The 56,441-nt window shown below is 61.2% G+C and carries 50 protein-coding genes and 1 pseudogene (1 of these 51 cut by a window edge); 23 read left to right on the forward strand and 28 right to left on the reverse strand.

Annotated elements, in window-relative coordinates:
• Positions 1–593 carry the 5' portion of a tRNA cyclic N6-threonylcarbamoyladenosine(37) synthase TcdA gene (gene tcdA, locus J5M72_RS19140; RefSeq protein WP_207866786.1) on the reverse strand. 226 nt of this gene lie to the left of the window's left edge, so 593 of the gene's 819 nt are visible here — the first part of the coding sequence; the start codon lies at positions 591–593; the stop codon falls past the left edge of the window.
• A 273-nt stretch (positions 594–866) separates the two neighbouring features.
• Between tcdA and J5M72_RS19145 the strand changes: the two genes are divergently transcribed.
• The 4 genes from J5M72_RS19145 (at position 867) to J5M72_RS19160 (ending at position 6,085) form a co-directional block, all read left to right on the forward strand.
• Positions 867–3,458 carry a glycosyltransferase gene (locus J5M72_RS19145; RefSeq protein ID WP_169429051.1) on the forward strand — a complete coding sequence of 864 codons (2,592 nt, stop codon included), beginning with the start codon at positions 867–869 and terminating at the stop codon, positions 3,456–3,458.
• A 212-nt stretch (positions 3,459–3,670) separates the two neighbouring features.
• Positions 3,671–4,822: a succinyl-diaminopimelate desuccinylase gene (gene dapE / locus J5M72_RS19150; protein ID WP_169429050.1), complete on the forward strand. Its 1,152-nt coding sequence runs from the start codon at positions 3,671–3,673 to the stop codon at positions 4,820–4,822.
• Complete coding sequence (locus J5M72_RS19155) at positions 4,822–5,631, forward strand: putative RNA methyltransferase (RefSeq protein ID WP_169429049.1); 810 nt, start codon at positions 4,822–4,824, stop codon at positions 5,629–5,631. Before dapE ends, J5M72_RS19155 begins: the two co-directional genes overlap by 1 nt.
• A 76-nt stretch (positions 5,632–5,707) precedes the next feature.
• Positions 5,708–6,085 carry a hypothetical protein gene (locus J5M72_RS19160; RefSeq protein WP_169429048.1) on the forward strand — a complete coding sequence of 126 codons (378 nt, stop codon included), beginning with the start codon at positions 5,708–5,710 and terminating at the stop codon, positions 6,083–6,085.
• A 153-nt stretch (positions 6,086–6,238) separates the two neighbouring features.
• Here J5M72_RS19160 and J5M72_RS19165 read toward each other — a convergent pair whose 3' ends face one another.
• Positions 6,239–6,448: a cold-shock protein gene (locus J5M72_RS19165; protein WP_007954750.1), complete on the reverse strand. Its 210-nt coding sequence runs from the start codon at positions 6,446–6,448 to the stop codon at positions 6,239–6,241.
• Between the two features lie 237 nt (positions 6,449–6,685).
• On the opposite strand from J5M72_RS19165, the gene plsB reads away from it, so the two are divergent.
• The 4 genes from plsB (at position 6,686) to J5M72_RS19185 (ending at position 11,119) form a co-directional block, all read left to right on the forward strand.
• The gene (plsB, locus tag J5M72_RS19170; protein WP_207866787.1) at positions 6,686–9,184 is read left to right on the forward strand and encodes a glycerol-3-phosphate 1-O-acyltransferase PlsB; all 2,499 of its coding nucleotides are present in this window, start codon (positions 6,686–6,688) and stop codon (positions 9,182–9,184) included.
• A 91-nt stretch (positions 9,185–9,275) separates the two neighbouring features.
• On the forward strand, positions 9,276–9,962 hold the full coding sequence (locus tag J5M72_RS19175; protein ID WP_207866788.1) for a hypothetical protein: 687 nt from the start codon (positions 9,276–9,278) through the stop codon (positions 9,960–9,962).
• Positions 9,963–10,007: 45 nt separating this feature from the next.
• On the forward strand, positions 10,008–10,406 hold the full coding sequence (locus tag J5M72_RS19180) for a YbaY family lipoprotein (RefSeq protein WP_207866789.1): 399 nt from the start codon (positions 10,008–10,010) through the stop codon (positions 10,404–10,406).
• A 23-nt stretch (positions 10,407–10,429) separates the two neighbouring features.
• Entirely contained in the window at positions 10,430–11,119 is a 690-nt protein-coding gene (locus tag J5M72_RS19185) for a DUF4197 domain-containing protein (RefSeq protein WP_207866790.1), read from the forward strand.
• Here the strand turns inward: J5M72_RS19185 and J5M72_RS19190 are convergent.
• The 3 genes from J5M72_RS19190 to J5M72_RS19200 all read right to left on the reverse strand — a co-directional run bounded on the left by J5M72_RS19190 (position 11,116) and on the right by J5M72_RS19200 (position 17,173).
• Positions 11,116–12,507: a Fic family protein gene (locus J5M72_RS19190; RefSeq protein ID WP_207866791.1), complete on the reverse strand. Its 1,392-nt coding sequence runs from the start codon at positions 12,505–12,507 to the stop codon at positions 11,116–11,118. The genes J5M72_RS19185 and J5M72_RS19190 overlap by 4 nt on opposite strands.
• Positions 12,508–12,997: 490 nt before the next feature.
• The gene (locus tag J5M72_RS19195; RefSeq protein ID WP_207866792.1) at positions 12,998–16,066 is read right to left on the reverse strand and encodes an efflux RND transporter permease subunit; all 3,069 of its coding nucleotides are present in this window, start codon (positions 16,064–16,066) and stop codon (positions 12,998–13,000) included.
• Between the two features lie 6 nt (positions 16,067–16,072).
• Positions 16,073–17,173, reverse strand: coding sequence for an efflux RND transporter periplasmic adaptor subunit (locus J5M72_RS19200; protein ID WP_169429041.1), 1,101 nt, complete (start codon positions 17,171–17,173; stop codon positions 16,073–16,075).
• Between the two features lie 94 nt (positions 17,174–17,267).
• On the opposite strand from J5M72_RS19200, the gene J5M72_RS19205 reads away from it, so the two are divergent.
• The gene (locus J5M72_RS19205; protein ID WP_169429040.1) at positions 17,268–17,903 is read left to right on the forward strand and encodes a TetR/AcrR family transcriptional regulator; all 636 of its coding nucleotides are present in this window, start codon (positions 17,268–17,270) and stop codon (positions 17,901–17,903) included.
• A gap of 105 nt (positions 17,904–18,008) precedes the next feature.
• On the opposite strand, the gene J5M72_RS19210 is transcribed toward J5M72_RS19205, so the two are convergent.
• Entirely contained in the window at positions 18,009–18,788 is a 780-nt protein-coding gene (locus tag J5M72_RS19210; RefSeq protein WP_169432600.1) for a class I SAM-dependent methyltransferase, read from the reverse strand.
• A 96-nt stretch (positions 18,789–18,884) separates the two neighbouring features.
• On the opposite strand from J5M72_RS19210, the gene J5M72_RS19215 reads away from it, so the two are divergent.
• Positions 18,885–19,499, forward strand: a complete 615-nt coding sequence (locus J5M72_RS19215; RefSeq protein ID WP_207866793.1) for an energy transducer TonB — start codon at positions 18,885–18,887, stop codon at positions 19,497–19,499.
• A 12-nt stretch (positions 19,500–19,511) separates the two neighbouring features.
• Here J5M72_RS19215 and J5M72_RS19220 read toward each other — a convergent pair whose 3' ends face one another.
• From J5M72_RS19220 to ppc, 6 genes are all read right to left on the reverse strand, one after another.
• A complete protein-coding gene (locus J5M72_RS19220; protein WP_207866794.1) occupies positions 19,512–20,348 on the reverse strand; it encodes an isocitrate lyase/phosphoenolpyruvate mutase family protein in 837 nt (278 codons plus the stop codon).
• Between the two features lie 30 nt (positions 20,349–20,378).
• Complete coding sequence (locus J5M72_RS19225) at positions 20,379–21,239, reverse strand: DUF72 domain-containing protein (protein WP_207866795.1); 861 nt, start codon at positions 21,237–21,239, stop codon at positions 20,379–20,381.
• Positions 21,239–21,547, reverse strand: coding sequence for a hypothetical protein (locus J5M72_RS19230; protein ID WP_169429036.1), 309 nt, complete (start codon positions 21,545–21,547; stop codon positions 21,239–21,241). The genes J5M72_RS19225 and J5M72_RS19230 overlap by 1 nt, the downstream gene beginning before the upstream one ends.
• 172 nt (positions 21,548–21,719) lie before the next feature.
• Positions 21,720–22,394 carry a tRNA (adenosine(37)-N6)-threonylcarbamoyltransferase complex dimerization subunit type 1 TsaB gene (gene tsaB, locus J5M72_RS19235; RefSeq protein ID WP_169429035.1) on the reverse strand — a complete coding sequence of 225 codons (675 nt, stop codon included), beginning with the start codon at positions 22,392–22,394 and terminating at the stop codon, positions 21,720–21,722.
• Positions 22,395–22,488: 94 nt separating this feature from the next.
• Positions 22,489–23,139, reverse strand: a complete 651-nt coding sequence (adk, locus tag J5M72_RS19240) for an adenylate kinase (protein WP_007954716.1) — start codon at positions 23,137–23,139, stop codon at positions 22,489–22,491.
• A 300-nt stretch (positions 23,140–23,439) separates the two neighbouring features.
• Complete coding sequence (gene ppc / locus J5M72_RS19245) at positions 23,440–26,070, reverse strand: phosphoenolpyruvate carboxylase (RefSeq protein WP_207866796.1); 2,631 nt, start codon at positions 26,068–26,070, stop codon at positions 23,440–23,442.
• A gap of 214 nt (positions 26,071–26,284) precedes the next feature.
• On the opposite strand from ppc, the gene J5M72_RS19250 reads away from it, so the two are divergent.
• The 3 genes from J5M72_RS19250 to J5M72_RS19260 all read left to right on the forward strand — a co-directional run bounded on the left by J5M72_RS19250 (position 26,285) and on the right by J5M72_RS19260 (position 28,244).
• The gene (locus tag J5M72_RS19250) at positions 26,285–26,629 is read left to right on the forward strand and encodes a pilin assembly protein (RefSeq protein ID WP_169429033.1); all 345 of its coding nucleotides are present in this window, start codon (positions 26,285–26,287) and stop codon (positions 26,627–26,629) included.
• A 366-nt stretch (positions 26,630–26,995) separates the two neighbouring features.
• A complete protein-coding gene (locus J5M72_RS19255) occupies positions 26,996–27,400 on the forward strand; it encodes a DUF4398 domain-containing protein (protein WP_085697302.1) in 405 nt (134 codons plus the stop codon).
• Positions 27,401–27,455: 55 nt separating this feature from the next.
• Positions 27,456–28,244 carry an OmpA family protein gene (locus J5M72_RS19260; protein WP_169429032.1) on the forward strand — a complete coding sequence of 263 codons (789 nt, stop codon included), beginning with the start codon at positions 27,456–27,458 and terminating at the stop codon, positions 28,242–28,244.
• 65 nt (positions 28,245–28,309) lie between these two features.
• On the opposite strand, the gene J5M72_RS19265 is transcribed toward J5M72_RS19260, so the two are convergent.
• The 7 genes from J5M72_RS19265 to prfB form a co-directional block, all read right to left on the reverse strand.
• A complete protein-coding gene (locus J5M72_RS19265; RefSeq protein WP_115076688.1) occupies positions 28,310–28,639 on the reverse strand; it encodes a hypothetical protein in 330 nt (109 codons plus the stop codon).
• Positions 28,636–29,541 carry an alpha/beta hydrolase gene (locus J5M72_RS19270; protein WP_207866797.1) on the reverse strand — a complete coding sequence of 302 codons (906 nt, stop codon included), beginning with the start codon at positions 29,539–29,541 and terminating at the stop codon, positions 28,636–28,638. Before J5M72_RS19270 ends, J5M72_RS19265 begins: the two co-directional genes overlap by 4 nt.
• A 58-nt stretch (positions 29,542–29,599) precedes the next feature.
• On the reverse strand, positions 29,600–30,877 hold the full coding sequence (locus J5M72_RS19275; RefSeq protein WP_169429030.1) for a flavohemoglobin expression-modulating QEGLA motif protein: 1,278 nt from the start codon (positions 30,875–30,877) through the stop codon (positions 29,600–29,602).
• Between the two features lie 33 nt (positions 30,878–30,910).
• On the reverse strand, positions 30,911–31,465 hold the full coding sequence (locus J5M72_RS19280; protein ID WP_207866798.1) for a hypothetical protein: 555 nt from the start codon (positions 31,463–31,465) through the stop codon (positions 30,911–30,913).
• 55 nt (positions 31,466–31,520) lie between these two features.
• Positions 31,521–32,225, reverse strand: coding sequence for a TetR family transcriptional regulator (locus J5M72_RS19285; protein ID WP_011332647.1), 705 nt, complete (start codon positions 32,223–32,225; stop codon positions 31,521–31,523).
• Positions 32,226–32,343: 118 nt separating this feature from the next.
• A complete protein-coding gene (gene lysS, locus J5M72_RS19290; RefSeq protein WP_169429028.1) occupies positions 32,344–33,846 on the reverse strand; it encodes a lysine--tRNA ligase in 1,503 nt (500 codons plus the stop codon).
• Between the two features lie 68 nt (positions 33,847–33,914).
• A protein-coding gene (gene prfB, locus J5M72_RS19295; RefSeq protein WP_102621447.1) for a peptide chain release factor 2 occupies positions 33,915–35,010 on the reverse strand; the annotation gives its coding sequence in 2 pieces (ribosomal slippage) (positions 33,915–34,937 and positions 34,939–35,010; 1,095 coding nt in all).
• A gap of 107 nt (positions 35,011–35,117) precedes the next feature.
• On the opposite strand from prfB, the pseudogene J5M72_RS28980 reads away from it, so the two are divergent.
• A pseudogene (locus J5M72_RS28980) lies at positions 35,118–35,222 on the forward strand (metal ABC transporter ATP-binding protein); the annotation flags it as partial.
• 13 nt (positions 35,223–35,235) lie between these two features.
• Here the strand turns inward: J5M72_RS28980 and J5M72_RS19300 are convergent.
• The 8 genes from J5M72_RS19300 to J5M72_RS19335 all read right to left on the reverse strand — a co-directional run bounded on the left by J5M72_RS19300 (position 35,236) and on the right by J5M72_RS19335 (position 44,723).
• Positions 35,236–36,237, reverse strand: a complete 1,002-nt coding sequence (locus J5M72_RS19300) for a PleD family two-component system response regulator (RefSeq protein ID WP_207866799.1) — start codon at positions 36,235–36,237, stop codon at positions 35,236–35,238.
• A gap of 48 nt (positions 36,238–36,285) precedes the next feature.
• A complete protein-coding gene (locus J5M72_RS19305) occupies positions 36,286–37,296 on the reverse strand; it encodes a chemotaxis response regulator protein-glutamate methylesterase (RefSeq protein ID WP_169429026.1) in 1,011 nt (336 codons plus the stop codon).
• A complete protein-coding gene (locus tag J5M72_RS19310) occupies positions 37,293–39,587 on the reverse strand; it encodes a hybrid sensor histidine kinase/response regulator (RefSeq protein WP_207866800.1) in 2,295 nt (764 codons plus the stop codon). The genes J5M72_RS19305 and J5M72_RS19310 overlap by 4 nt, the downstream gene beginning before the upstream one ends.
• A complete protein-coding gene (locus J5M72_RS19315; protein ID WP_169429024.1) occupies positions 39,584–40,267 on the reverse strand; it encodes a chemotaxis protein CheW in 684 nt (227 codons plus the stop codon). Before J5M72_RS19315 ends, J5M72_RS19310 begins: the two co-directional genes overlap by 4 nt.
• Positions 40,264–41,541 (reverse strand): protein-glutamate O-methyltransferase CheR, encoded by a 1,278-nt coding sequence (locus J5M72_RS19320; protein ID WP_207866801.1) that lies wholly within the window; start codon positions 41,539–41,541, stop codon positions 40,264–40,266. Before J5M72_RS19320 ends, J5M72_RS19315 begins: the two co-directional genes overlap by 4 nt.
• Positions 41,538–42,074 carry a chemotaxis protein CheW gene (locus tag J5M72_RS19325; protein WP_207866802.1) on the reverse strand — a complete coding sequence of 179 codons (537 nt, stop codon included), beginning with the start codon at positions 42,072–42,074 and terminating at the stop codon, positions 41,538–41,540. Before J5M72_RS19325 ends, J5M72_RS19320 begins: the two co-directional genes overlap by 4 nt.
• Positions 42,074–43,696 (reverse strand): methyl-accepting chemotaxis protein, encoded by a 1,623-nt coding sequence (locus J5M72_RS19330; protein ID WP_169429021.1) that lies wholly within the window; start codon positions 43,694–43,696, stop codon positions 42,074–42,076. Before J5M72_RS19330 ends, J5M72_RS19325 begins: the two co-directional genes overlap by 1 nt.
• A 304-nt stretch (positions 43,697–44,000) precedes the next feature.
• Positions 44,001–44,723, reverse strand: a complete 723-nt coding sequence (locus J5M72_RS19335; protein WP_207866803.1) for a tellurite resistance TerB family protein — start codon at positions 44,721–44,723, stop codon at positions 44,001–44,003.
• A gap of 176 nt (positions 44,724–44,899) precedes the next feature.
• On the opposite strand from J5M72_RS19335, the gene J5M72_RS19340 reads away from it, so the two are divergent.
• The 8 genes from J5M72_RS19340 (at position 44,900) to J5M72_RS19375 (ending at position 54,794) form a co-directional block, all read left to right on the forward strand.
• Positions 44,900–45,814 (forward strand): LysR family transcriptional regulator, encoded by a 915-nt coding sequence (locus tag J5M72_RS19340; RefSeq protein WP_007954670.1) that lies wholly within the window; start codon positions 44,900–44,902, stop codon positions 45,812–45,814.
• Positions 45,815–45,916: 102 nt separating this feature from the next.
• Positions 45,917–47,404, forward strand: coding sequence for a gamma-aminobutyraldehyde dehydrogenase (locus J5M72_RS19345; RefSeq protein ID WP_207866804.1), 1,488 nt, complete (start codon positions 45,917–45,919; stop codon positions 47,402–47,404).
• Between the two features lie 82 nt (positions 47,405–47,486).
• Positions 47,487–48,638 carry a putative ABC transporter substrate-binding protein YdcS gene (ydcS, locus tag J5M72_RS19350; RefSeq protein ID WP_169429018.1) on the forward strand — a complete coding sequence of 384 codons (1,152 nt, stop codon included), beginning with the start codon at positions 47,487–47,489 and terminating at the stop codon, positions 48,636–48,638.
• Between the two features lie 277 nt (positions 48,639–48,915).
• The gene (locus J5M72_RS19355; RefSeq protein WP_085609161.1) at positions 48,916–49,953 is read left to right on the forward strand and encodes an ABC transporter ATP-binding protein; all 1,038 of its coding nucleotides are present in this window, start codon (positions 48,916–48,918) and stop codon (positions 49,951–49,953) included.
• Position 49,954: 1 nt separating this feature from the next.
• The gene (locus J5M72_RS19360) at positions 49,955–50,890 is read left to right on the forward strand and encodes an ABC transporter permease (RefSeq protein ID WP_085647771.1); all 936 of its coding nucleotides are present in this window, start codon (positions 49,955–49,957) and stop codon (positions 50,888–50,890) included.
• On the forward strand, positions 50,880–51,689 hold the full coding sequence (locus J5M72_RS19365; protein ID WP_207866805.1) for an ABC transporter permease: 810 nt from the start codon (positions 50,880–50,882) through the stop codon (positions 51,687–51,689). Before J5M72_RS19360 ends, J5M72_RS19365 begins: the two co-directional genes overlap by 11 nt.
• A gap of 50 nt (positions 51,690–51,739) precedes the next feature.
• Positions 51,740–53,164, forward strand: a complete 1,425-nt coding sequence (locus tag J5M72_RS19370) for a gamma-aminobutyraldehyde dehydrogenase (protein ID WP_169429016.1) — start codon at positions 51,740–51,742, stop codon at positions 53,162–53,164.
• Positions 53,165–53,309: 145 nt separating this feature from the next.
• Positions 53,310–54,794, forward strand: a complete 1,485-nt coding sequence (locus J5M72_RS19375) for an amino acid permease (protein WP_207866806.1) — start codon at positions 53,310–53,312, stop codon at positions 54,792–54,794.
• 58 nt (positions 54,795–54,852) lie between these two features.
• On the opposite strand, the gene J5M72_RS19380 is transcribed toward J5M72_RS19375, so the two are convergent.
• Positions 54,853–55,410 carry a hypothetical protein gene (locus J5M72_RS19380; RefSeq protein WP_207866807.1) on the reverse strand — a complete coding sequence of 186 codons (558 nt, stop codon included), beginning with the start codon at positions 55,408–55,410 and terminating at the stop codon, positions 54,853–54,855.
• Between the two features lie 499 nt (positions 55,411–55,909).
• On the opposite strand from J5M72_RS19380, the gene J5M72_RS19385 reads away from it, so the two are divergent.
• Entirely contained in the window at positions 55,910–56,416 is a 507-nt protein-coding gene (locus J5M72_RS19385) for a Bro-N domain-containing protein (RefSeq protein ID WP_207866808.1), read from the forward strand.
• Positions 56,417–56,441 lie beyond the last annotated feature (25 nt).

The following is a 56,441-nucleotide window of genomic DNA, read 5'->3' on the forward strand; positions in this document are numbered from 1 at the left end:
ACGCTGTAGTGACGGGTCACAGTGCGCGAGAAGCCGTAATCGCGACGCAGAGTGGAGCGCACTTTCGAGGCCAGTGGATCATTGAACGTACGGTTGAGGTCGCAGACCTGAATCAGCGTCGGATCGATCTGCCCGCCAGCGCCGCCAGTGGTGATGATCTGGATCTTGCGGCGCTTGCACCAGGCGATCAGCGCGGCTTTTGCGTTGACGGCGTCGATGCAGTCGATCACGCAGTCGATGTTTGGCGTGATGTATTCGGCCATGGTGTCGCGGGTGACGAAATCCGCCACAGCATGTACCTTGCAGTCCGGGTTGATCCCGCGCAGACGCTCGGCCATCACCTCGACCTTGGGTTTGCCGACCGTGCTGTCCAGCGCGTGCAACTGGCGGTTGGCGTTGCTGACGCAGACGTCGTCGAGGTCGAACAGCGAAATCTCGCCGACCCCGCAACGGGCCATGGCTTCCGCCGCCCAGGAACCGACGCCGCCAACGCCGACAATCGCCACATGGGCTGCACGCAGGCGCTCGAGGCCCTCGATGCCATACAAGCGGGCGATGCCTGCAAACCGCGGATCTTCTGTACTCATGACCATTACCCCAAAAACCGGCGCGCATTATAGGGCCGTCGGCGGCCAAGAGCACCTTTGCGCTATGAACGGCGAACCTGCCTGCTTTAATTAAAGCTGCACGTAACAAAGATTTGCCTTACATGCTGAAACGAAAGAACTTAAGTCGGGTTGGATTGCCCAATGTCCGGCATTTCCCTGTCTGTTGTAGGACTCGGCGAACTGCCGGTGTAGGATGCGCGCCCTCAGGCGTCAACCAGCCGACCCTTCGTTCCACAGACCTTGGAACCCGACACAGCTATGTCATCGCGTAAATTTGGACTCAACCTGGTGGTGGTTCTGGCAATCGCCGCCCTGTTCACCGGTTTCTGGGCGCTGATCAACCGCCCCGTCTCCGCGCCGAACTGGCCGGAGCAGATCTCCGGTTTCTCCTATTCACCGTTCCAGCAAGGACAGTTCCCGCAGAAGGATCAGTATCCGTCCGACGATGAAATGCGCCGCGACCTGGAGATCATGAGCAAGCTGACGGACAACATCCGCATCTACTCGGTCGACGGCTCCCTGCAGGACATCCCGAAACTGGCCGAAGAATTCGGCCTGCGCGTGACGCTGGGGATCTGGATCAGCCCTGACCAGGAGCGCAACGAGCGGGAAATCACCCGCGCCATCGAACTGGCCAACACTTCGCGCAGTGTGGTTCGCGTAGTGGTCGGTAACGAAGCGATCTTCCGCAAGGAAATCACTGCCCAGGAACTCAGCGTGCTGCTCGACCGCGTGCGCGCGGCCGTGAAAGTGCCGGTGACCACCTCCGAACAGTGGCACGTCTGGGAAGAGCACCCGGAGCTGGCCAAGCACGTCGACCTGATCGCCGCGCACGTTCTGCCTTACTGGGAATTCATTCCAGTGGACAAGGCCGGGCAGTTCGTTTTCGACCGCGCCCGCGACCTGAAAAAGATGTTCCCGAAAAAACCGCTGCTGCTGTCCGAAGTGGGCTGGCCGAGCAACGGCCGCATGCGCGGTGGTGCCGATGCGTCGCCGGCGGATCAGGCCATCTACCTGCGCACGCTGGTCAACAAACTCAACCGTCAGGGCTTCAACTACTTCGTGATCGAAGCGTTTGACCAGCCGTGGAAGGCCAGCGACGAAGGTTCGGTCGGCGCCTACTGGGGCGTGTTCAACGCCGCGCGCCAGCAGAAATTCAACTTCGAAGGCCCGGTGGTGGCGATCCCGCAATGGCGCGTGCTGGCCATTGGCTCGGTAGTGCTGGCGCTGTTGTCGCTGACCCTGCTGATGATCGACGGCTCGGCCCTGCGCCAGCGCGGTCGTACCTTCCTGACCTTTATCGCGTTCCTGTGTGGTTCGGTGCTGGTGTGGATCGGTTACGACTACAGCCAGCAATACAGCACGTGGTTCAGCCTGACGGTGGGTTTCCTGCTGGCGCTCGGTGCGCTCGGGGTGTTCATCGTGTTACTGACCGAGGCTCATGAACTGGCCGAGGCGGTGTGGATTCACAAGCGTCGCCGTGAATTCCTGCCGGTGGTCGGCGACTCGAACTACCGCCCGAAGGTCTCGATTCACGTGCCTTGCTACAACGAGCCGCCGGAGATGGTCAAACAGACCCTCGACGCCCTGGCCAACCTCGACTATCCGGACTTCGAAGTCCTGATCATCGACAACAACACCAAGGACCCGGCGGTCTGGGAACCGGTGCGCGACTACTGCGAAACCCTCGGTCCACGCTTCAAGTTCTTCCACGTCTCGCCCCTGGCCGGTTTCAAGGGCGGCGCGCTGAACTACCTGATCCCGCACACCGCCAAGGACGCCGAAGTGATCGCGGTGATCGACTCCGACTATTGCGTGCACCCGAACTGGCTCAAACACATGGTGCCGCACTTCGCCGATCCGAAAATCGCCGTGGTGCAGTCGCCGCAGGATTACCGCGATCAGAACGAAAGCACCTTCAAGAAGCTCTGCTACGCCGAATACAAAGGCTTCTTCCACATCGGCATGGTCACCCGCAACGACCGCGACGCGATCATCCAGCACGGCACCATGACCATGACCCGTCGCTCGGTTCTGGAAGAACTGGGCTGGGCCGACTGGTGCATCTGTGAAGACGCCGAACTCGGTCTGCGCGTGTTCGAGAAAGGCCTGTCGGCTGCGTATTACCACGACAGTTACGGCAAGGGTCTGATGCCGGACACCTTCATCGACTTCAAAAAGCAGCGTTTCCGCTGGGCCTACGGTGCGATCCAGATCATCAAGCGTCACACCCGCAGCCTGCTGCGCGGCAAGGACACCGAGCTGACTCGCGGCCAGCGTTACCACTTCCTCGCGGGCTGGCTGCCGTGGGTGGCGGACGGCATGAACATCTTCTTCACCGTCGGCGCACTGTTGTGGTCGGCGGCGATGATCATCGTGCCGCAACGGGTCGACCCGCCGCTGCTGATCTTCGCGATCCCGCCGCTGGCGCTGTTCGTGTTCAAGGTCGGCAAGATCATCTTCCTCTACCGTCGCGCCGTGGGCGTGAACCTCAAGGATGCATTCTGCGCGGCACTGGCCGGTCTCGCGTTGTCGCACACCATCGCCAAAGCGGTGCTGTACGGCTTCTTCACCAGCAGCATTCCGTTCTTCCGCACCCCGAAAAACGCCGACAACCATGGTTTCTGGGTGGCGATTTCCGAGGCCCGGGAAGAGCTGTTCATCATGCTGCTGTTGTGGGGCGCGGCGCTGGGGATCTTCCTGGTGCAGGGCATTCCGAGCAACGACATGCGCTTCTGGGTGGCCATGCTGCTGGTGCAGTCGCTGCCATACGTAGCGGCGCTGATCATGGCGTTCCTGTCGTCGCTGCCAAAACCTTCGGCGACGCCTGAACCGGCACCTGTCGTCTAATTCCTCGACGAAGCACTAAACGGCGGCCAATGGTCGCCGTTTTGCTTTAAGATAACCGCCATTTTGCAGGGCCGAGGCCCCGATGGCCTGCCCCTAGACCTGTGGGAGCGAGCCTGCTCGCGATGAGTCCGTCACATTCAGCACTTATGTTGAACAGGACATCATCATCGCGAGCAGGCTCGCTCCCACATTTACAGCATCCGGAGTTTTCCATGACGGCCCACGCCGACCTTTCGCCGACCCTCCAACTCGCCATCGACCTGATCCGCCGTCCGTCCGTGACGCCGGTCGACGCCGATTGCCAGAAGCAGATGATGCAGCGCCTGGGCGATGCCGGTTTCCAGCTGGAACCGATGCGCATCGAAGATGTGGATAACTTCTGGGCCACTCACGGCAAAGGCGACGGCCCGGTGCTGTGCTTCGCCGGTCATACCGACGTGGTGCCGACCGGTCCGGTGACCGCCTGGCAGATCGACCCGTTCAACGCGGTGATCGACGAGCACGGCATGCTCTGCGGGCGCGGCGCGGCGGACATGAAAGGCAGCCTGGCCTCGATGACTGTGGCGGCCGAACGCTTCGTCGCCGATTACCCGGATCACAAGGGCAAGGTCGCGTTCCTGATCACCAGCGACGAAGAAGGCCCGGCCCATCACGGCACCAAGGCCGTGGTCGAGCGTCTGGCCGCCCGTAACGAGCGTCTGGACTGGTGCATCGTCGGCGAACCGTCGAGCACCACGCTGGTGGGCGACGTGGTGAAGAACGGTCGCCGCGGCTCCCTCGGCGCCAAACTGACCGTGCGCGGCGTGCAGGGACACGTGGCCTATCCGCACCTGGCAAAGAACCCGATCCACCTCGCTGCCCCGGCTCTGGCCGAACTGGCCGCCGAGCACTGGGATCACGGCAACGATTTCTTCCCGCCGACCAGTTTCCAGATTTCCAACGTCAATTCCGGCACCGGCGCGACCAACGTGATTCCGGGCGATCTGGTGGCGTTGTTCAACTTCCGTTTCTCCACCGAATCAACCGTTGAAGGCCTGCAGAAACGCGTGGCCGACATTCTCGACAAGCACGGCCTGGACTGGCACATCGACTGGGCGCTGTCCGGTCTGCCGTTCCTCACCGAGCCGGGCGCTCTGCTCGACGCGGTGTCTTCGAGCATCAAGGACATCACCGGTCGCGAGACCAAGGCGTCCACCAGCGGCGGTACCTCCGACGGTCGTTTCATCGCGACCATGGGCACTCAGGTTGTTGAACTGGGCCCGGTCAACGCGACCATCCACCAGGTCAACGAGCGCGTGCTGGCGGCCGATCTCGACGTGCTGACCGAGATCTACTACCAGACCCTGATCAAGTTGCTTGCCTGATGCTTGCGTGCCCGATCTGCAGTGAACCGCTGAACGCGGTGGACAACGGCGTGGTCTGCCCTGCCGGCCACCGCTTCGACCGCGCGCGCCAGGGTTACCTGAACCTGTTGCCGGTGCAGCACAAGAACAGCCGCGACCCTGGCGACAATCAGGCGATGGTCGAGGCCCGCCGCGACTTTTTGAACGCTGGGCATTATGCCCCGGTGGCCAAGCGCCTGGCGGAGCTGGCGGCGGGTTATGCGCCGGCGCGCTGGGTCGATATCGGTTGTGGCGAGGGTTACTACACCGCGCAGATCGCCGAGGCCTTGCCGGACGCCGACGGCTACGCGCTGGACATCTCGAAGGAAGCGGTCAAGCGCGCCTGCAAACGCAATCCGGCGCTGACCTGGTTGATTGCGAGCATGGCCCGGGTGCCACTGGCCTCCGGTAGCTGCCAGTTTCTGGCCAGCGTCTTCAGTCCGCTGGACTGGGAGGAAGCCAAACGCCTGCTCAGTGTCGGCGGCGGCCTGATGAAAGTCGGCCCGACCAGCGGCCACCTGATGGAACTGCGCGAACGCCTGTACGATGAAGTGCGCGAATACACCGACGACAAGCACCTGGCCCTGGTGCCGGAAGGCATGGCGCTGGCCCACAGCGAAACGCTGGAATTCAAACTGACGCTGGACAAGCCCGAGGATCGCGCCAACCTGCTGGCGATGACACCTCACGGCTGGCGCGCCAGTGCCGAACGCCGCAGGGCAGTGATCGAGCAGGCCGAGCCGTTCGTGACCACCGTGTCGATGCGCTACGATTATTTCGTTCTTCAATAACTTTTGGACTCGGGCAAGTAGCCCGGGGCCGGCTAAATCCGCGAATGGATTTTTCAGACCCGCAGTGAGGACATCCATGCGCCAACCGGACATCGAGATTTACCTGAAAGACGCCGACGTCGACCACAAGGCCATTTCCACCTGGCTGGGCGCAGCCCTTGGCCCGTGCAGCGACTGGGTACAAAAAGGCCAGACCTGGAAGTGCAAGGCCGGCAACATCCCGGTGACCTGGCTGCCGAAAGCCGTGGGCAAGTGGAACAGCCTGTACCTGGAAAGCGACCAGACGCCATGGGACGACGACATCGCCTGCGCCCGCGCCGCCTTTGCCGCGCTGAACGTTGAAGTGCGCTGCGCGCCGGGGACATGGGTTGAAGAGGAAGGTGAAGAGACGGCGGATCGCTGGATTCGGATCAGCGCCGATGGTGAAGAAGAGATCACCTGGAAAACTGCGTAAAACCGGCGACACAGAACCAATGTGGGAGCGGGCTTGCTCGCGAATGCGATGTACCAGTCGATATCAATGCTGACTGACACACCGCATTCGCGAGCAAGTCGAAGCGTCGAACCGCCGCTCCCACAATGATTTTTGGTGTTCTGAAGATTTGCGTTACAGGCCTACAACGTCTTCAGCCTGCAAGCCCTTCTGCCCTTCCACCACCGCGTATTCAACCTGCTGACCCTCGGTCAGCGAACGGTGGCCTTCACCGCGGATCGCGCGGTAGTGCACGAATACGTCCACTCCGTCTTCGCGCTGAATGAAGCCGTAGCCCTTGGCGTCGTTGAACCACTTCACGTTGCCGGTTTCACGTGTTGCCATCTGTTCATACTCCTTTTTTATTATTGAACAGGCTTTTCGCAGGAAAGCCTTTGAGGAACGTCAGCCTGCGTCCGACGTCCATAAAAGGGCCCCGGCGACAGATCGCCGAGTATATGACAGGCGGCAAAACTCTCAACAGGAGATTACTTCGCCGCTTTTTTGCCGATTTTCCATGAATCCGGCACACTATCGACCGCCCGAGCAAACGCTCGGTTTATCCACTCACGCAGAAGCCGTATGACCCGTTCCCCGTTCCGCCGTCTTGTGTTTGGCACCTTGCGCCGACTGTTGTATCTCTGGGTTCGCTCCGAGACGATCAACCAGTCGTCGTTCACCCTCAACCTCGACCGCACTCGTCCGGTGTTCTACGTCCTGCAAAACCCATCGCTGACCGATCTGGCGGTGGTCGATACCGAATGCACCAAGGCCGGACTGCCGCGCCCGGTGCTGGCGGTGTCAGTCGGAAATCTGTTGGAGCCGGCGGCGTTCTTCTACCTGACGCCGGACCCGGACTGGCTCGGTCGCCAGGACAAGCGCGGTGCGCCACCGACCCTGACTCGCTTGGTCAGCGCGCTCACCCAGAACGCCGCCGAAGACGCGCAGATCATTCCGGTCAGCGTGTTCTGGGGCCAGTCGCCTGACAGCGAAAACAGCCCGTGGAAGCTGCTGTTCGCCGACAGCTGGGCGGTCACCGGGCGTCTGCGTCGCCTGTTGAGCGTGATTGTCCTCGGGCGCAAGACCCGCGTGCAGTTTTCCGCGCCTATCCACCTGCGCGAACTGATCGAGCATAACAAGGGCCACGAGCGCACCGTGCGCATGGCCCAGCGGATCCTGCGGGTGCACTTTCGCAACCTCAAGGCTGCCGTGATCGGACCCGACATTTCCCACCGCCGCAACTTGGTCAAAGGCCTGCTCAACCAGCCACTGGTCAAGCAAGCGATCCTCGACGAAGCCGAACGCGAAAACATCTCCCTGGAAAAAGCCAAGGCCCAGGCCCTGCGCTACGGCAACGAAATTGCCTCGGACTACACCTACACCGCGATCCGTTTTCTGGAAGTGGTACTGAGCTGGTTCTGGAACAAGATCTACGACGGGATCAAGGTCAACCACATCGAAGGCGTGCAGAAAGTCGCCCAGGGTCACGAAGTGATCTACGTGCCGTGCCACCGCAGCCACATCGACTATCTGCTGCTGTCCTACTTGCTGTTCCGCAACGGCCTGACCCCGCCGCACATCGCCGCCGGGATCAACCTCAACATGCCGGTGATCGGCAGTCTGCTGCGCCGTGGCGGGGCGTTTTTCATGCGCCGCACGTTCAAGGGCAATCCGCTGTACACCTCGGTGTTCAACGAATACCTGCACACGCTGTTCACCAAAGGTTTCCCGGTCGAGTACTTCGTCGAAGGCGGTCGCTCCCGCACCGGGCGCATGCTGCAACCGAAAACCGGGATGCTCGCGATCACCATGCGCAGCTTCCTGCGGTCGTCGCGGATGCCGATCGTGTTCGTGCCGGTGTACATCGGTTATGAGCGCGTGCTCGAAGGCCGCACCTACCTCGGCGAGCTGCGCGGCGCGAGCAAGAAGAAGGAATCGATCTTCGACATCTTCAAAGTCATCGGCGCGCTCAAGCAGCGCTTCGGCCAGGTGGCGGTGAACTTCGGCGAGCCGATCAAACTGGCGGAATTCCTCGACAGCGAACAGCCGGGCTGGCGCCAGCAGGAACTGGGCCCGCAGTTCAAACCGGCCTGGCTCAACGAAACCACCAATCGCCTGGGCGAAAAAGTCGCGCAGCATCTGAACGAAGCGGCGGCGATCAACCCGGTCAACCTGGTGGCGCTGGCGTTGCTGTCGACCACCCGCCTGGCACTCGATGACCGGGCCATGGCGCGGGTGCTCGATCTGTACCTGGCGCTGCTGCGCAAGGTTCCGTACTCGCCGCACACCACCTTGCCGGAAGGCGATGGCCGGGCGCTGATCGAGCATGTGAAGGACATGGACCTGCTGTCCGAGCAGAACGATGCGCTGGGCAAGATTCTGTATCTGGACGAGCAGAACGCCGTCCTGATGACCTACTACCGCAACAATGTGCTGCACATCTTTGCCCTGCCGGCGTTGCTGGCGAGTTTCTTCCAGAGCACTTCGCGCATGAGCCGCGAGCAGATCCTGCGCTACACCCGCGCACTGTATCCGTACCTGCAATCGGAGCTGTTCATCCGCTGGACCCTGGACGAACTGGATGCGGTGATCGATCAGTGGCTGGAAGCGTTCGTCGAACAGGGTCTGCTGCGTTTCGAGAAAGACGTCTACCTGCGCCCGGCACCGAGCTCACGACATTTCGTGCTGCTGACCCTGCTGTCGAAAAGCATCGCCCAGACCCTGCAACGCTTCTACATGACCGTATCGTTGCTGCTCAATGCCGGGCAGAACAGCATCAGCGCTGAAGAACTGGAAGACCTGTGCACGGTCATGGCCCAGCGCCTGTCGATCCTGCATGGCCTCAACGCCCCGGAATTCTTCGACAAGAGCCTGTTCCGCCACTTCATCCAGACCCTGCTCGACCTCGACGTGCTGCGCCGCGACGAAGCCGGCAAGTTGAGCTACCACGAACTGCTCGGCGAACTGGCCGAAGGTGCAGCGAAACGGGTACTGCCGGCGGAGATTCGATTGTCGATCCGTCAGGTAGCGTTGCATCGCAGTGAAGATGCAGCGGAAACGGCATCCACCCCGCCCCGCTGAAACTTGAAGACAACTAACCGGCGGACCGGATCGTTTTCCGGTTAGTTGTTTTATGAATTAATGGGCTCTTTTAATCGATAAGGAAATCGATATGAGCCAGTTGAATGAATCCCCCCAGACCATCAATGTAACGTTCAGTCTTCCACCCGACTTCAACGCCCCTCTCGACGGAAACAATGAAACCGTCGTCGATGTTCAACTGATCAATACACGGCAAACGACAAGCGTCAAACACTGGAGATATCCTTCCATCGTCGACGGTCAGTGGAACTTCCGGTTTCCCCACCGACTCACTGATGTCAGCGTTAAATATCGTGTCACCGTCCAGCTCTTTCACAACGGACAACCCTTGCTGCTGGAGCAGGAACATTTCGTCATTGTTCATCAGGCGCCCCACCGTCAGACGCTGCATTTGAGTCCGATCGGTTACTTGTATGTTGAAGTGCAGGAACCCGAAATGATTCCACCCGAACAGGCAATCACTATCAGCCTGCATGAAAAAGAAAGTCCCGATGTCGAACTGGCGCGCGTTTCTCACGATGAGGAAACTGCCATTTCGTTTTATCTTAAATATGATCCAGCGCATGTTGTGCCGGGCAAACGGTATGCACTGACGGGGATAGAAAACAGGTATCACCAACGGCTGTCCGTATTTCCTGAAGCTATCGAACTTTTACCCGCGACACGTCCGCCCCAATCGCGCCTGTTGCGGGCAATCGAGCAGTGGCTGAATGAACCGTTACGTTTGTTCACTGACTCGTTATCCAAAATCCGCTAGATTTCCTTGGGCGCCCCTCTGGCGCCCAAGTCTTTTGAGGTCCCCATGAAAAAACTTTCTCTTCTCGCCGCCGCCACCGTGTTGAGTGCTTGCCAGTCCACCACTCCAAGCGGCAAAGCGAGCCTCGACGGCGAAGTGTTCTACCTGCAACGCATCGCCCTGCCGCCAAGCGCGACCTTGAGTGTGAGCCTTCAGGACGTTTCGCTGGCCGATGCGCCCGCGGTAGTGCTCGACGAACAGAAAGGCCCGATCAAGGGACAAGTGCCGCTGCCGTTCCATTTGAGCTACGATCCGACCCAGGTCAAACCCGGCCACCGCTACTCGGTCAGCGCACGCATCGAGGTCAACGGCGAGTTGATGTTCATCACCACCGAAAACCATGCCGTGCAGCTTGATGGCAAGGATCCTCAGCCGCTGAAAGTCCGCGTCGACGCCGCCCGCTAAATCTTTTGAACAAGGAAGCTTTCATGCTCCGCCCTACCCTACGCTTCGCCGGCCTGTGCGCGGGCCTGATGATCTCCGCCAACGCACTGGCCCTGTCCCTCAGCGACCTGTCGCAAGGCGACGCCACCGGCGGCCTCAAGGATGCCCTGACCCAGGGCGCGCAACTGGCCGTCAAACAACTCGGCACCCCGGGCGGCTTCAGCAACAACCCGGACGTGAAAATCGAACTGCCGGGCAAACTCGGCAAAGTCGCCGGCAAGATGAAAGCGTTCGGCATGGGCGCCCAGGTCGACGAACTGGAAACCGCCATGAACAAGGCCGCGGAAACCGCCGTGACCCAGGCCCAGCCGATCCTCGTCGACGCCGTGAAGAAAATGAGCGTGGCCGACGCCAAAGGCATCCTCAGCGGCGGCAACGACTCCGCCACCCAATACCTGGACAAATCCAGCCGCGAACAGATCCGCGCCAGGTTTCTGCCGATCGTCAAACAGGCGACCGACAAGGTAGGCGTGGCGCAGAAGTACAACGCGTTCGCCGGCCAGGCTGCGACGTTGGGCGTGGTCGATTCCAAGAGCGCCAACATCGAAAGCTACGTGACCGAACAAGCACTGAACGGTCTGTTCGAGATGATCGGCAAACAGGAAGAAACCATCCGCAAGAACCCCGCCGCTGCGGCGACGAGTCTGGCGAAGAAGGTGTTTGGCAGCCTCTAGGCCAACGCTGCACGGGAGCGAGACAACTCGCTCCCGTCCTTCAACACACTGGCTGGACTGCGTAAAAAGAACACCCACTCGCTGCCCATTTTCCTTTTCTCGAAGACCTGCAACTCGACCAGCCCGTTTAGCGCTGACATCGCGGTGCTGCAAGAACAACCCAAGTGTTCACTCACGTTGCTCGCCGTAAACTCCTTCGCCACTCCGCTCTTGGCCACCTGATACAGCGCCCGCTGCCTTTGCGTCAGCCGCTCGAAAAAACCCGACGCCATCAGCCAGCGCTCAAAGTCTTCCGTGTACGCCAGGCTTTTGCGGTAGACATCCGTGAAGCGACTGACTGCACGCTGAATCACCGAACACTGAAACTCGATGAAATACGTCAGATCCAGCTCATCGGCCTCGCTATGCAAATACGACCGCCCGTACTTCACCGGCGCATTGCGCAGCAAAGGACTGATCGCAATGTAGCGAAATGCCGAAAATTCGTGCTTGAACATGAACCAGTAGAACAACGCCCTCGCAACCCGTCCGTTGCCATCGCGAAACGGATGTTCGTAGCCCAGAGAAAAATGCAGCGTGATCGCCTTGATCAACGGGTGCAGGTAGTCCTTTTCCTGAGGTGAGCCGAGTGGCTGATTGATCCAGCGTACGAGTCTCTGCAAACGCATCACCACTCCGACAGCGGGCGGCGGTGTATGCACCGTGTTGCCCTCGCCATCCTGTACCACCACTTCATCGTTCGTCCTGAAAAAACCGGGACTGTATTGCTCGTCATCGATCCCCTCGACGCCCACCCGATGCATTGCCGCGATCAAGTCGACACTCAAGGGTTGGTAACGGTTTTCCCAGGCGAAATTCATCATCCTGTAATTGCCCATGACCATGCGCTCATCCGGCGTGCGCGGCTGCCGTTGATACTTGAGCATGTCCTTGGCAACTCGCGTGGTCGTTGCCGCACCTTCCAACTGGCTGCTGGCGATCACTTCGTCTTCGATCAGATCATTGAGCAAATAACTGAAATGCGACCGTTCGCCGATCTGCCCGGTCATGCACTCCAGCGAAGCGGAAGTCGTCTGCAGATCGACGGCCGAAAGGGTTTTCCGGGCCGAGGGTGTCAGCAAATACTTGCCCCACTGCGGCGGCTCACCCAATGGCAGGAGATTGATGTACTGCGCAGCCCTCGCCCTCTTCACCAGCGCCCAACACAAACGAGCGTCCAGCCCCGGCGCCCAGCGATAGCGCAAATCCTCGAAAGGCAAATAACGCCCCCGATCATCGAGGGGCTTGAGCAGCGCCAGATAATCCACCAGATGCTGCTTGTGCGGCGCCCGCGCCAACAAGTCGAACACCGGATCGGACCGTCCTTTCAATACCGGCGGCTTCTTCACAAAAAACCTCCCGATCACTCATAAAAACAGAGAACCGAGTACAACACCCCAGACCGGACCGCCTCAATATCAGAGAATTCTGAAAAAGCTGTAGGAGACCCCACAGCATGTGGCGCAGCCGCCCCACTCAACACGATGAGCGTTAGCTCAAGTAGCGCTTTTGACGTGCCGGCCCCATCGGCAGGCTGAGTGGAGGGATTTATCCGGGGGTGGGCGCGAAGCGCCGTTTGGCGAAGCCAAACACATCGAGAGGAGGTGCAGCGAAGCAAACCGGAGGCGATGCCCCCGGATGAATCCCGGAGCGAAGGAACACCGAGCCAAAGCGAGGTGCCGAACGCCGGGGCCCAGCGTTTTTGGTTACTTTTTTGGCGTTTGAAAAAAGTGACTCGCCGTAAGGGCGAAACCGCCAGCGGCAACACCCGAAGCAACGGATATTCACAAAAAACACCCAGAGCATGGCCGGCCCAAAGGCCGCCACGCTCAAACAAAATCAAACCTCCTTACGCACCCGGAACCAAGCCGCATACAACGCCGGCAAAAACAAAAGCGTCAGAGCAGTCGCCACAATCAACCCCCCCATGATCGCCACCGCCATCGGCCCGAAAAACACACTGCGTGACAGCGGAATCATCGCCAGCACCGCCGCCAGTGCCGTCAACACAATCGGCCGGAACCGACGCACGGTCGCCTCGATGATCGCCTGCCAGGGCTTGAGCCCCGCCGCAATATCCTGCTCGATCTGATCCACCAGAATCACCGAGTTGCGCATGATCATCCCCGACAGCGCGATGGTCCCGAGCATCGCCACAAACCCGAACGGCTGACGGAACACCAGCAGAAACAGCGTCACCCCGATCAACCCCAGCGGCGCCGTCAGAAACACCATCGCCGTGCGCGAGAAACTGCGCAGCTGCACCATCAGCAACGTCAGCACCACGACAATGAACATCGGCACCCCGGCGTTCACCGACTTCTGCCCCCGCTCCGAATCCTCCACCGTACCGCCGACATCCAGCAGATAACCGTCCGGCAACTCGGCCCGGATCGGATCAAGCGTCGGCATGATCTGCTTCACCAGCGTCGCCGGTTGTTCCTTGCCATAGATGTCCGCGCGCACGGTTACGTTCGGCAGACGATTGCGGTGCCAGATGATGCCTTCCTCGAAGCCATATTCCAGCGTCGCAATCTGCGACAGCGCGACGCTGCGACCGTTATCGGTCGGCACCGCCAGACTCGGTAGCAGCGACAGTTCGGTGCGCTCATGCACGGTGCCGCGCAGGAGGATTTCGATCAGCTCGTTATCTTCGCGGTACTGGCTGACGCTGGAACCGGTCAGCGAACTCTGGAGAAACTTCGCCAGATTCGCCGTGCTCACCCCCAGGGCCCGGGCGCGATCCTGATCGATGTTCAGGTACACGACCTTGCTCGGCTCTTCCCAGTCCAGATGCACGTTCACCACATGCGGGTTCTCGCGCACCTTGGCCGCGACCTTGCGCGCCAGAGCCCGGACCTCCTCAATGTGCTCGCCGGTGACGCGGAACTGCACCGGATAGCCAACCGGAGGACCGTTCTCCAGACGCGTGACCCGCGAGCGCAGAGCCGGGAACTGTTCGTTCAAGGTGTCGATCAGCCACGTGCGCAGCGCTTCGCGCTCCTCGATGGTTTTCGCCAGCACCACGAACTGGGCGAAGCTCGCCGCCGGCAATTGCTGATCCAGCGGCAGGTAGAAACGTGGCGATCCGGTGCCGACGTAGGCCACGTAATTGTCGATGCCGGCATGATCCTTGAGCATCGCTTCCAGCCGTTTGACCTCGGCGGTGGTGTTGGCCAGCGAAGCGCCTTCGGCAAGCTTCAGATCGACCATCAATTCCAGTCGCCCGGAAGCCGGGAAGAACTGCTGCGGCACGAACCGGAACAACGCCACCGAAGCCACGAACAGCAGCACGGTGAGCACGATCACGGTTTTGCGCCGACGCACGCACCACTCCACCAGACGCCGTACCCGTTGGTAGAACGGCGTGCCGTAAGGATCGGACTGGCCGTCAGCCGTGCCGTGTTTGGCCGCGTGAATTTTCGCCAGGTCCGGCAGGAGCTTTTCCCCCAGATACGGCACGAACACCACCGCCGCTACCCAGGATGCGAGCAAGGCGATGGTCACCACCTGGAAGATCGAGCGAGTGTATTCGCCGGTACCGGACTGCGCCGTGGCGATCGGCAGGAAGCCTGCGGCAGTGATCAGCGTACCGGTGAGCATCGGGAACGCAGTGCTGGTCCAGGCGTAACTGGCCGCCTTGATCCGGTCGAAGCCCTGCTCCATTTTGATCGCCATCATTTCCACGGCGATGATCGCGTCGTCCACCAGCAGGCCTAGTGCGAGCACCAGCGCGCCGAGGGAAATCTTGTGCAGGCCGATGCCGAGGTAATACATGCAGGCGAACGTCATCGCCAGCACCAGCGGAATGGTCAGCGCCACCACCATGCCGGTGCGCACGCCGAGGGAGAAGAAGCTCACCAGCAGCACAATGGCCAACGCTTCGACCAGCACCTGAACGAACTCGCCGACACCGGTTTTCACTGCCGCCGGCTGGTCGGAGACCTTGCGCAATTGCATGCCGGCCGGCAGGTTTTTCTGGATCCGGGCGAACTCGATTTCCAGGGCCTTGCCCAGCACCAGAATGTCACCGCCGTCCTTCATGGCCACCGCAAGACCGATGGCGTCTTCGCCCATGAAGCGCATGCGCGGGGCCGGAGGATCGTTGAAACCACGCCGCACGTCAGCAACATCGGAGATGCGGAACGTACGATCACCGACCCGGATCGGGAAGTTCTTGATCTCGTCGACTGTCTGAAAATTCCCCGAAACCCGTAGCTGCAAACGCTCGCTGCCGGTTTCGAAGAAGCCGGCAGTGGACACCGCGTTCTGTTCCTCCAGCGCCTGCTGCACCGCTGCCAGCGGCAAGCCGAGGGTGGCGAGTTTGACGTTGGACAGCTCGACCCAGATTTTCTCGTCCTGCAAACCGAGCAGGTCGACCTTGCCCACGTCCTTGACCCGTTGCAGCTGGATCTGGATGCGGTCGGCGTAGTCCTTGAGCACCGCGTAGTCAAAACCGTCGCCGGTCAGCGCATAGATATTGCCGAAGGTGGTGCCGAACTCATCGTTGAAAAACGGTCCCTGAATCCCCGGTGGCAGGGTCTGGCGAATGTCGCTGACTTTCTTGCGCACCTGATACCAGAGATCCGGAATCTCCACCGAATGCATGGAGTCGCGGGCAATGAAGGTGACCTGGGATTCACCGGGGCGCGAGAACGAAACAATCCGCTCGTACTCGCCGGTTTCCATCAGCTTCTTTTCGATGCGCTCGGTAACCTGACGGGAGACTTCCTGCGCCGTTGCGCCGGGCCAACGGGTCTGGATGACCATGGCCTTGAAGGTGAACGGCGGGTCTTCGCTCTGGCCGAGCTTGGTGTAGGACAAGGCGCCGATAATCGCCAGCAGAAGCATCAGAAACAGTACGATCTGGCGATTACGCAACGCCCATTCGGAAAGGTTGAAGCGCATCGGGACTTACTCCTTGTCCGCCAGATTGACCACGCGGTTGGAACGATCCACCGGACGCACCTGCTGCCCTTCCAGCAGCACATGCACGCCGGCGGCCACCACCCAGTCGCTGGCGTTGAGGCCTTCGAGCACCGGCACGGTTTTCTCACCGAACGGGCCGACGCGCACCGGCGTCTTTTTCAGGGTGTTGTTGGCGCTGACGACCCAGACGTAGGTCGCGCCGTTTTCGGCCGTCAGCGCCGAAAGCGGTACCGACAGCGGGATGACATCGGCGGTCTGCACAAAGACCCGGGCGCTCTGGCCCAGTTCTGCCGGGACTTTGCCGGCAGTGAATGAAATACGCGCGGCGAAGGTACGGGATTTCGGATCGGCGGCCGGCGACAGCTCGCGGATCTGCCCGGCAAAGCGCTGGTTCTGTTGAGTCCACAGCTCCACCGAAACCGGCTGGCCGACCTTGAAGCGGCCGAAGCTTTGCTCCGGCAGGCTGATCAGCACTTCCCGTTCGCCGTCAGTGGCGAGGGTGAAAACGGTCTGCCCGGCGGCGACCACTTGCCCGACTTCCACCGAACGCTTGGCCACCACGCCATCCTGGGGCGCACGCAGCACGGCGTAACTGGCCTGATTGGTCGAGACGTTGAATTCGGCTTTGATCTGTTTGAGGCGGGCTTCGCCGGAACGGTAGAGATTCTCGGCGTTGTCATAGGCCGAGCGGCTGACCATCTGCCGTTCCATCAGGGTCTTGTAACGATCACGCTCGGCACGCACCAGATTCAGATTGGCTTCGGCGGCGGTGACCTGGGCGCGGGTGGCTTCCAGTTGCAGGCGTACGTCTTGCGGATCAAGTTCGGCCAAGGGCTGATCGGCCTTCACCCGCTGGCCTTCCTCGACCAGTCGTCGGCTGACTTTGCCACCGATGCGGAACGCCAGATCGGGCTCGTAACGAGCGCGAACCTCGCCCGGATAGCTTTCCATCGCCTGCGCCGAAGGCTCTGGCTGTACCACCATGGCCGGTCGCACGCTGACTGGCGTCACCTCTTCCTTGCCACATGCCGATAATAAAAACACCAGACTGACTGGCACCGCAAAGGACAACGCATGGCGGAACATGGTGAAGGACCTTTCGCTAAGGAGGCTTGGAATAATTATACTGGCCGGTATGTTATTAATAGCAAACTCACCAGTCCAGTATTAAAAGCGAAGAATGTCGAACAATCTTTCCACTCCAAACGGCCCCGGCCGCCCGAAGGATCCGGCCAAGCGCCAGGCAATTCTCGAAGCGGCGAAAATCCTGTTCCTCAGTCACGGCTACGCCAACACCAGCATGGACGCGGTGGCCGCCGAAGCTGGCGTGTCAAAGCTGACGGTCTACAGCCATTTCAATGACAAGGAGACGCTGTTCTCCGCCGCCGTGGTGGCCAAATGCGAGGAGCAGTTGCCGCCGCTGTTCTTCGAATTGCCGGACGGCATCGCGGTGGAAAATGTGTTGCTGAACATTGCGCGAGGCTTTCACCACCTGATCAACAGCGATGAATCGGTGAACCTGCATCGCCTGATCATGGCCTTGGGCAGTCAGGATCCCAACCTGTCACTGATCTTCTTCGAGGCCGGCCCTCAGCGCATGGTGCAGGGGATGGAACGTTTGCTGCGGCGGATTCACGAAACCGGCGTGCTGAGCATCGACAACCCGCACAACGCCGCCGAGCACTTCTTCTGCCTGATCAAGGGCGCGGGTAATTTCCGCCTGTTGTACGGCTGCGGTGAGCCGCTGACCGGCGAGGCGGCGGAAAGTCATGTGCAGGAAGTGGTCGGGCTGTTCATGCGGGCGTATCGCCCCTAGAAATTTGGAGTTTGGACTGGCCCCTTCGCGAGCAAGCCCGCTCCCACATTTGAAATGCATTCCAATGTGGGAGCGGGCTTGCTCGCGAAGGGCAGTAACTCGGCCTCAGGCCTTGAGCGCTTTCTTCGGATAGATATCGTAGCGGCTGGATTTGCCATCCAGCGCATGGCTCGGTTTCGGCCCTTCGATGCACGGCGCCTTGCGCGGGCGCTTGACCACCACCCGATGCGTGGCCAGTGCCAACGCCGCTTCCAGCAAGGCCGGTGCATCCGGATCGTCGCCCACCAACGGACGGAACAGGCGCATTTCCTTCTTAACCAGCGCAGTTTTCTCACGATGCGGGAACATCGGGTCGAGGTAGATCACCTGCGGCGGCTCGCCCTCCCAATTGCGCATCACGTCGATGGAGTTGCCCTTGAGCAGCTTCATCCGCGCCACGATCGGCGCCACATCGAAGTCTTCCGCCGCTCGGGCCAGACCATCCTCCAGCAAGGCACCGATCAGCGGCTGACGCTCGATCAGGCTCATCTCGCAGCCGAGACTGGCCAGCACGAACGCATCCTTGCCCAGCCCCGCCGTGGCATCCAGCACCCGCGGACGCACGCCCTGGGCGATACCGACAGCCTTGGCGATCATCTGACCACTGCCACCGCCATACAACCGACGATGGGCCGCGCCACCCTCGACAAAGTCCACCCGCACCGGCCCCGGGGCATCCGGCCCCAGCTGTTGCAACTGCAAGCCCTGCTCGCCAACCTGCAAGGCGAATTCGCCGTCGGCCACCTGCAACGGCAGATTCAGGCGCTCGGCCCACTGCTCGGCCTGCGCTTCGAACGCCGGGCCGAGGGCCTGGACATGGATGCGGCAGGCCGCGGGTTGCTCAATCATGGAAAACACGCTCAAAAAAGTTAAGGATCGGCAAAAACCGCCGATAACCCAATCAACGCGCATTTTGCCAGAGCTGAGCGTCGACCGAAAAAAATGTCAGGCATTCTTCCCACATCGATTGGCTACATTTCGCCCAAAGGCGATTTCAGCCGTCATAACACTCAAGCATTGGGCGGCATCAGCCACCTGTGGCAGGATTTCTTCGCCCAGGCACTGGCCGAACAATCGAGTGATGTGGTGCCGGCCTGTGGCACCTTCCCACCGGTCGATCTTGAAAGCCCTGAAGAACCCACCATCGGCAGCGAGCTGCACGCCCACATCATCGACCAGCGCGAATGCGATGTGGTGGAAACCGAGGTGCGTCCGCCGGAGCCGCTGTTCCTGCCGATCGCCGAAATCGACATGACACTGGCCGAGCCGTACCCTCCGTTCCCGCCGGAAGAAATCAAGACTCAGCAAAAGCAGCAGGATTTCGACAGCAGCTGGGTTCGTCCGGTCGTGATCAACAACGGCCAGCCGATTCCGGAACCGGGCCCTGCCCCGCAGAAAAAACCGCTGTACCTGCCGATTGCCGAGTTCGACCTGGATCTGCTGCAGCCTTACCCGCCGTTCCCGCCGGAAGCCATCGTCGAGCAGCAGAAAGCCCTGGACTTCGATAACGGCTGGGTGCGCCCGATCGTTCAGCAGAACCTGCGCATCGCCGCCTGATTGCGCCCTGCTTCAGCCCTTGAAAAACTGATTGGCCTTCGCGTACGGCATCGACCGCGAGGTAAAACCGAACGTGCCCGACTGCTGGATTTCCTCGGCAGCCCGGAAAAACTCGCCGAACGCCGCCAGTGCCAGCGCCGAACCGGTGCTGATGCGCTTCACGCCCATTTCTTCCAGCTGCTGCACGGTCAGTTTCAAGCCGCCGGACATCAACACATTGACCGGTTTCGGCGCCACTGCGCGTACCACCGCCAACACCTCTTCAGCCGTCCTCAGACCCGGAGCATAAAGCACATCGGCGCCTGCTTCGGCGAACGCCTGCAAGCGGCGAATGGTGTCGTTGATATCCGGATTGCCGTGCAGGTAGTTTTCCGCACGAGCCGTCAGCGTGAAGGGAAACGGCAACGTGCGCACTGCGCTGACGGCGGCTTCGATCCGCGCCACAGCGTGGTCGAAGCAGTAGATCGGCGCATCCGGGCGACCGGTGGCATCCTCGATGGAACCGCCCACTGCGCCCGCTTCGGCTGCTCGCAACAGACTTTGTGCGGACTCGGCCGGAGCGTCGGCAAAACCGTTTTCCAGATCCACTGCCACCGGTAAATCCGTGGCAGCGACAATCGCCCGAACGTTGTTCAAGGTTTCTTCGAGGCCAAGTGCACCATCGGGCTTGCCCTGGGAAAACGCATAACCGGCACTGGTGGTCGCCAGCGCCTGGTATCCCAGACTGGCGAGCATCTTCGCCGAACCTGCGTCCCACGGATTGGGAATCACGAAAATCCCGGCACGCTCATGCAGGGCTTTGAAGGTCTCGGCTTTACGGAGTTGTTCTTTGCGGGCTTGGGCATCCATCGGCAGGCTCCTGGGCAGAAAAAAACCGCCTCAGAGCAGGCCAAGTTGTTCCGCGGCGGGTTCTCTGTATAGCTCAGGCAGGGATGGCAAGCCAGGCAAACGTTGCATCAGCTGTGCGTGAAAACGCTGCGCGAGCCTGGCCGCCAGAATGTTATCGGCGGTGTGCAGGAAGATGTACGGCGTACGGCCCTCTTCGATCCACTCGGCGATTTTCGCCACCCACGGCACCAGGAAGGGATCGTTGGCCTCAAGCTCGGGATGGCCGATGAAGCGCACCTGCGGGAACTGCGTGAACGCTGCCGGGCGCGTTGGTACTCGAGGTTTTTTCGATTGAGCGTGGATCACTGAAGACTCGGTGGACAGGCAACTGAACAACGCGCGCGGATCAAGGCAGATGCGCTCCACGCCGCGATCCAGCAGCAGGCGATTGAGCAGGCGTTCACTCTCACCCTTGGCGAAGAACTGCTCATGGCGCACTTCCACCGCCAGCGGTCGATCAAACGCGTCGATGAAGGCTGCCAATTCGGGGAGTCGTTGAGGGGTGAAGCTTTTCGACAGTTGCAGCCACAGCGGCGATACGCGTTCGCCGAGCGGGTTGAGCAATTGAATGAAGGTTTCGGCGGCGGTCAGTTGATCGCGCAAGTCACCGCCGTGGCTGATGTCGCCGGGGAATTTGGCGGTGAAGCGAAAGTGTTCGGGCATGACCTCGGCCCAACGCTGCACAGTAGCGGGCGATGGGCTGGCGTAGAAGGTCGTATTGCCTTCCACGGCGTTGAACACTTGCGAATACAGACCGAGGAAATCGGAGGTCTTGGCGTCTACCGGATACAGATACTCGCGCCAGGCGTTTTCACTCCAGGACGGGCAGCCGAGGTAGTAAGGCAGATCCATCAGATGTACAGATCGAGGCCCAGCACATCTGCATCCCAATCGACAAAACCGGCGGTGCTCAGGTAGCTGGCCAGGGCCATGGCCACGCTTTTCTTCATCGCACGGTGATAAATCATGTCTTGTTGGCGGGCGGGCAGATTGCTCAGGCGATGCGCTGCGTTTTTGGCAGCACGGGCGGCCAGTTGCGCCTCGGTGGGGAATTCCAGCTCGCCGTCGATATCGTCGACGGACTCATCCAGCGCCGGATTGCCTTTGCGAGGCTTGCGCTTGATGGGGTAGGACTGAGTGGAAACGCCGTCTATACGCATAAAGTCATGCTCGGTATCGATGATGGCAATTTAGCGGCACCTGACCGACTTAGCAAATCGCCGAGTGATAACTAGAACACATAAAAGACAAAAGGTTTAAAGCGCGGGGTTAGAAACGGACGATTGGCAGGAACGGGGGAACCCTGTGGCGAATGCCACAGGGTGAACGGCCTCAGCGGGCTTTCGGAGTGGCCACTTTATCGCGCAGGTAAACCGGCTGGGCGTCGTCTGCCGGGATCGACTCACCGCGCTCCCAGGCAAATCGCGCCAGGGTCAGCAGGTCTTCGGCATGAGGCAGCATGCCCGCGTCGGTACCGGTCAGGCTCACAGCGATGCGCTCGCCATAGCCCCAACCCGTGCCGGCACCGAACCAATCGCCGGTAGCATCGTCTGCAAGTGCGGCCGCTTCCGGCGGCAACACCGCCTCGGTGCCCACCAGACGCATCTCCCCGGCGGTCTCGCGATAGCAGCCCCAATACACTTCATCCATCCGCGCATCGATGGCGGCTGCGACCTGGCTCACGCCGTGTTCGCGATAAGCACGCTGCGCCAGCACCGCCAGATTCGACACCGGCAACACCGGGCGATCCAGCGCAAAAGCCAGGCCCTGCACCACACCGATGGCGATCCGCACACCGGTGAACGCGCCCGGGCCGCGACCAAAGGCAATCGCGTCCACCGCTTGCAGCGTGGTGCCGGCGTCGGCCAGCAGTTGCTGGATCATCGGCAGCAGTTTCTGCGCGTGCAGGCGCGGGATCACCTCGTAATGGCTCGTGACCTTGCCGTCATGCAGCAAGGCAACGGAGCAAGCTTCAGTCGCGGTGTCCAGGGCCAGCAAGGTGCTCATCGATGTGTCCGTAAATCAGGTGGGGAAAAAGTGCGCCAGTATAAACAACTACGGCCCGCAAGCGGGCCGTGGATGATGCAGCGGATCAGGTTTTTCAGCTCAGCGCTTCAAGCACCTTGGCAGTGATCGCTTCAACCGAACCGACGCCAGGGATATGGCTGTACTTCGGCTTGCCACCGTTTTTGGCGGACAGGTTCTGGTAGAACTCCACCAGCGGCTTGGTCTGCGAGTGGTAGACCGACAGACGATGACGCACGGTTTCTTCGGTGTCGTCCTTGCGCTGTACCAGCTCTTCGCCGGTGATGTCGTCTTTACCGGCAATCTTCGGCGGGTTGTAGACGATGTGGTAAACGCGGCCGCTGGCCTCGTGAACGCGACGACCGGCGATACGTTGAACGATTTCTTCGTCTTCAACGGCGATTTCGACCACGGCGTCCAGCTCGACACCGGCAGTCACCAGCGCTTCAGCCTGAGGAATGGTGCGCGGGAAGCCATCGAACAGGAAACCCTTGGCGCAATCGGCTTGAGCGATACGGTCCTTGACCAGCGCGATGATCAGGTCATCCGACACCAGGCCGCCGGCATCCATGATGCTCTTGGCCTTGATGCCCAGTTCGGTGCCGGCCTTGACCGCAGCACGCAGCATGTCGCCGGTGGAGATTTGCGGAATGCCGAATTTCTCGGTGATGAACTTAGCCTGAGTACCTTTACCGGCCCCGGGAGCTCCCAGCAGAATGACGCGCATTAGATGTGCTCCTCAATTTTTTTATAAAAAGCTTTTGCAAAACAACGGATTCGCCTCATGGGGCGAAATCCTGGAAATAGGGTCGTGACCGCCCAAACGGCCAGAGGCTGACCAAGATACACAGCAGGCTGCGCCCACACAAGACGCCAAAAGTCGGAGAAACCCGCGCCTGCCGCGACCTTGCGACGCGGTTCCCCAAGTCGCAACCCCATCATTAACTGTCGCCTGACCGCATTTTTCCCACGCTCGATAAACAGCACCCGACACGAACCCCGGGTGCCTCGCCCCACGCAGAAAACCTTAGCCGGTATTTCGCAAACCGGCGGCAATCCCCGCCACAGACACCAGCAACGCCTGTTCTACCGGGCTGCCCTGCTCGACATTCTGCTGCCGCGAACGTGCCAGCAGTTCAGCCTGCAATAGATGCAGCGGGTCGAGATAGGTGTTGCGCAGACGGATGAATTCCAGGGTGTCCGGGCTATGTGCCAGCAGCTGCGACTGACCGGTCAGGCCGAGGACCACGGAACACGCCTGCGACAATAGGTCGCGCAAGTGCGCACCCAAAGGCAGCAAGTCCGACTCCACCAGACGCTCGTCGTAGGACAGTGCAATGTCGGCGTCAGCCTTGGCCAGCACCATCTCCAGCATGTCGATGCGGGTGCGGAAAAACGGCCACTGCTCGCGCATCTGCCCCAGCAATTCGCCTTCGCCACGCTCCAGCGCCTTGCTCAGCGCCGTTTCCCAGCCGAGCCACGCTGGCAGCATCAAGCGTGTCTGGGTCCAGCCGAAGATCCACGGAATCGCCCGCAGGCTTTCGATCCCGCCAGCGCGGCGCTTGGCCGGACGGCTGCCCAACGGCAGACGTCCCAGCTCCTGCTCCGGCGTCGACTGACGGAAATACTCGACGAACTGTGGATTCTCCCGCACCACGGCGCGGTAAGCGGCGACACCGTCGGCGGCCAATTCGTCCATCAGATGACGCCACTCCGGCGTCGGTGGCGGCGGTGGCAACAGGGTCGCTTCGAGCACCGCCGCCAGATACAGATTGAGGTTTTGTTCGGCGATGTCCGGCAGGCCGAATTTGAATCGAATCATTTCCCCCTGCTCGGTGGTGCGGAAACGCCCGGCCACCGAACCCGGCGGTTGCGACAAAATCGCCGCGTGCGCCGGGCCGCCGCCACGGCCCACGGTGCCACCGCGACCGTGGAACAGCAGCAGTTCGACTTGCTGCTCACGGCAGATTTCCACCAGCCGCTCTTGGGCACGGTATTGCGCCCAGGCCGCCGCGGTGGTGCCGGCGTCCTTGGCCGAGTCGGAATAACCGATCATCACTTCCTGCGGGCCTTGCAGGCGCGCGCGGTAACCCGGCAACAGCAACAGGCGTTCGATAACAGGTCCTGCGTTGTCGAGGTCAGCCAGGGTTTCGAACAGCGGCACCACGCGCATCGGCCGCAGTACGCCGGACTCTTTCAGCAGCAATTGCACCGCCAGCACATCGGAAGCGGCACCGGCCATGGAGATCACGTAGGAACCCAGCGAAGCGCCCGGTGCCGCAGCAATTTCCTTGCAGGTGGCGAGCACTTCGGCGGTGTCGGCCGAGGGTTTGAAATGCGCCGGCAGCAACGGTCGACGGTTTTGCAGTTCGCGGGTCAGGAAGCCGATGCGCTGTTCTTCGTCCCACTCCTCGTATTTGCCGAGGCCGAGGTAATCGGTGATTTCAGTCATGGCCGCACTGTGTCGCGACGAGTCCTGACGCACATCGAGGCGCACCAGGAACAGGCCGAACGTCACGGCCCGACGCAGGCAATCGAGCAACGGCCCGTCGGCGATCACGCCCATGCCGCACTCGTGCAGCGAGTTGAAACACAGCTCCAGCGGATCGAGCAGGTCGCGGTTGTTGTGCAGCACATCGGCCGGGGCCGGCGTGGTCGCAGTCAGCGACGCATGAGCCCAGTTGCGCGTGGCGCGCAGACGTTCGCGTAATTGCTTGAGCACCGCCCGATACGGCTCGGCACTGTCGCCAGCCCGGGCCTTCAGCGCTTCGCTGGCTTGCTGCATCGACAGTTCGGCGGCCAGGTGATCGACATCACGCAGGTACAGATCCGCCGCCATCCAGCGTGCGAGCAGCAACACTTCGCGAGTCACCGCAGCGGTGACATTCGGGTTGCCGTCGCGGTCGCCGCCCATCCACGAGGCGAAACGGATCGGTGCAGCTTCCAGGGGCAAGCGCAAACCGGTGGCCGCAAACAGCGCCTGATCGGCCTTGCGCATGTGATTGGGAATCGCCTGCCACAGCGAATGCTCGATCACCGCAAAACCCCACTTGGCTTCGTCCACCGGAGTCGGTCGGGTGCGGCGGATTTCTTCGGTGTGCCAGGCTTCGGCGATCAAGCGTTGCAGGGTGTTGTGGATCTGCTCGCGCTCGGCACTGGTCAGGTCGCGGTGATCCTGAGCGGCCAGTTGCGCGGCAATCGCGTCGTACTTCTGGATCAGCGTGCGCCGGGCCACCTCGGTCGGGTGCGCGGTGAGCACCAGTTCGATTTCCAGTCGTGACAATTGCCGGGCAAGAGAGTCGGCACTGTGCCCTTCTTGACCCAGACGGGCGAGCAATTCCGGCAGCACCCGGGACTCGAACGGCGCGGTCTGCGACTCTTCGCGGCGATGGATGAGCTGGTACTGCTCGGCGATGTTCGCCAGGTTGAGAAACTGGTTGAAGGCCCGCGCCACCGGCAGCAGTTCGTCTTCGCTCAATTGATTGAGGCTGGCGCTCAGTTCGGCGTCCATCGACCCTCGCCGGTCGGCCTTGGCGCCCTTGCGGATCTGCTCGATCTTGTCGAGAAAAGCCTCGCCGTACTGGTCACGAATGGTGTTGCCCAACAGCTCACCGAGCAGGTGAACGTCTTCGCGCAAGCGTGCATCAATATCGGTCATCAGCATCTCTCCAGCAGTAATCGGTGACGGATCGCAAGTGAGTGGATGAACAGAGAGTGCCGCTCTGCAACGCTTCTTACAAGCAGACGACGAAGGGACTTTAAACCTTGAGGGTTGAAGCTAGTCTCAAGAGTAAGCCCCACAACGGCTTGCCGCCGGCTGACGGCGGACACTCACCCAGACCTGCCACGAGCAGGTGCGACATGAGGTCATTATGAAAATCCGTGAACTCGCCCAGCATTGGGAAGAAACCGCCAAGGGTCGCCTGACCGACACCGGCTACACGATTCATCTGGATGTGGAAGCTGCCGCACGGCTGGCAGCGATTACCGAGATGTACCCCAAACGGCATGCCGAAGAACTGCTCGGCGAACTGATCGGCGCCGCCCTCGAAGAGTTCGAAGCGAGTCTGCCGTATGTGAAAGGCCCGACTGTGGTCGCGACCGACGAAGAAGGCGATCCGCTGTATGAAGACGTTGGCCCGACCCCGCGTTTTCTCGCGTTGTCGCGGCGGCATTTGCAGGACTTGTCGGCCGCTGCCGGCAAGCAGAAACACTGATTTTCGGACATCACAAAAACGGTGGGAGCGAGCTTGCCCGCGATGGCGTCAATTGGGTCACAGCCGTGTTGAATTTGACGGCCTGATCGCTGGCAAGCCAGCTCCCACATGCACTGTTTCCCCCTCCGGCTCTCTGCCATTTCTGCCCGCGCGTACCTCTGAAAAACGCCAAAGTTCCCGGTTTAGAGCCTTGTCCATTCGGTCAGAATATTTTTTGGCGATAAGCCATCTTTTCTGAACTTTTGAAAAATGCCTTCGGTCGGAACAGGTAACCACGCCTGGAACGAGCGTTTCAAAACGCACTTGCACATGACGGTTGCGGCTCCGCTACCAGGATGGATTTCGAAGCTTCCAAGGAGTTAACCAATGGAGTTGAAGACCATGAAGACCCAAACCTCGTTCTCCCACCTGCGCGGTCTGAAACTGGCCGCCCTGGCCATCGGCACCAGCTTCGTGCTGGCCGGTTGCGCCGGCAATCCACCGACCGAGCAGTACGCCGTGACTCAATCGGCGGTTAACAGCGCAGTCAGTGCCGGCGGTACCGAATTCGCCGCCGTGGAAATGAAGCAGGCACAGGACAAGCTCAAACAAGCCGAAATCGCCATGCACGACAAGAAATATGACGAGGCTCGCACCCTCGCCGAACAGGCCGAGTGGGACGCCCGCGTCGCTGAACGCAAGGCCCAGGCGATGAAGGCCGAACAGGCGGTGAAGGACTCCCAGAAAGGTGTTCAGGAACTGCGTCAGGAAAGTCAGCGCACCGTGCAGTAAGCGCGCATCCCGACCGCAAGGCTGAATCTCTTATCGATAGAAAGGACGAACGATTATGCGTAAACAACTGATGATCCCCGCTCTCCTGGCCGCAAGCGTTGCCCTGGCTGCCTGCTCGACGCCGCCGAACCCGAACCTGGAACAGGCACGCACCAACTACGCCGGCCTGCAGGCCAACCCGCAGGCGAGCAAAGTCGCGGCGCTGGAAACCAAGGACGCCAGTGATTACCTGGACAAGGCCGACAAGGCTTATCTGGACAAGGAAGACCAGCACAAGGTCGACCAGCTGGCCTATCTGACCAACCAGCGCGTGGAAGTGGCGAAGCAGACCATCGCCCTGCGCACCGCTGAAGCCAATCTGAAGAACGCCGCCGCCCAACGTGCCCAGGCCCGTCTGGACGCTCGCGATCAGCAGATCAAACAGCTGCAGGACAGCCTCAACGCCAAGCAGACCGATCGCGGTACGCTGGTGACCTTCGGTGACGTGCTGTTCGCCACCAACAAGGCCGATCTGAAATCCAGCGGTCTGGTGAACATCAACAAACTGGCGCAGTTCCTCCAGGAAAACCCGGACCGCAAAGTGATCGTCGAAGGCTATACCGACAGCACCGGCTCGGCGAGCTACAACCAGTCGCTGTCCGAGCGTCGCGCGACATCGGTACAGGTTGCACTGATCAAAATGGGCGTCGATCCTTCGCGCATCGTAGTGCAGGGTTATGGCAAGGAATATCCGGTCGCGGATAACGGCAGCGTCTCGGGCCGTGCGATGAACCGTCGGGTGGAAGTGACCATTTCCAACGACAACCAGCCAGTGGTGCCGCGTTCGGCAGTAAGCTCGAACTAAGCGTCACACCGTAACGAAAAAGCCCCGCCTGAGTTGATCAGGCGGGGCTTTTGTTTGCCGCAGGTTTACTCTTCCAGCTTCTGCGGCGTCTCCTGCCCCATGCAACGCACAGCCTTTTTCTGGCTGTTGACCAGCACCCCGGTCAGGCCTTTCTGTTCGGTGTCGAACAGCACCAGCACACCATCGATGCATTGCGCCACTTGCGGCGCCGGGTCCAGGGAGACCTTGTAGTCTTCGCCGGGAATGGTCTTGAGCATGGTGAATTCGTTGAGCAGCAATGCATCCTCGGGTTTGGCGAAGTGCAGGTAGCCGTAGTACCACAGGGCGCCGACGGTGCCGAGGATGCTGCAGATACCGGTGATGATCAGCGGGATGGCGTTGCGTTCTTCACTCATTGCGGACTCTCGTTTTCAGAATTCGGGGGTTGCGGGTAATTCGGGACTTCGCCGAGGCGGCGCAGTCCGTTGAAATGCTCGGGATCGTCGAGATAACGCAGCATGACCTGACGCCACACCGGGTCGCCGAAAGTCTGCACGTGCCCACCGCGAGTCAATTGCAGGACCCGGGGCGGCGGCGCAGCCTGATACAGACGAATGCCATTGGAAAGCGGCACCAGCGGATCGTCGATACTGTGGAAGATCAGTTTCGGCACGCCTTTGAGCTGCGGCATCGAATGGATTGCGCTGTCGCCATCCGGCACCAGCCACGACAGCGGCACCTGGAATGGCCACGTCATCCACGATGTACTCAGAGCGTATTGGCCAACACTGCGGTAACTGGCCGGAACCCCGTCGAGCACAAAAGCCTTGAGCTGTTTTTGTCTTTCCGGATGTTGCACCAGCCAATGCACTGCCATCGAACCACCAAGACTTTGACCGAGCAGAATCAGTGGCTTGCCTTTGACTTCCGGCGCCTTGTCCAGCCAGGCAAAGGCAGCGTCGATGTCCTGATAGATCGCCGGCAGACTCGGCTCGCCCTCGGACAGACCGTAACCACGATAGTCCACCAGCAGCACCTGATAGCCGTTTTTCGGCAACCACCAGCTGCCGCCCAAGTGCATCGGCAGATTGCCGCCGTTACCGTGCAGATGCAGCACCGTGCCCTTGACCTCGACCCCGGGTTCGGCCGGCAGCCACCAGGCGTTCAGCTTGAGGCCATCGGCGGTGGTCAGGGTGACGGTGCGGTATTCGAGTCTGGCCTTTTCCGGGGTGAAGATCTGACCGGGCTCGGGATAAAACAGCAAGGAGCTGCAACCGCCGAGGGTCAGGAGCAGGCAAAGGATGCCGAGGATTCTCATCCGGTGAAACCTCGCAAGGTTCGGACTCCCGCGCGCCGCGCGGGAATGATCAATGGGCCTACAGGATGTTGGAGTAATCCGCCTCGATCCGGTCCAGGCTCAAGTGATTGAGGAAGTTGGAGAAGCACATCCACGCCGACAACGCATTCATGTCGCGGAACTGGTCCGGCAGGTACTTGGGCGGTACCACCAGGCCTTCGTCCACCAGTTGACGCAGGGTTCGCATGTCTTCCAGTGTGGTCTTGCCACAGAACAACAGCGGGATCTGCTCGAGCTTGCCTTTACGCACGGCCAACTGAATGTAGTTGTAAACCATGATAAAGCCCTTGAGGTAGGACAAGTCTTTGGTGAATGGCAGACCGGTCGGCGTCGATCCGCGGAAAACACGGCTGGCGTTGCCATAGCTTTCCGCCATTTCGAAGCCCTGCTCGCGGAAGAACTCGAAAATCTGCAGGAAGTCCGCCCCCTCCTCCACCATGTGAATGGCGCGGGTGCGGTTGGTCAGTTTGCGCAGGCGGCTCGGGTAAGAGGCGAAGGTGATGATTTCCATCAGGATCGCCAGGCCTTCCTGAGTCACCGTCGACGAGGGCGGGCCCTTGGACAGGAAGGTGCAGATCGGCTGGTTCAAGCCGTTGAGCGTGGTGCCGACGTGCACCAGGCCTTCGTGGACTTCCAGTGCCCGCACGTCGCGGTCGTTGAACATCGCGTCGGTGCGGATCTTGATGTAGTCGGCGCCCGCGGCCGCATCGGCGACGATCCCGTCGGACTCGAACACGCGGATGGTTTCCTCAGCCTCGCCGAACACCTTGTTCAGGCGGGTTTGCAACAGATGCACGGCGTCCTTGGCGGTAAGGGTCTTCGGTTCGTCCTTCAGGTCGCCACGACCATCGATGTTGTTCAGGTAGTCCGACATCATCAAACCGAGGTCGGCCAGCGTCGGGTCACCGGCGTGAAACGCATCGGACGCGGCGCCGTACAGTTCTTGGGAAATCAGGCCGAAATCCTCGGTGCCGCGCGCTTCGAGCATGCGCACCACCATCCGGTATTCCTTGCACATGCGCCGCATGATCTGGCCGACCGGGTTGAACTGGCCGAGCTGGCGGGTGATGTCCCGTTCGATGTTCTGGAATTCCAGCTTGACCTTGCTCGAATCGAAGGACAGTGGCCGGTTGAGGTAGTAGTCGCGATCCACCGCCGGCAATTCCTTGCCCTTGGCCTTGAGGAACCCCTTGCGGATGTTCTCGTCCCACTTGACCGCGTCGAGCACGCGGATCGGCGTCTGCGCCAGCACTATGCGATCGGACAGCGTGCGTATCGTCTGCTGGTAATCGTCCACCCGAAACTCCTGTAGAAAACGTGACGAACTGAATTATTTGGCCTTGGCCTGGTGCTGATAGCGCGCCGCTTCGACGAAAACGTCGGAGTTGGCCGGGTCGTCGAGGTAAGCAAAGACCTTTTCAAGCGGGCTGTCGACCTGCACGCCGTCGCCGTCATCGGTCTGGAAGCCCTGGCCGTCGAGGGCTTTCTGGGCGATGGCCTGGTTGATCTGTTCGAGGTCGAGGTTGTAGATCACCAGTTCGCGCTTGTCGGTGATTTCGAAACCGGCGATGGTGAATTGCCCGCCATACTGCGCCGGCACCTTCGCCGACAGGTACCAGCGGCTTCCGTGGCGCGACACCGTGAACGGATAGGCTTCACGCTCATGGGGTCTGGCCTTGAAGTACGCCACCGCCTGATAGCGATCGTTGCCCAGGCGCGTCAGTTCAAGATTCATCGGCTCGCCCCAGGCGTTGGTGCTCGACCATTGGCCGAGCAGGCCTTTGGGCGCCGGTTCACTAGCGGGCAGCGGCTCGCGAAAAGTCACCAGACAACCGCTGAGCAGCAGGAACGACAGCGCGATCAACGCGCCACGCCAGGCTTTCATTCAACACTCCCTAGAACCTGAAACACCTTCCCCTGTGGGAGACCTCCATCGGCTTTCAGACCGACGCGAGTACCAGGTGCATATAGCGCGTCAGAATGCCGAGCATGTCCTCTTCGGCCAAAGGCTCGGCGTCGTTGAGCAGGCCCTGATATTCCATCCGTCCGATAATCGCCGTCAACACCTTGGCATCCTGCTGCGGCTCGCGCGAGCCCAATACCTGGAACAACTGGCAGGTGCCCTGCAACAGAATCTGCTGATGGGAACGCACCAGTTCCGCCAGACGCGGGTTGAGCAGCGCTTCCTGACGGAACGCCTGCTCGGCCATCAAATGCTCACGACGATTGACCAGTTGCCGGTGCACGTAATCGGCCATCAATCGGGCGATATCGTCGGCCAGCTGCGAACGCGACTCCGGACTGCCGTCACCGCTGACCACCATCTCGCGCAGCAGGCCTTCGTTGTTGATCCACAGCTTGGCCATGTAAGCCGCGCTGCGTTCGACGTACTGGGCGAAGGTATCGGTGAGCAGGTCATCGATGTCCTTGAAGTAATACGTGGTGGCCGACAGCGGCACACCGGCCTCGGCGGCCACCGCCCGGTGGCGCACGGCCCGCACGCCATCGCGCACGACAATGCGCATCGCCGCATCCAGAATATCCTGCCGACGCTGCTCGCTGCCCTGTCGGCTGGCCTTGCGGCCCTGGTACTGAACACTTTCAGCGACCGCAGTGGCGATTCCCGCTGCACCCTCTTGAGCCATTGCACCGATCACGACAGGACTTCCTCTGTTGTTTTTTTCAAAAGTAACCATTTGATACGTTTGTACCAGACAGGCAATAAAAAGCCGCCCATTTCAGGCGGCTTTTTTATTGAAACACTTACGCTTGCGGCCGCATGTGCGGGAACAGGATCACGTCGCGGATCGACGGCGAGTTGGTCAGCAACATCACCAGACGGTCGATACCGATACCTTCACCGGCCGTTGGCGGCATGCCGTACTCCAGCGCGCGAACGAAGTCGGCGTCGTAGTGCATGGCTTCGTCGTCGCCGGCGTCCTTGTCGGCCACCTGGGCCATGAAGCGCTCGGCCTGGTCTTCCGCGTCGTTCAACTCGGAGTAGGCGTTGGCGATTTCACGGCCGCCGATGAACAGCTCGAAGCGGTCGGTAACGTTCGGGTTGTCGTCGTTGCGACGGGCCAGCGGCGACACTTCGAACGGGTACTGAGTGATGAAGTGCGGCTGTTCCAGCTTGTGCTCGACCAGCTCTTCGAAAATCATCACCTGCAGCTTGCCCAGACCTTCGAAGCCCAGCACCTTGGCGCCGGCCTTCTTGGCGATGGCGCGCGCCTTGTCGATGTCGTTCAGGTCATCGGCGGTCAGCTCAGGGTTGTACTTGAGGATCGAGTCGAACACCGACAGGCGCACGAACGGCTCGCCGAAGTGGAACACCTTGTCGCCGTACGGCACGTCGGTGCTGCCCAGAACCAGCTGCGCCAGTTCACGGAACAGTTCTTCGGTCAGGTCCATGTTGTCTTCGTAGTCGGCGTAAGCCTGGTAGAACTCCAACATGGTGAATTCAGGGTTGTGACGAGTCGAAACGCCTTCGTTGCGGAAGTTGCGGTTGATCTCGAACACTTTTTCAAAACCGCCAACCACCAGACGCTTGAGGTACAGCTCCGGCGCGATACGCAGGAACATTTCCATGTCCAGCGCGTTGTGGTGGGTTTCGAACGGCTTGGCCGCGGCGCCGCCAGGAATGGTCTGCAGCATCGGCGTTTCGACTTCGAGGAAGTCGCGCTTCATCAGGAAGCTGCGGATGTGCGCGATCACTTGCGAACGAACGCGGAAGGTCTGGCGCACGTCTTCGTTGACGATCAGGTCAACGTAGCGCTGACGGTAGCGCTGTTCGGTGTCGGTCAGGCCGTGGTGCTTGTCCGGCAGCGGGCGCAGGGATTTGGTCAGCAGGCGCACGCTGGTCATTTCGACGTACAGGTCGCCCTTGCCGGAACGGGCCAGGGTGCCTTCGGCGGCGATGATGTCGCCCATGTCCCAGGTTTTCACCGCGGCCAGGGTTTCTTCGGACAGGGTCTTGCGGTTGACGTAGACCTGGATGCGACCGGTCATGTCCTGGATCACCATGAACGAGCCACGGTTGAGCATGATGCGACCTGCAACCTTGACCGGGATCGCAGCCTCTGCCAGCTCTTCCTTGGTCTTGTCCGCGTACTGTTTCTGCAGTGCATCGCAGTAGTTGTCGCGGCGGAAGTCGTTCGGGAAGGCATTGCCCTTGGCGCGCTCGGCAGCAAGCTTTTCCTTGCGCAGGGCGATCAGGGAATTTTCTTCCTGTTGCAGGGCTTGCGAATCGAGTTGTTGGTCGCTCATGTCTTTAAATTTTCCATCACAGGTTCGTTGCCCCCGCCGGTGACGGGGGACTTGAGGTCGGGTGAAGCTTACAGCCCCGATTTCAGGCTGGCTTCCAGGTATTCGTCGATATCGCCGTCGAGTACCTTGTCGCAGTCACTGCGTTCGATGTTGGTACGCAGATCCTTGATCCGCGACGCATCGAGCACGTACGAACGGATCTGGTGACCCCAGCCGATGTCCGACTTGGTGTCTTCCAGGGCCTGGGACGCGGCGTTGCGCTTCTGCATTTCCTGCTCGTACAACTTGGCCCGCAGCATTTTCATGGCGGTGTCCTTGTTGGCGTGCTGGGAACGTTCGTTCTGGCAGCTGACCACGGTGTTGGTCGGTACGTGGGTGATACGTACGGCCGAGTCGGTGGTGTTTACGTGCTGACCACCGGCACCGGAGGAACGATAGGTGTCGATCCGCAGGTCTGCCGGGTTGATTTCGATTTCCACCTTGTCATCGATCTCTGGCGAGACGAAAACCGCGGAGAACGAGGTGTGACGACGGTTGCCGGAGTCGAACGGGCTCTTGCGCACCAGACGGTGGACGCCGATCTCGGTGCGCAGCCAGCCAAAGGCGTATTCGCCCTTGATGTGCACGGTAGCGCCCTTGATCCCGGCGACTTCACCGGCCGACAGCTCCATGATGGTCGCGTCGAAACCGCGTTTGTCGGCCCAGCGCAGGTACATGCGCAGCAGGATGTTGGCCCAGTCCTGGGCTTCGGTGCCGCCGGAACCGGCCTGGATGTCCAGGTAGGCGTTGTTCGGGTCCATCTCGTGGCTGAACATACGGCGGAATTCGAGCTTGGACAGGGACTCTTCGAGACCTTGAAGAACTTCGACGACGTCGTTGACCGCGCCCTCGTCGTTCTCTTCAACGGCCATGTCCAGAAGCTCGCGGCAATCGGCCAGGCCACCGTTCAGTTCATCGAGGGTATCGACGATCTGCGCCAGCGCAGCGCGCTCGCGGCCCAGTTCCTGGGCGTATTCAGGTTTGTTCCAGACTGCAGGATCTTCAAGCTCGCGATTGACTTCGATCAGACGCTCATGCTTTTGATCGTAGTCAAAGATACCCCCGAATAGTTTCGGAGCGCTCGGACAGGTCCTTGATGGTGTTCAGGATCGGGTTGATTTCCATGACGGGCAGCACTCGTTGGCGAACTTTTGAAAGCCGGCGAGTATAACGTAATCAAGCTGTCACGGCAGCCCGTCTGGCGGCTGTTAAGGCGATTCACTTGACATGGCCTGACACAGATCCCCGTGGGAGCGGGCTTGCTCGCGAAGGCGGAGTATCAGTCGACATCATTGCTGAATGACCCACCGCATTCGCGAGCAAGCCCGCTCCCACAAGGGTATCGCGTACCTATTCGATGCCGACCTGATTGCGCCCGTTGTTCTTGGCCAGGTACAGGCCACGGTCCGCCGCCGAGATCAGCAACCGGCAGTCGCTGCCCGCCTCCGGCACCATCGTCGCCAGGCCGATGCTGATGGTCAGGCTCGACCCTTCGACCGGAGCATTGTGCGGAATCTTCAGCGCCGCCACGGTCTGGCGCAGCTTCTCCGCCACCAGCCGCGCCCCGCCCGGCGAGGTGTTGGGCAGCACCAGCGCAAACTCTTCGCCGCCATAACGCGCCGGCAAGTCGGACGGCCGGGCGCTGGCCTCGCGGATCGCCGTGGCGACCTTGCGCAAGGCTTCGTCGCCTTCGACGTGACCGAAGGTGTCGTTGTAGGACTTGAAGTAATCGACGTCGATCATCAGCAACGACAACTGGCTCTGGTCACGCAGCGAGCGGCGCCATTCCAGCTCCAGGTATTCGTCGAAATGCCGGCGGTTAGACAGCCCGGTCAGCCCGTCGGAGTTCATCAGCCGCTGCAGCACCAGATTGGTGTCGAGCAATTGCTGCTGGCTGACCCGCAACGCGCGATAGGCCGCGTCCCGTTGCAGCAGGGTCATGTAGGAGCGCGAGTGATAACGGATGCGCGCCACCAGCTCGATGTTGTCCGGCAGCTTCACCAGATAATCATTGGCCCCGGCGGAGAACGCTGCGCTCTTGATCAGCGGGTCTTCCTTGGTCGACAGGACGATGATCGGAATGTCTTTGGTCGCCGGATGGTTGCGGTATTCACGCACCAGACTCAGGCCGTCAAGGCCCGGCATCACCAGATCCTGCAGGATCACGGTCGGCTTGATCCGCACCGCGTGGGCCACGGCAAGATGCGGGTCGGAGCAGAAGTGAAAGTCGATGTTCTCTTCATTCGACAGCCCGCGGCGCACGGCTTCGCCGATCATCGCCTGATCGTCCACCAACAACACCATGGCGGCGTTCTCGTCGGTTTTGATGTCATCGATCTGTAAGTCATTCATGGGCGGTCACCTGAGTGCTGCGGGGGCCAGGATTGCGGATGGATGTGTTCATTTGGGGAAAATCTCCAGCAATCGTGGCGCTATCTTTTCCAGTGGACGGATTTCTACGGCTGCATCGATGGCCGCGGCGGCCTTGGGCATGCCGTACACCGCACTGCTTTGCTGATCCTGCGCGATGGTCAGGTAGCCCTGTTGACGCATGAGCTTAAGCCCTTGCGCCCCGTCGCGTCCCATCCCGGTCAACAAAACCCCTACTGCGTCACCGTTCCAGTAATTGGCGACGCTTTCGAAAAACACGTCGATCGAGGGGCGGTAGATTTCGTTGACCGGCTCGGCGGTGTAGGCCAGCGTGCCGTTCTTGAGCAACCTGATGTGGTGATTGGTGCCGGCCAGCAGCACCGCGCCGGCCTGCGGTGGCTCGCCTTCCCGTGCCAGGCGCACGTCAAGGCCACTGGCACTGGCCAGCCATTCGGCCATGCCGGCGGCGAAAACCTGGTCGACATGCTGCACCAGTACAATCGCTGCCGAAAAGTTGCGCGGCAGGCCTTTGAGCAAGACCTCCAGCGCCGCCGGGCCGCCTGCGGACGAGCCGATCGCCACCAGCCGCTGGCACGATGCCGAACTGCGCGGCGTGGTCTGGGCCGGGCGCGAGCGAGCGGTTTTCTCGCCGATCAGCCAGCCGATATTAAGGATCTTGCGCAGCAGCGGTGCCGCCGCCTGCTGAGCGTTGCCGGCGCCGAGGGCCGGAGTGTCGACTACGTCCAGCGCACCGTGGCCCATGGCTTCGAACACCCGGTGCACGTTCTGCTGGCGATCGACCGTGACGATGACAATCGCGCAGGGCGTCTCGGCCATGATGCGCCGGGTGGCCTCGACGCCGTCCATCACCGGCATGATCAGGTCCATCAGGATCAGGTCCGGGGTGTTTTCCGCGCACAGGCGCACCGCTTCGGCGCCGTTGCTGGCGACCCACACCACTTGATGCGCCGGCTCGAAAGCCAGCGCCCGGCGCAAGGCCTCCACCGCCATAGGCATGTCGTTGACGATTGCGATCTTCATGCCCGCGCTCCTCCGATGAGCTCAACCACTGCGTCGAGCAGTGCATCGTCATGAAAGCTGGCCTTGGCCAGATAATAGTCCGCCCCGGCATCCAGTCCACGGCGCCTGTCTTCTTCGCGATCCTTGTAAGACACCACCATCACCGGCAGCGATTGCAGGCGATTGTCGCGACGCAGCAGCGTCACCAGTTCGATGCCGTCCATGCGCGGCATGTCGATGTCAGTGATCAGCAGATCGAAATCCTCGGAGCGCAAGGCGTTCCAGCCGTCCATGCCGTCGACCGCAACGGCCACGTCATAGCCGCGATTGAGCAGCAGTTTGCGTTGCAATTCACGCACGGTGAGCGAATCGTCGACCACCAAAATCCGTTTGCGCGCCGCCTCTGCGGCCTGATTGCCATGGCGGGCGATTCGTTCCAGACGCCCGGTGTTCAGCAACTTGTCCACCGAGCGCAGCATGTCTTCGACATCGACGATCAACACCACCGAACCATCGTCGAGCAACGCCCCGGCGGAAATGTCCTGCACCTTGCCCAGCCGCTCGTCCAGCGGCAACACCACCAGCGTGCGCTCGCCGATGAAACGCTCCACCGCCACACCGTAGATCGCCTCGCGCTCGCGGATCACCACGACCTTCAGGGTATCGCCGCTGTTCTGACTGGCCGGACGCTGCAGCAACTGGCTGGCCGCGACCAGCCCGACATGCCGCCCCTCGTGCCAGAAGTGCTGGCGGCCTTCGACCTGCACGATGTCCTCCGGCGCCAGATCGCACATGCGTTCGATGTGCGCCAGCGGGAACGCATAAGCCTCCTCGCCAACTTCCACCACCAGGCTGCGCACCACAGACAGGGTCAGCGGTACTTCGAGATGGAAGCGACTGCCCTCGCCCGCCGTCTGCTCCAGCACCACCGCACCGCGCAACTGGCGAACCATGTGCTGAACGGCATCGAGGCCGACGCCACGACCGGACACTTCGGTGACCTTGTCCCGCAGACTGAAACCCGGCAGGAACAGGAAGGTCAGCAGCTCTTCTTCGCTCAACTGGGCGGCCGTTTCCGCCGGCGACAGCTGGCGCTCGACGATGCTGCGACGGACCTTTTCCAGATCGACACCATTGCCGTCATCGCTCAATTCCAGCACCAGCAGACCGGCCTGATGCGAGGCGCGCAGACGGATCAGGCCTTCTTCGGGCTTGCCTTTGAGCAGGCGTTCTTCCGGGGTTTCGATGCCGTGATCCACTGCGTTGCGCAGCAGATGCGTCAGCGGTGCTTCGAGTTTTTCCAGCACATCGCGGTCGACCTGAGTCTTCTCGCCCTCGATCTCAAGCCGTACCTGTTTACCGAGGCTGCGACCGAGGTCGCGCACCATCCGCACCTGACCAGACAACACATCGGCGAACGGCCGCATGCGGCAGGCCAGCGCGGTGTCATAGAGCACTTGCGCTCTCTGGCTGGCCTGCCAGGCGAACTCGTCGAGCTCGGCGTTTTTCTCTGCCAGCAGTTGCTGAGATTCGGCGAGCAGGCGCCGCGCATCTTCCAGCGCTTCTTGAGCTTCAAGGCTCAGGGCATGTTCCTTGAGATGCACATTGAGACTTTCCAGCGCCCGCAGGCCGTTGTTCTGCATGCGTTTGAGGCGCTGCATGGTGGCCAGGTGCGGCTTGAGGCGCTGGGTTTCCACCAGGGATTTGCTCGACAGATCGAGCAGGCTGTTCAGGCGTTCGGCGGTGACCCGCAGCACCCGCTCGCCGCCCTCCGTGGTGCGTTTGCTCTTGCGCGGCGCGGGTTCCGGTTCGGCAACCTCGACCGGGATTTCAACCGGCGCGGGCTCAACCATCGGCGGTGGCAGAAGTTGCAACTCGGCCATTGGTGGTGCACTCGGAGCGGCAGGCACCACGGCTGGTGCCGTCGGATCGAGCAAACCGCCCATCAACGCTACGTAAGCCTCGATATCCGCCGGTTGCGGGCCGTTGGCCGGGGTGGCGATGCGCATCAGCAGGTCGGTACCCTGCAACAGCGCGTCGATATGCTCCGGGCGCAGGAACAACCGCCCTTCCTGGGCGCTGACCAGACAATCTTCCATCACGTGGGCGACGCTGACGCCACTGTCGATGCCGACAATCCGCGCCGCACCTTTCAAGGAGTGCGCAGCACGCATGCAGGACTCGAGCTGATCGGCCTGGGTCGGATTGCGCTCCAGCGCCAGCAGCCCGGCACTCAGCACTTGAGTCTGTGCTTCGGCTTCCAGGCTGAACAGCTCGAGCAGAGAGGCGTCGCGCATTTGCTCGGGGGTCATGTGAGGCTCCGGGTCACGGCGGACAGCAACTGTTCTTCATCCAGCCAGCGCAGGCTGCGGCCTTTGAAGGGCAACACGCCTCGGGTGTATTTGGCACTGGCCTGCGCACCGGATCGGGATGCGGCGTCAAGAATGCGTTCGTCGATGGCGTGAATGCCGTCGACTTCATCCACCGGCACCACCACCGGCCCGCCATTGGCAGCAATGATCAACATGCGCGGCATGATCCGCGCCCCAGTGGGCGCCGCGGCGTTGCTGTCCAGGCCCAACAGTTCGACCAGCGACAGGCACGCCACCAGCGCCCCGCGCACGTTCGCTACACCGAGCAAGGCCCGGGAGCGCTGGTGCGGCAGCGAGTGAATCGCCTGCAACGGCGCGACCTCCACCAGGCTGCGGGTGGCCAGGCCGAGCCATTCTTCGCCGAGGCGGAACATCAGCAACGAACGGGTTTTCAGCTCGGTTTCAACCTGGGTCGCCACCGGGTCGCGCTCATCCTGCTGCAGCGCATAACGGTCAAGCAGGCGCGTGGCCGCGGCGGAATACACCGAGCAATTGCGGCAATGGATGTGTTCTTCCAACAGCGGGCAGGACTTGTCGCCGTGAATGCCGATGCGGTTCCAGCAATCGTCGATGGCCCGGGCGTCTTCGTGGGTGACGTTCAAGGTGTCGGACGGGATCATCGTTTACGCTCACTGTCGGCGGTGCGACCGCTGCGGGCGGCGCGCTCCTGCAATCGTCGGGCACCGGCCGTGTCACCCTGGGCCTGCAGCAACCCGGCCAGGTGCATCAAGGCTTCGGCGTGTTGCGGTTCGAGGTACAAAGCCTTGCGGTAAAAACCCTGGGCTTCGAGAGCGCTGCCGGCGACGTCACTGAGCAGGCCAAGCCAGTAGAACACCTGGGCCACCGGCTCATGGCTGCGCAAAAACTGTTCGCACGCAGCGCGGGCTTCGGCGCTTTTGCCTTCGTTGGCCAAAGCGGCGATGTTGGCCAGCAGGGTCGCCGCGTCGGGGGTCGGGCTTTTGGCAGTGGCGGGCAGTGGCGTCACAGCGGCAAATGGACGACTGCGCACCGGTGGCGGCGGCGTGCTGCGCACGGGCTGGCGCACGGGCAACGGGGGCGCAATCGCAACCGGCATCGGCAGCGGTTCGGGTTGCGGGTCACTGTCGCGACTGAACGCAAAGGACTGTGGAATCCCGATAGAACGCATGCCCAGCCGCCCGAGCAGACTGCCCTCGGCGGGGCCGATAAACAACACGCCGTCGACATGGGTCAGGCGTTTGAGCACGGCGAATACCTGTTGCTGGGTCGGCTGATCGAAATAGATCAACAGGTTGCGGCAGAACACAAAATCGAACGGTGGCTCGTTGACCAGCAACGAGGGATCGAGCACGTTGCCCACTTGAAGGCGCACCTGCTCGCGGACAATTTCATTCACCCGATAACCCTCGTCATCGGCGGAAAAGTGCCGCTCGCGAAAATCCAGCTCCTGGCCGCGAAACGAGTTCCTGCCGTACAGCGCCCGTCGCGCCTTGTCCACCGACAAAGGGCTGACGTCCATGCCATCGACCTTGAACTGATGGGGTTTGAGGCCCGCATCGAGCAACGCCATGGCAATCGAATAGGGTTCTTCACCGGTGGAGCACGGCAGGCTGAGGATGCGCAGCGCCCGCATGTTGTTCAGCTCGGCCAGGCGTTTGCGGGCCAGTTTGCCCAGGGTGGCGAAGGATTCCGGGTAACGGAAAAACCAGGTCTCCGGGACGATCACCGCTTCGATCAGCGCCTGCTGTTCGTCCCGCGAGACTTGCAGGGTCTGCCAGTACTCGTTGGCATTCACCGTTTGCGACAGGGTGATGCGCTGGCGCACGGCCCGCTCGATGATCGCCGGGCCGACCGACGCGACATCGAGGCCGATGCGTTCCTTGAGGAAGTCGAAGAAGCGCTGGTCGCTGCTCATGGCTGCTCCTCAAGTCGCTTTGGGTCCAACGGCGGCGTCGGAAACAGCAGCGTGCGCACCGACTCGTCCAGCAAGTCGTTGACCCGCACCCATTGCACCAGTCCTTGCGCATCTTCACGCACCGGGCCGAGGTATGGCGCCTGACGATTGTCGAGGCCGTACGGCTGAAAATCATCCGGGTTGCAGCGCAGGGTATCGGTGGCCTGTTCGAGGATCAGACCCAGCCATTGCGAGGGCTGCGAGTCATCCGCGCGGTAATGCACCAGCACCAGTCGCGTGCTGGTGCGCGCCTCGGCAGGATGGCCGAATGTCAGGGCACTGAGGTCGATCACCGGCACCACCATGCCGCGATAGGCGAACACCCCCGCCACCCAGTGCGGCGCCCGGGCAATCGGCTTCAACGGCAGGCGCGGCAGCACTTCGGCCACTTCCGTGGCGCGCAAGGCGTAGCGTTCGCTGCCGATGCGAAACAGCAGGAACAACGCCTGCTTCGCCACCGGGGCAGCGCTGCGTTTGGCGGTGATTTCGCTCATCAGACTTTGAATCGCGAAACGCCGCTGCGCAGGCCTACGGCCACCTGGCTCAGTTCGTCGATGGCGAAACTGGCCTGACGCAACGACTCGACGGTCTGGCTGCTGGCATCACCCAGTTGCACCAGCGCATGGTTGATCTGCTCGGCGCCGGTGGCCTGGGCCTGCATGCCCTCGTTGACCATCAACACCCGCGGCGCCAGCGCCTGTACCTGATGGATGATCTGCGACAGCTGCTCGCCGACCTGCTGCACTTCGGCCATGCCACGGCGCACTTCCTCGGAGAACTTGTCCATGCCCATCACCCCGGCGGACACCGCCGACTGGATCTCGCGGACCATCTGCTCGATGTCATACGTGGCCACGGCGGTCTGATCCGCCAGACGCCGCACTTCGGTGGCGACCACGGCGAAACCACGGCCATACTCGCCGGCCTTTTCCGCTTCGATCGCGGCGTTCAGGGACAGCAGGTTGGTCTGGTCGGCGACCTTGACGATAGTCACGACCACCTGATTGATGTTGCCGGCCTTCTCGTTGAGGATCGCCAGTTTGGCGTTCACCAGATCCGCCGCGCCCATCACCGAGTGCATGGTGTCCTCCATGCGCGCCAGGCCTTGCTGCCCGGAACCGGCCAGCACCGAGGCCTGATCGGCGGCGGTGGAAACTTCGGTCATGGTGCGCACCAGGTCGCGTGAGGTTGCCGCGATCTCGCGGGACGTCGCGCCGATTTCAGTCGTGGTCGCCGCGGTTTCGGTAGCCGTCGCCTGTTGCTGCTTGGAAGTGGCGGCGATCTCGGTCACCGAGGTGGTGACCTGCACCGACGAGCGCTGGGCCTGGGACACCAGCGAGGTGAGCTCGGTCATCATGTCGTTGAAGCCGGTTTCCACCGCGCCGAACTCGTCCTTGCGCTCAAGGTTCAAGCGACTGCTCAGATCGCCCGTGCGCATGATGTCGAGGATCTGCACGATGCGGTTCATTGGCGCCATGATTGCGCGCATCAGCAACAGACCGCAGAAACCGGCGGCCAGCACGGCCACCAGCAGCGAGACGAACATGCTGACCTTGGCTGCCGCCACGGCCTCGTCGATGTTGGCCATGGCCTTGTCGGCGACTTTCTTGTTCTCGCCAATGATGTCGTTGAGCTTCATCCGGCCCGAGTACCAGGTCGGTGTCAGTTGTTCGTGGAACAGCTTTACAGCGTCGGCTTCGAGATTGCGCTTGTGCAGATCCAGTACCGCATCCTGAGTTTTCAGGTAGGCGTCGTGATATTTCTCGAACGCCGCGAATTCCAGCTTGTCCTCGTCCGTGACCACCGTGCCACGGTAATTGGCCATCTGCTCCTGAAGACGAGACTCGAAGGCTTTGTAATCGGCCGCATCTTCGCTGCTGACGCCCTGCCCTTCCTTGAGCCCCAGCAGTTCCTGGGTCTGCAGGTAGCTGTCGACCCACGCGCCGCGGATCATCGAGCTGTAATAGACGCCGGGAATCGCGTCGTCACGGACGCTGTTTTCACTGGCTTCGATCTTCAGCAACCGCGAATACGAGACGACCACCATCAGCAGCATGATGGCGATAATCACCGCAAAGCTCGCCAAAATGCGTTGGCGCAACGTCCAGTTCTTCACAGTCAGTCCTCGGGGCGGGTCGAAATGCGGGGGAGTATAGCTGAGGGCGGTGTTTCATTTATAAGACGGTTTGCCGCGCTCAGGCCTTCCGAGTAAACGGGGTGGGCTCTGGACAGGGACTTTCAAGGAATCGGAGGGTGGCGTGCCAGTGGCGCAATGGCAAAAAGGGGCGATGGATTGGCCATTTCCGCTGCAGACGATCTGCCGATACCGTAACGCGCCCTCGCCGGCGATTTTTCAGCCACAACGAAAGAACCCGCCATCCTGTGCGGGATCGCGGGTTCTGATATCGCTGACAGCGGTTTTACTGGGTAGCTACACGGACCTGCTTCTCAAGCTCCACCTTCAACCCCGGCTCCAGCTTCAACTGCCGCGCCAGTTCATCCAGATAGCTCTTCTCCATGAAGTTCTCCTCATCCACCATCATCACGCTCGCCACGTACATCTCGGCGGCCATCTCCGGCGTGCTTGCCGCGCGGGCGACGTCCGTGGGGTCGAGGGGCTTGTTGAGTTCGGCGTGGAGCCAGTGCTTGAGTTCCTGATCGTTGTCGAGTTTGGTGAATTCGCCTTCGATCAGTTGGCGTTCACGGTCGTCGATGTGGCCGTCGGCCTTGGCGGCGGCGACCAGGGCTTTGAGGATGGCCTGGCTGTGTTGTTCGACTTGCGCCGGTGGCAGACGGTCGAGGGTCTGCGGTTCGTTTTGCGGGGCGGTGCCTTTCTGGGCGTTCCAGTTGCCGTAGGCTTTGTAGGCGATCACGCCCAGCGCGGCGAGGCCGCCGTAAATGGCGACTTTACCGCCAACCTTGCGGGCCTTTTTACTGCCCAGCAACAGGCCCATGGCGCCGGCCGCCAGGGCACCGCCGCCGGCGCCTGACAGCAAACCGCCGAGTGCGCCATGACTGGAAGATCCGCCCAGCAAGCCGCCCAAACCGCCGGCAGCCGTTTTGTTCTGCGCCCCGCCCGCCTTGTTCTGCAGCAGTTCCTGGCCGGACTTGAGGAGTTGATCGAGCAATCCACGGGTGTTCATGTTCCGCCTCCAAACAGGGGTTATCCGGATCAATAAGGCCCTCAGCCTAGTTCGAAAGTGCCCGCCACTTGGGTGCGAGTGTGCTTCCAGATGTTGCCTGGCCCACCGCAGCCCTTCGCGAAAATAGATATACACTCGAGGCAATCTATAAAAACCGCCCACCGGGTAAACCTTCCATGATGACCTTGCGTCAGATCCGCCATTTCATCGCTGTGGCCGAGACCGGCTCGATCTCCGCCGCCGCGCAAACCGCATTCATTTCCCAATCGACCCTGACCCTGGCCATCCAGCAACTGGAGGAAGAAATCGGCGTCAGTCTGTTCAACCGCCACGCCAAGGGCATGACTCTTACTCACCAAGGGCACCAGTTCCTGCGCCAGGCGCACCTGATTCTGGCCACCGTGGACAACGCCAAACGCAGCCTGCAACAGAGCACCGATCAGGTCGCCGGGCAGTTGATCGTCGGCGTGACCAGTCTGGTGGCCGGTTATTACCTGGCGGATTTGCTCACCCGTTTCCAGCGTGCCTACCCCAATGTCGAGATCCGGGTGATGGAGGACGAACGGCCGTACATCGAGCATTTGCTGGTCAGCGGCGAGATCGATGTCGGCGTGCTGATCCTCTCCAACCTCGAAGACCGCCACGCCTTGCAGACCGAAGTGCTGACCCACTCGCCGCACCGTTTGTGGCTGCCGGCCCAGCACCCGCTGCTGGAACACGACAGCATCAACCTCGCCGATGTCGCCCGGGAGCCGTTGATTCAACTGAACGTCGACGAGATGGATCGCAACGCCCAACGCCTGTGGCGCGGCGCCGGGTTGCAACCGAAGATCACCCTCAGAACCGCTTCCACCGAGGCGGTGCGAAGTCTGGTCGCAGCCGGCCTGGGCGTATCGATCCAACCCGACATGACCTACCGACCGTGGTCACTGGAAGGCGACATCATCGAAGCGCGGCCGATTGCCGACCTCAACCAGACCCTCGACGTCGGTCTGGCCTGGCGTCGCGGCACGGCGCGACCGGCGCTGGTCGATCCTTTCCTGACCGTGGCCCGCGAACAGCCCCACGGCGGACGCAAGCCATCTATTTAATCGAATGCCACCTTCAGTATTTAGAATTTGTCGACCCCGGAGCCGCGCACTAGTCTTGCTGCATCTATAAGACGGTCGGCTCCCGGATCCACGGGAGCAAAGATGACCACACAAGAAAAGAGATCCCGGAAAATGGCTGGCGCGCAGACCCACATGCACACCGCGTTGCTGATCGACGGCGAACTGGTCGCAGGCCAGGGTTTTGTCGAACCGATCCTCAACCCGGCCACCGGCGAAGTCCTGACCCAGATTGCCGAAGCCAGCACCGAGCAAGTCGAAGCCGCCATCCTCGCCGCCCACCGCGCCTTTGCCGAGTGGTCGCGCACCACCCCGCAACAACGCTCGAATTTCCTGCTGGAAATCGCCAACGCTGTCGAAAAACACGCCGATCACCTCGCCCGCCTCGAAGCCTTGAACTGCGGCAAGCCGCTGCACCTGGCGCGGCAGGACGATTTGACCGCCACCGTCGATGTGTTTCGTTTCTTTGCCGGCGCCGTGCGTTGCCAGACCGGTCAACTCAGCGGCGAATACGTGCCGGGCTACACCAGCATGGTGCGTCGCGATCCGATTGGTGTCGTCGCGTCGATTGCGCCGTGGAACTACCCGATCATGATGGCCGCGTGGAAGATCGCCCCGGCCCTCGCTGCCGGCAATACGCTGGTGTTCAAACCGTCCGAACACACGCCGCTGTCGATTCTGGCGCTGGCGCCAGCGCTGGCCGAGATCCTGCCGCGTGGGGTGATCAACATCGTCTGCGGTGGCGGTGAAGGCGTTGGCAGTCACTTGGTCGGGCATCCGAAAGTGCGCATGGTGTCGCTGACCGGCGATATCGTCACCGGCCAGAAAATCCTCCAGGCCGCCGCCAAAACCCTCAAACGCACGCACCTTGAACTCGGCGGCAAGGCCCCGGTGATCGTCTGCAACGATGCTGATCTCAAAGCCGTGGTCGAAGGCGTGCGCACTTATGGCTATTACAACGCCGGGCAGGACTGCACGGCGGCTTGCCGGATCTACGCCCAGGCCGGGATTCACGACAAATTGGTCGCCGAGCTCGGTGCGGCGGTCAGCAGCCTGCGCTTCGCCGGCAAACGCGACGCCGACAACGAGATCGGCCCGCTGATCAGCACCCGTCAGCGCGACCGCGTGGCCAGTTTCGTCGAACGCGCCCTCGGTCAGCCGCACATCGAGCGGGTGACCGGTGCAGCGGTGCATTCCGGCGCCGGGTTCTTCTATCAGCCAACACTGCTGGCCGGTTGCAAACAGAGCGATGAAATCGTCCAGCGCGAAGTGTTCGGCCCGGTGGTCACCGTGACCCGCTTCGATGAACTCGCGCAGGCGGTGGACTGGGCCAATGACTCCGAATATGGCCTCGCCTCGTCGGTCTGGACCCAGAACCTGGACAAGGCGATGCAGGTCGCCGCACGGCTGCAATACGGCTGCACCTGGATCAACAGCCATTTCATGCTGGTCAGCGAAATGCCCCACGGCGGCCTGAAACGCTCCGGTTACGGCAAAGACTTATCCAGCGATTCGCTGCAGGACTACAGCGTGGTGCGGCACATCATGGCCCGCCACGGCCAGCATCTCTGACTACGCTAATAACAAGCCGACCCCGGCATGCTTCACCGCGTTCACAACTGCCCCGACCATAATTTAAAGAAGAGGGTTCACCATGTTCGTGCACAAGACCGCACTGCTCAGTGCAATCACCACGGCCCTGCTGGCCAGCGCCAGCCTGCAGGCCGCCGAGCCGCTGAAAGCCGTCGGCGCCGGCGAAGGCCAGCTCGATATCGTCGCCTGGCCCGGTTACATCGAACGCGGTGAAAGCGACAAGGCCTACGACTGGGTGACCGGTTTCGAGAAGGAAACCGGCTGCAAGGTGAATGTGAAAACTGCCGCTACCTCCGACGAAATGGTCAGCCTGATGGCCAAGGGCGGCTACGACCTGGTGACGGCGTCGGGCGATGCGTCGCTGCGGTTGATCGTCGGCAAGCGTGTGCAACCGATCAACACTGCGTTGATCCCGAACTGGAAAACCCTCGACCCGCGCCTGAAAGACGCGCCGTGGTACGTGGTCAACAAGCAAACCTACGGCACCCCCTACCAGTGGGGCCCGAACGTGCTGATGTACAACACCAACGTGTTCAAGACTGCGCCGACCAGCTGGAGCGTGGTGTTCGACGCGCAGAACCTGCCTGACGGCAAGCCGAACAAGGGCCGCGTGCAAGCCTACGACGGCCCGATCTACATCGCCGATGCGGCGCTCTATCTGAAGTCCACCAAGCCTGAGCTGGGGATCAAGGATCCGTATCAACTCACCGAAGATCAGTACAAGGCGGTGCTGGAACTGTTGCGCGCCCAGCAGAAGCTGATTCACCGCTACTGGCACGACACCACCGTGCAGATGAGCGACTTCAAGAACGAAGGCGTGGTCGCGTCCAGCGCCTGGCCGTATCAGGTCAACGGCCTGATCAACGAGAAACAACCGATTGCTTCGACCGTGCCGAAAGAAGGCGCCACCGGTTGGGCCGACACCACCATGCTGCACGCCGAGGCCAAGCACCCGAACTGCGCGTACAAGTGGATGGACTGGTCGCTGCAGCCGAAAGTCCAGGGTGACGTGGCGGCCTGGTTCGGCTCGTTGCCGGCGGTTCCGGCGGCTTGCCAGGGCAGTGAATTGCTCGGAGCTGAAGGCTGCAAGACCAACGGGTTTGATCAGTTCGACAAGATCGCTTTCTGGAAAACACCGCAGGCTGAGGGTGGGAAGTTTGTGCCGTATAGCCGGTGGACGCAGGACTACATTGCGATTATGGGCGGTAGGTAACTCTCGAGAATTAACGCGGTCGGCTCCCTTTCCCCCTCGCACCCCTGGGGGAGAGGGCTGGGGTGAGGGGTGGTTTTTGACGTTGTCTTGATTCAGCGAAACCGCTGCCCTCACCCCCCGCCCTCTCCCGGAGGGAGAGGGAGCTAAAAGCAGATCGCGGCGTATCGACCAGATGAGTTAGCCAAAAACCATCGCATACACCGCCAAACGATCCAGTTTTTTCAGAAGTCCAGGCAGGGCCGCTGCGACGGCCTTCGCCTTTTTGGAGCACCGCACCATGACGCTTGCAGTCCAGTTCACCAACGTTTCCCGGCAGTTTGGCGAAGTGAAAGCCGTTGACCGGGTTTCCATCGATATCCAGGACGGCGAGTTCTTTTCCATGCTCGGCCCCTCCGGTTCGGGCAAGACCACGTGCCTGCGCCTGATCGCCGGGTTCGAACAACCGAGCGCGGGCTCGATCCGCATTCACGGCGCCGAAGCCGCCGGTTTGCCGCCCTATCAACGCGACGTCAACACGGTGTTTCAGGATTACGCGCTGTTCCCGCACATGAACGTGTTGGACAACGTGGCCTACGGCCTGAAGGTCAAAGGCGTGAGCAAAACCGAACGCCACAAGCGCGCCGAAGAAGCGTTGGACATGGTCGCCCTCGGCGGTTACGGCGCCCGTAAACCGGTGCAATTGTCCGGCGGTCAGCGCCAACGTGTCGCCCTCGCCCGCGCGCTGGTCAATCGCCCGCGAGTGCTGCTGCTCGACGAACCGTTGGGCGCTCTCGACCTGAAGCTGCGCGAACAGATGCAAAGCGAGCTGAAGAAGCTGCAACGCCAGCTCGGCATCACCTTCATCTTCGTCACTCACGACCAGACCGAAGCGCTGTCGATGTCCGACCGCGTGGCCGTGTTCAACAAGGGCCGCATCGAGCAGGTCGACACGCCGCGCAATCTGTACATGAAACCGACCACTACGTTTGTCGCCGAATTCGTCGGCACCTCGAACGTGATTCGCGGCGATCTGGCGCGCCAGCTCAGCGGTCATCCGCAGCCGTTTTCGATCCGCCCGGAACACGTGCGTTTCGCCGAAGGCCCGCTGGCCAGTCACGAGATCGAAGTCAGCGGCCTGCTACACGACATTCAATATCAGGGCAGCGCCACGCGCTATGAACTGACCCTGGAAAACGGCCAGACCCTGAGCATCAGCCAGGCGAACAATCAATGGATCGACAGCAGCGCGCAGCACCAGACCGGTCAGCGAATCAGCGCACGCTGGGCGCGGGAAGCGATGATTCCGTTGCACGACACCGTTGCGAGCGGGGTGTGACATGACCGCCCTCGCCCTCCCTCAATCGGCGCCGTTGCGCAGGTTTTCCAACCTGCTGTATCGCAAGCCGAACCTGTACCTATCGATGCTGCTGGTGCCGCCGTTGTTGTGGTTCGGCGCGATTTATCTGGGCTCATTGCTGGTGCTGTTGTGGCAAGGTTTCTACACCTTCGACGACTTCACCATGGCGGTCACGCCGGACCTGACCCTGGCCAATTTCGCCGCGCTGTTTCAGCCATCGAATTTCGACATCATCCTGCGCACCCTGAGCATGGCCATCGTGGTGTCGATCGCCAGCGCCATCGTCGCGTTCCCGATTGCCTACTACATGGCGCGCTACACCACCGGCAAGACCAAGGCGTTTTTCTACATCGCGGTGATGATGCCGATGTGGGCCAGTTACATCGTCAAGGCCTACGCCTGGACGCTGCTGCTGGCCAAGGGTGGCGTGGCGCAGTGGTTCGTTCAGCACCTGGGGCTGGAGCCGGTGCTGCAGTTCATTCTGGGAATTCCCGGGGTCGGCGGCAGCACCTTGTCGACCTCGCATCTGGGGCGGTTCATGGTGTTCGTCTACATCTGGCTGCCGTTCATGATCCTGCCGATCCAGGCCTCGCTGGAGCGCCTGCCGCCGTCGTTGCTGCAAGCCTCCGCCGACCTCGGGGCCAAGCCGCGCCAGACTTTCATGCAGGTGATTCTGCCGCTGTCGGTGCCGGGGATTGCCGCGGGTTCCATCTTCACCTTTTCGCTGACCTTGGGCGACTTCATCGTGCCGCAACTGGTGGGCCCGCCGGGCTACTTCGTCGGCAGCATGGTGTACGCGCAGCAAGGCGCGATCGGCAACATGCCAATGGCCGCGGCGTTCACGTTGGTGCCGATCGTGCTGATCGCCATTTACCTGTCCATCGTCAAACGTCTGGGGGCCTTCGATGCACTCTGAAAAGGCTTCAATAGGCTTGCGCATCGCAGCCTGGGGCGGGCTGGTGTTTCTGCACTTCCCGATCCTGATCATCTTCCTCTACGCCTTCAACACCGAAGACGCGGCGTTCAGCTTTCCACCGAAAGGCTTCACCCTGCATTGGTTCAGCGTGGCGTTTTCCCGGCCGGACGTGCTGGAAGCGATCAAGCTGTCATTGCAGATTGCGAGTATCGCCACGCTGATCGCGATGGTGCTCGGCACCCTCGCTTCCGCTGCGCTCTATCGCCGGGACTTCTTCGGCAAACAGGGCATTTCGCTGATGCTGATCCTGCCCATTGCGCTGCCGGGGATCATCACCGGGATCGCGCTGCTGGCGACCTTCAAGACGCTGGGCATTGAGCCGGGGATGTTCACCATCATCGTCGGCCACGCGACCTTCTGCGTGGTGATCGTCTACAACAACGTCATCGCCCGTTTGCGCCGCACCTCGCACAGCCTGATCGAGGCGTCGATGGATCTCGGCGCCGACGGCTGGCAGACCTTCCGCTACATCATCCTGCCGAACCTCGGCTCGGCGTTGCTAGCCGGTGGCATGCTGGCGTTTGCGCTGTCGTTCGACGAAATCATCGTCACCACCTTCACCGCCGGCCATGAACGCACCTTGCCGCTGTGGTTGCTCAACCAGTTGAGCCGCCCACGGGACGTGCCGGTGACCAATGTCGTGGCGATGCTCGTGATGCTGGTGACCATGCTGCCGATCCTCGGCGCCTACTACCTGACCCGGGGTGGCGAGAGCGTGGCCGGCAGCGGCGGCAAATGAATTTCCTGACCCTTCCCACCCTGAATTTGCAGTAGAAAGAGGACAACAACATGCAAACCAAACTCTTGATCAACGGCCAACTGGTCAACGGCGAAGGCCCGGCGCAACCGGTGCTCAACCCGGCGCGCGGTGACGTGCTGGTGGAAATCAACGAAGCCACCGAAGCCCAGGTCGATGCCGCCGTGCGCGCCGCCGACAGTGCCTTCGCCGAATGGTCGCAGACCACGCCGAAAGACCGTTCGCTGTTGCTGCTCAAACTCGCCGACGCCATCGAAGCCCACGGCGAAGAACTGGCCAAACTGGAATCGGACAACTGCGGCAAACCCTACAGCGCTGCGCTGAACGACGAGATCCCAGCGATTGCCGACGTGTTCCGTTTCTTCGCCGGTGCCAGCCGTTGCATGAGTGGTTCGGCCGGTGGCGAATACCTGCCCGGCCACACCTCGATGATCCGCCGCGACCCGGTGGGCGTGATCGCCTCCATCGCACCGTGGAACTACCCGCTGATGATGGTCGCCTGGAAAATCGCCCCGGCCCTCGCCGCCGGCAATACCGTGGTGCTCAAGCCGTCGGAACAAACCCCGCTGACCGCGTTGCGTCTGGCTGAACTGGCGTCGGATATTTTCCCGGCCGGCGTACTCAATCTGGTGTTCGGGCGTGGGCCGAGCGTGGGCAGTCCGCTGGTGACCCATCCGAAAGTGCGCATGGTGTCGCTGACCGGCTCCATCGCCACCGGTTCGAACATCATTTCCAGCACCGCCGACAGCGTCAAACGCATGCACATGGAATTGGGCGGCAAGGCGCCGGTGATCATCTTCGACGACGCCGACATTGATGCGGCGGTCGAAGGCATTCGCACCTTCGGTTTCTACAACGCTGGCCAGGACTGCACCGCGGCGTGCCGGATCTACGCCCAGCAAGGCATCTACGACAAATTCGTGGAGAAACTTGGCGCAGCGGTCAGCAGCATCAAGTACGGCTTGCAGGATGATCCATCGACCGAACTGGGGCCGCTGATCACCGCCCAGCATCGCGACCGCGTGGCCGGGTTTGTCGAACGCGCCGTGGCGCAACCGCACATTCGCTTGATCACTGGCGGCAAGGCTGTCGACGGCAACGGTTTCTTCTTCGAGCCGACCGTTCTGGCCGACGCCCAGCAGGACGACGAAATCGTCCGCCGCGAAGTGTTCGGCCCGGTGGTGTCGGTAACCAAGTTCACCGATGAAGCCCAGGCGCTGGAGTGGGCCAACGATTCGGATTACGGCCTCGCGTCCTCGGTGTGGACGGCGGATGTAGGACGCGCCCATCGCCTGTCCGCACGGTTGCAGTACGGCTGCACCTGGGTGAACACGCACTTCATGCTTGTCAGCGAAATGCCCCACGGCGGTCAGAAACTGTCCGGCTACGGCAAGGATATGTCCATGTATGGGCTGGAGGACTACACCACGGTTCGGCATGTGATGTTCAAACACTAAAAGCATCCCCCGGCTTCAAGGCAGAAACCGGTCATCCGCAATACCAGGCATTCAAAACAATAACTACCGATCCGGGCGGCGCCTTTACGGCCCCGCCACGGTTTCGGCCATCCGAAATCTGCCGATTTCACGGAGCAAACACACAATGAGTGCATCACCCGATCTCTCTGCCGTCGTTGCCGACAGCGATGCCGAACAACTGCGACGACTGGGCTACACCTCCAACTTCAACCGCAGCATGAGCCTGTGGGAAAACTTCGCGTTGGGCTTCACGTATCTGTCACCGGTCGTAGGGGTTTATACCCTGTTCGGCCTGTGCCTGGCCGCCGGCGGGCCTCCGATGTTCTGGGCCTATTTGCTGGTCGGCTGCGGGCAATTGCTGGTGTGCCTGATCTTCGGCGAAGTGGTGTCGCAGTTCCCGATTTCCGGTGGTGTTTATCCTTGGGCACGTCGCTTGGTGGGCAAGAAATGGGCGTGGATGGTCGGCTGGATCTACTCCATCGCCCTGTGCGTGACCATCGCCGCCGTGGCGGTCGGCGCCGGCCCGTACCTCGCGGCCATGTTGGGTTTTGAGCCGAGTAACAACACCAATATCGTCATCGCCCTGGTGCTGACGCTGTTCGCCACACTGGTGAACCTCAGCGGCACCAAAATGCTGGCGCGGATCGCCATGTTCGGCTTTCTCTGCGAACTGGTGGGCGCGGTAATCGTCGGCTTGTACCTGCTGACTTTCGAGCGTCACCAGCCGATCAGTGTGCTGTTCAACACTTTCGACATCAGCGTCGACGGCTCCTACCTGCCGGCGTTCCTCACCGCCTCGTTGGCCGGGATGTTCCTCTACTACGGCTTCGAAGCCTGCGGCGACGTGGCCGAAGAAACCCCGAACCCGAGCGCAAAAATCCCGGTGGCCATGCGCATGACCATCTACATCGGCGGCATCGCGGCGATGTTCGCTTGCCTCGCGCTGATCCTCGCTGTGCCGGACATGCAGACGGTGATCAACGGCACCGACAAGGACCCGGTCACCACCATCCTCAACAACGCCTTCGGTCCGATCGGTTCGAAAGTGGTGATGGGCGTGGTAATGATTTCCTTCATCTCCTGCGTCATCAGCCTGCAAGCGGCGGCGAGTCGTCTGCTGTATTCCTACGCCCGCGATGAAATGGTGATCGGCAGCCGACTGCTGAAAAAGATTTCTCCTACGACTCAGGTGCCGGTTGCTGCACTGTTCGTGTCCGGCGTCCTGCCCGGCCTGATCATCGCCCTCGGCTTCTTCCTGCAAGACGCCGTGGCCACCATCGTCAGCTTCGCCGCCATCGGCATCTACCTCGCATTCCAGATGATCGTCCTCGCCGCCCTGTACGCCCGCAGCAAAGGCTGGAAACCCAGCGGCAAATTCACCCTCGGCGCCTGGGGCTGGCCGGTGAACATCGGCGCGCTGGTGTACGGCGTCGGCGCAATCATCAACATGGCCTGGCCCCGCACCCCGGATGCGGCGTGGTACATCAACTACGCGATGGTGCTGAGCACGGCGATCGTGATTGGGCTGGGGCTGGTTTATATGTGGATTGGCAAGCCGTACGACCATGGGAAGGCGCCGGCTGGGGATGCTTGGAAGGTGAGTCGCTAAAAGCGTTTGGCCCCGGCACCGATAGAGTGCCGGGGTTCAAGAAAGCCGACGCAAAACATCAAAAGAAAAGCTCGGACTGATCGTATTTCAGCGAGGAAATACGATCGAACAGTTTGATTTTTTCGTTGGCTTTTTGCTTGGCGTGGTCAGACATGAATGCAATCAACTCTTCGAGCTGACTCACGTCTCCCACCACTTTGAATTCCTTCTCCTTGTTGACGAAGACAAGGGACTTCTTCTTTCTCGACAGCAGTTCTATGACGTTGCTTAGCGTACCGGTGCTCTTCGCATCCCATATCATCAAGCCGTAGTCAGCGGCTTCGGCCATCACCACGTCCTTCTCAGTGAAGAAGGCCCTCGATCCTTTGGAGTGTTTGGAGTCCACTGTTCTGGCGGGCCACTGTCCGAGGTTGTTCCGCGGCGCTGGACCACTACAGAACACTGTAGTTTTGGATCGCTCAAGACTCAGCAGATATTCCTGAATGGAGGTATCGGCGCCACCCGCATCACCAACGACCACATCGAATTCAGACGCAACGATATTACTGATACGCTCCTTAACCTTCGGATCAAGGTTCTTGATATTGATAGAGCCAGCAATAAATACAGTCGTCATTGAATTCACTTCCAGGTTAGCGCCGCTACGTAGATCTTCCCCACCTTCGGAAGAATCCTTTGAGCTGCCGCCCGCCCTGGGGGATGCCGGAGATTCATAAAGGAAAAATCACGCTTCAGGTGCAGTCTGGTTGGCGGCCATACAAAAACAGGCATTTCCTACAGATGCAGGCTTCAAGAAGAAGCCACATTTCCTACGCTACGCGTCCACAGCGTAGACTAGGCGCCGCTAGCGCCTGACCGATAGGCTTTATCCCGTCGCTGCCCAATCAGCGGCCCGGGGTCGAAGCCGGAAATCTGTCAAAACGGTGCTTGCGTGCCCCCATTGAACTGCGGCTGCTTTGCAACTTCAGTTCTGCGTTATGGCGGGCCGTGTGGCGCGGGCCTTCCGGCTTTTCCGTTTCGACAGGAAGTAACCCGACTTCGAACGCCACTCGGTTCGCCACCCAACTTTTCGAAGAGTTGGTGGCGACTTTCCTACTCGAAACGGAAGTCATCTCATGCCAGCACCTACTCACAATCCGAAGACTGAATATTTCACTCCCACCGTCTTCACCCGCCACAACCGCTTCCTCCACGCTCTCCTCCTCGATCACCAAGCCTGGTTCTGCGCTCAGGATCTCGGCCGCATGATGGGCCATCCCTTGAACCTACGCGTCACCCTGAAACTCGACCCCGACCAACGCCGCACCGTCCGGCTGCGCAAGTACGGCAAAGTTGTCGAGACGCCAATGGTCAGTGAGTCCGGCATGTACGCGCTGCTCGTCCATCATTTCATCCCGGAAAACCGCAACCTGCGCCAATGGCTGAGTAATGAAGTCATTCCCATCCTGCGGGAAACCAGCTCAGCAATAGCGGAAAACTGTCCGAGCCTGAGCTCGATGCATTGGGCGGGCGTCACCGTGCCGCTGCTCCACTGGCAACAACAGGCTTGGGTGAAATGGCGTGATGTGCCTGAATTGGTGCAAGTACAGCAGCCGTATCCAGCGCCTCGCTCTTGCGGCTGACTCTGAAAGCCAGTGGATTTGCCCC

The organism is Pseudomonas sp. 58(2021) (genome assembly GCF_017491585.1).
Classification (GTDB): domain Bacteria; phylum Pseudomonadota; class Gammaproteobacteria; order Pseudomonadales; family Pseudomonadaceae; genus Aquipseudomonas; species Aquipseudomonas fluorescens_BT.

Bases quoted from the DNA above. Each gene is read 5' to 3' on its own strand.
- J5M72_RS19145 (WP_169429051.1), top strand. From the start codon at position 867: ATGTCATCGCGTAAATTTGGACTCAACCTGGTGGTGGTTCTGGCAATC.
- dapE (WP_169429050.1), top strand. From the start codon at position 3,671: ATGACGGCCCACGCCGACCTTTCGCCGACCCTCCAACTCGCCATCGAC.
- J5M72_RS19155 (WP_169429049.1), top strand. From the start codon at position 4,822: ATGCTTGCGTGCCCGATCTGCAGTGAACCGCTGAACGCGGTGGACAAC.
- J5M72_RS19160 (WP_169429048.1), top strand. From the start codon at position 5,708: ATGCGCCAACCGGACATCGAGATTTACCTGAAAGACGCCGACGTCGAC.
- J5M72_RS19165 (WP_007954750.1), bottom strand. From the start codon at position 6,448: ATGGCAACACGTGAAACCGGCAACGTGAAGTGGTTCAACGACGCCAAG.
- plsB (WP_207866787.1), top strand. From the start codon at position 6,686: ATGACCCGTTCCCCGTTCCGCCGTCTTGTGTTTGGCACCTTGCGCCGA.
- J5M72_RS19175 (WP_207866788.1), top strand. From the start codon at position 9,276: ATGAGCCAGTTGAATGAATCCCCCCAGACCATCAATGTAACGTTCAGT.
- J5M72_RS19180 (WP_207866789.1), top strand. From the start codon at position 10,008: ATGAAAAAACTTTCTCTTCTCGCCGCCGCCACCGTGTTGAGTGCTTGC.
- J5M72_RS19185 (WP_207866790.1), top strand. From the start codon at position 10,430: ATGCTCCGCCCTACCCTACGCTTCGCCGGCCTGTGCGCGGGCCTGATG.
- J5M72_RS19195 (WP_207866792.1), bottom strand. From the start codon at position 16,066: ATGCGCTTCAACCTTTCCGAATGGGCGTTGCGTAATCGCCAGATCGTA.
- J5M72_RS19200 (WP_169429041.1), bottom strand. From the start codon at position 17,173: ATGTTCCGCCATGCGTTGTCCTTTGCGGTGCCAGTCAGTCTGGTGTTT.
- J5M72_RS19205 (WP_169429040.1), top strand. From the start codon at position 17,268: ATGTCGAACAATCTTTCCACTCCAAACGGCCCCGGCCGCCCGAAGGAT.
- J5M72_RS19215 (WP_207866793.1), top strand. From the start codon at position 18,885: ATGTCAGGCATTCTTCCCACATCGATTGGCTACATTTCGCCCAAAGGC.
- J5M72_RS19220 (WP_207866794.1), bottom strand. From the start codon at position 20,348: ATGGATGCCCAAGCCCGCAAAGAACAACTCCGTAAAGCCGAGACCTTC.
- J5M72_RS19225 (WP_207866795.1), bottom strand. From the start codon at position 21,239: ATGGATCTGCCTTACTACCTCGGCTGCCCGTCCTGGAGTGAAAACGCC.
- J5M72_RS19230 (WP_169429036.1), bottom strand. From the start codon at position 21,547: ATGCGTATAGACGGCGTTTCCACTCAGTCCTACCCCATCAAGCGCAAG.
- tsaB (WP_169429035.1), bottom strand. From the start codon at position 22,394: ATGAGCACCTTGCTGGCCCTGGACACCGCGACTGAAGCTTGCTCCGTT.
- adk (WP_007954716.1), bottom strand. From the start codon at position 23,139: ATGCGCGTCATTCTGCTGGGAGCTCCCGGGGCCGGTAAAGGTACTCAG.
- ppc (WP_207866796.1), bottom strand. From the start codon at position 26,070: ATGACCGATATTGATGCACGCTTGCGCGAAGACGTTCACCTGCTCGGT.
- J5M72_RS19250 (WP_169429033.1), top strand. From the start codon at position 26,285: ATGAAAATCCGTGAACTCGCCCAGCATTGGGAAGAAACCGCCAAGGGT.
- J5M72_RS19255 (WP_085697302.1), top strand. From the start codon at position 26,996: ATGGAGTTGAAGACCATGAAGACCCAAACCTCGTTCTCCCACCTGCGC.
- J5M72_RS19260 (WP_169429032.1), top strand. From the start codon at position 27,456: ATGCGTAAACAACTGATGATCCCCGCTCTCCTGGCCGCAAGCGTTGCC.
- J5M72_RS19265 (WP_115076688.1), bottom strand. From the start codon at position 28,639: ATGAGTGAAGAACGCAACGCCATCCCGCTGATCATCACCGGTATCTGC.
- J5M72_RS19270 (WP_207866797.1), bottom strand. From the start codon at position 29,541: ATGAGAATCCTCGGCATCCTTTGCCTGCTCCTGACCCTCGGCGGTTGC.
- J5M72_RS19280 (WP_207866798.1), bottom strand. From the start codon at position 31,465: ATGAAAGCCTGGCGTGGCGCGTTGATCGCGCTGTCGTTCCTGCTGCTC.
- J5M72_RS19285 (WP_011332647.1), bottom strand. From the start codon at position 32,225: ATGGCTCAAGAGGGTGCAGCGGGAATCGCCACTGCGGTCGCTGAAAGT.
- lysS (WP_169429028.1), bottom strand. From the start codon at position 33,846: ATGAGCGACCAACAACTCGATTCGCAAGCCCTGCAACAGGAAGAAAAT.
- J5M72_RS19300 (WP_207866799.1), bottom strand. From the start codon at position 36,237: ATGAATGACTTACAGATCGATGACATCAAAACCGACGAGAACGCCGCC.
- J5M72_RS19305 (WP_169429026.1), bottom strand. From the start codon at position 37,296: ATGAAGATCGCAATCGTCAACGACATGCCTATGGCGGTGGAGGCCTTG.
- J5M72_RS19310 (WP_207866800.1), bottom strand. From the start codon at position 39,587: ATGACCCCCGAGCAAATGCGCGACGCCTCTCTGCTCGAGCTGTTCAGC.
- J5M72_RS19315 (WP_169429024.1), bottom strand. From the start codon at position 40,267: ATGATCCCGTCCGACACCTTGAACGTCACCCACGAAGACGCCCGGGCC.
- J5M72_RS19320 (WP_207866801.1), bottom strand. From the start codon at position 41,541: ATGAGCAGCGACCAGCGCTTCTTCGACTTCCTCAAGGAACGCATCGGC.
- J5M72_RS19325 (WP_207866802.1), bottom strand. From the start codon at position 42,074: ATGAGCGAAATCACCGCCAAACGCAGCGCTGCCCCGGTGGCGAAGCAG.
- J5M72_RS19335 (WP_207866803.1), bottom strand. From the start codon at position 44,723: ATGAACACCCGTGGATTGCTCGATCAACTCCTCAAGTCCGGCCAGGAA.
- J5M72_RS19340 (WP_007954670.1), top strand. From the start codon at position 44,900: ATGATGACCTTGCGTCAGATCCGCCATTTCATCGCTGTGGCCGAGACC.
- J5M72_RS19345 (WP_207866804.1), top strand. From the start codon at position 45,917: ATGACCACACAAGAAAAGAGATCCCGGAAAATGGCTGGCGCGCAGACC.
- ydcS (WP_169429018.1), top strand. From the start codon at position 47,487: ATGTTCGTGCACAAGACCGCACTGCTCAGTGCAATCACCACGGCCCTG.
- J5M72_RS19355 (WP_085609161.1), top strand. From the start codon at position 48,916: ATGACGCTTGCAGTCCAGTTCACCAACGTTTCCCGGCAGTTTGGCGAA.
- J5M72_RS19360 (WP_085647771.1), top strand. From the start codon at position 49,955: ATGACCGCCCTCGCCCTCCCTCAATCGGCGCCGTTGCGCAGGTTTTCC.
- J5M72_RS19365 (WP_207866805.1), top strand. From the start codon at position 50,880: ATGCACTCTGAAAAGGCTTCAATAGGCTTGCGCATCGCAGCCTGGGGC.
- J5M72_RS19370 (WP_169429016.1), top strand. From the start codon at position 51,740: ATGCAAACCAAACTCTTGATCAACGGCCAACTGGTCAACGGCGAAGGC.
- J5M72_RS19375 (WP_207866806.1), top strand. From the start codon at position 53,310: ATGAGTGCATCACCCGATCTCTCTGCCGTCGTTGCCGACAGCGATGCC.
- J5M72_RS19380 (WP_207866807.1), bottom strand. From the start codon at position 55,410: ATGACGACTGTATTTATTGCTGGCTCTATCAATATCAAGAACCTTGAT.
- J5M72_RS19385 (WP_207866808.1), top strand. From the start codon at position 55,910: ATGCCAGCACCTACTCACAATCCGAAGACTGAATATTTCACTCCCACC.